Below are 57,671 nucleotides of genomic sequence, written 5' to 3'. Positions count from 1 at the left end.
TGGACATCATCAAACTCTACGGCGCAGAGCCTGCAAACTTCCTTGATGTTGGCGGCGGTGCGACGAAAGAGAAAGTGACTGAAGCTTTCAAAATCATCACTTCTGATCCAAACGTCAAAGGCATCCTCGTGAACATCTTCGGCGGCATCATGCGCTGTGATGTGATCGCAGAAGGCGTGATCGCGGCTGTGAAAGAAGTTGGCTTGCAGGTTCCACTCGTTGTGCGCTTAGAGGGCACAAACGTTGAGCTTGGCAAAGACATCATCAAGAACTCCGGTTTGAACGTGATTGCTGCTGACGACCTGAAAGACGGCGCGCAGAAAATCGTTAAAGCGGTGAAAGGATAATACCATGGCCATTCTCGTAAACGAAAACACACGCGTGATCTGTCAGGGCCTCACAGGCTCACAGGGCACATTCCACTCAGAGCAAGCGATTGCTTACGGCACCAAAATGGTTGGCGGCGTGACACCAGGCAAAGGCGGCATGACCCACCTTGATTTGCCTGTGTTCAACTCCGTACACGAAGCACGCCATGTGACAGAAGCAAATGCTTCTGTGATCTACGTGCCTCCGCCCTTCGCAGCGGATTCAATCCTTGAGGCGATCGACGCCGAAATGGAATTGATCATCTGTATCACGGAAGGCATTCCAGTTTTGGACATGATGAAAGTGAAGCGCGCTTTGGAAGGGTCCAAATCCCGTCTCATCGGACCAAACTGCCCAGGCGTTATCACACCTGACGCTTGTAAAATCGGCATCATGCCAGGCCACATCCACAACCGTGGGTCTGTTGGTGTTGTGTCCCGTTCCGGTACATTGACATACGAAGCTGTGAAACAAACCTCTGATCTGGGCCTCGGCCAATCCACAGCTGTGGGCATCGGCGGCGACCCCATCAAAGGGTCTGAGCACATCGACATCTTGGACATGTTCCTCAACGATGACGAAACACAGTCCATCATCATGATCGGCGAAATCGGCGGCTCTGCAGAAGAAGAAGCCGCTGAATTCCTCGCAGAGCAGCGCAAAAAAGGCCGTTGGAAACCAACAGCTGGCTTTATCGCTGGTCGCACAGCGCCTCCCGGCCGTCGCATGGGCCACGCTGGCGCGATTGTTGCTGGTGGTAAAGGTGATGCGGAAAGCAAAATCGAAGCCATGAAATCTGCTGGTATCATTGTGGCGGATAGCCCTGCGACACTCGGCGAAGCTGTTATGGCAGCAATCAAAGCCTAATTTCTGGCCTTGCGCTTAAAAATCGCCTGCGCCTTTGACTTTAAAGGCGCAGGCTTAGCTTTATAAACGATGCGCATGTTTATATGTGCATCATACGATACCAAACACAAAACCGCACAGACACCCAACCCAAGGTCATCCTCATGTCAGACCATAACGACAACGACATCTTCCACGCGTCTTCCTTTATGCAAGGCCACAATGCGGAATACCTCGAACAGATGTATGCCCGCTACGCCACCGACCCGTCTTCTGTTGATGCAGCTTGGGGAGAGTTTTTCCAAAGCTTGGGCGATGCGCCAGCCGATGCACAAGCCGAGGCAGCTGGACCTTCATGGGGTCGCGCCGACTGGCCACCTGTGCCAAACGATGACCTGACCGCAGCCATGGACGGCCAATGGGCACCAGAGCCAGCCGCGGCAGAGAAAAAAATCAAAGCCAAAGCCGCTGAAAAAGGCGTCGCGGTGTCTGACGAGCAAGTCAAACGCGCCGTGCTGGATTCCATCCGCGCGCTTATGATCATTCGCGCCTACCGTATTCGCGGCCACTTGGTTGCCGATCTTGACCCGCTCAAGATGAAAGCAGACACGCCACATCCTGAGCTTGATCCAAAATCTTACGGCTTCACTGACGCCGACATGGATCGCCCGATTTTCATCGACAACGTGCTGGGCCTGCAAATGGCTTCGATGCGTCAGATCATCGACATCGTGAAGCGCACCTACTGTGGCACCTTCGCGATGCAATACATGCATATTTCCGACCCCGAACAAGCGGGTTGGCTGAAAGAACGCATCGAAGGCTACGGCAAAGAAATCCAGTTCACCCGTGAAGGTCGCAAAGCCATCCTGAACAAACTGGTCGAAGCCGAAGGTTTTGAGAAATTTCTGCACGTCAAATACATGGGGACCAAACGGTTCGGCCTTGATGGTGGTGAAAGCTTGATCCCAGCGATGGAGCAGATCATCAAACGTGGCGGCAACTTGGGCGTCAAAGAGATCATCATCGGCATGCCGCACCGTGGGCGTTTGTCCGTGTTGTCCAACGTGATGTCCAAACCTTACCGCGCGATCTTCCACGAATTCCAAGGTGGTTCTTTCAAGCCAGAAGACGTCGACGGCTCAGGCGATGTGAAATACCACCTCGGCGCATCTTCAGATCGCGAATTTGACGGCAACTCTGTGCACCTGTCTTTGACAGCCAACCCATCGCACCTCGAGGCGGTGAACCCTGTTGTGCTTGGTAAAGTGCGCGCGAAAACAGACCAAAACAATGATGCCGAGCGCACATCTGTGATCCCTGTGCTGTTGCACGGCGATGCGGCCTTCGCGGGCCAAGGCGTGGTTGCGGAATGTTTCGGTCTTTCAGGCCTGCGCGGCCACAGAACTGGCGGCACGATCCACATCGTTGTGAACAACCAAATCGGTTTCACCACTGCGCCGCATTTCTCACGCTCAAGCCCCTACCCAACAGACAACGCTTTGGTCGTTGAGGCACCAATCTTCCACGTGAACGGTGACGATCCCGAAGCTGTTGTACACGCGGCAAAAGTGGCCACCGAGTTCCGTCAAAAGTTCCACAAAGACGTCGTCATCGACATCTTCTGTTACCGCCGCTTTGGTCACAACGAAGGCGACGAGCCGATGTTCACCAATCCAGCGATGTACACAACGATCAAAAAGCACAAGACCACCTTGCAGCTTTACACTGAACGTTTGGTGAAAGACGGCCTCATCCCTGAGGGCGAAATCGAAGATATGAAAGCCGCCTTCCAAGCGCATCTGAATGATGAGTTTGAAGCTGGCAAAAACTTCAAACCAAACCGCGCAGACTGGTTGGATGGGCGCTGGTCGCACATCAACAAAGAAGGCGACGAATACCAGCGTGGACAAACATCCATTTCTGTGGACACCATGCAAGAAGTTGGCAAGGCTTTGTCAACCCAACCTGACCACGTGACTGTCCACAAAACAGTAACGCGTCAATTGGATGCCAAGGCCAAAATGTTCGAAGATGGCAAAGGCTTTGACTGGGCAACAGGCGAAGCTTTGGCATTCGGATCACTTTTGACCGAAGGCTACCCTGTACGTCTAGCGGGGCAAGATTCCACACGCGGTACATTCTCGCATCGCCACTCCGCTTTGATCGACCAAAAAACCGAAGACCGTTACTACCCGCTCAACAACATTCGCGACGGGCAATCACAATATGAAGTCATCGACTCCATGTTGTCCGAATACGCTGTGCTTGGATTTGAATACGGCTACTCGCTTGCAGAGCCAAATTCGCTGGTTATGTGGGAAGCACAGTTTGGCGATTTTGCCAACGGCGCGCAGATCATGTTCGACCAATTCATCTCGTCTGGTGAAAGCAAATGGTTGCGTATGTCTGGCCTCGTTATGATGTTGCCACACGGTTATGAAGGCCAAGGCCCAGAGCACTCCTCTGCCCGTCTTGAGCGTTTCTTGCAAATGTGTGGTCAAGACAACTGGATCGTGGCCAACTGTACGACGCCTGCGAACTTCTTCCACATCCTGCGTCGCCAAATTCATCGGTCTTTCCGTAAGCCTCTGGTTTTGATGACACCTAAATCGCTTTTGCGTCACAAGCTTGCGACCTCTGTTGCGGCTGATTTCACCGATGGGTCGTCCTTCCACCGTGTCCTTTGGGATGATGCGGATGCGAGCCACCGTACTGGCAAATCCGACATCACACTCAAGGCTGATGACAAAATCAAACGCGTCGTGATCTGTTCGGGCAAGGTCTACTATGACCTTCTCGAAGCACGCGATGCCGCAGGCAAAGACGACACCTACATCTTGCGTCTCGAGCAGTTCTACCCCTTCCCAGCCCTATCGTTGGTCAAGGAACTTGAGCGTTTCAAAGGTGCAGAAGTCGTTTGGTGTCAAGAAGAGCCCAAAAATCAAGGTGGTTGGACATTCGTTGAGCCAAACATCGAGTGGGTTCTCACCCGTATCAAAGCCAAACATACCCGTCCGGTTTACGCCGGTCGCAACGCCTCCGCGTCGCCAGCCACTGGTCTCGCATCCCAACACAAAGCACAACAACTGGCGCTCGTGAACGACGCGCTGAATATCAAAGGGTAATCCAATGTCTGTTGAAGTCCGCGTCCCAACCCTAGGCGAAAGCGTCTCCGAGGCCACCGTTGCAACTTGGTTCAAAAAACCAGGCGACGCTGTTGCCGTTGATGAAATGCTTTGCGAGCTAGAAACCGATAAAGTCACAGTCGAAGTACCCTCCCCTGCGGCGGGCACACTCGGCGAAATCATTGCTGCCGAAGGCGAAACAGTTGGCGTTGATGCCCTGCTTGCGACTTTGAATGCTGGCGAAGGTGCGGCTCCTGCACCTGCTGCGACCTCCGCTCCAGCTGCCGCAGCGCCTGCCGCTGGTGACTCATCTGTCGATGTTATGGTGCCAACACTTGGCGAATCCGTAACTGAGGCCACCGTGGCAACTTGGTTCAAAGCTGTCGGCGACACCGTCGCGCAAGACGAAATGCTCTGCGAGCTTGAGACCGACAAAGTCTCTGTCGAAGTGCCTTCGCCTGCTGCCGGTGTTTTGACCGAAATCGTAGCCGCCGAAGGCGACACCGTTGACGCGACTGCCAAACTTGCTGTGATTTCTTCTGGTGCGGACGCTGTTGCTGCGGCTCCTGCTGCTGCGGCGGCTCCTGCTGCAACCACAGGCAAAGACATCGAGAACGCACCATCCGCCAACAAACTGATGGCTGAAAACGGTGTGAACCCAGCGGCTGTGTCCGGCACTGGCAAAGATGGCCGCATCATGAAAGACGATGCGCTCAAAGCCATCTCAGCACCAAAAGCAGCCCCTGCGCCTGCTGCCGCTGCACCACGTGCGCCTTCCGCACCAGCAGATGCTGCCCGCGAAGAGCGTGTAAAAATGACAAAACTGCGCCAGACCATTGCGCGCCGCTTGAAAGAGTCACAAAACACCGCCGCGATGCTCACCACCTACAACGAAGTCGACATGACTGAAGTGATGGCGCTGCGCAACGAATACAAAGACCTGTTCTTGAAAAAGCACGGCGTGAAATTGGGCTTCATGTCCTTCTTCACCAAAGCTTGTATGCACGCTCTGAATGAAGTGCCTGAAGTGAACGCCGAAATCGACGGCACAGACATCGTCTACAAAAACTACGTCAACATGGGCATCGCTGCTGGCACGCCAACCGGTCTCGTTGTGCCTGTGATCCGTGACTGTGATCAGCTGTCATTTGCAGGCATCGAAAAAGCGATCGCTGAAAAAGGCGCACGTGCTCGTGACGGCAAGCTCTCCATGGCAGAAATGCAAGGCGGCACATTCACCATCTCAAACGGTGGCGTCTACGGTTCCTTGATGTCTTCACCTATCTTGAACCCTCCACAGTCCGGCATCCTCGGCATGCACAAAATCCAAGACCGCCCAATGGCGATCAAAGGCCAAGTTGTGATCCGTCCGATGATGTACCTTGCCTTGTCTTACGATCACCGCATCGTTGACGGCAAAGGCGCTGTGACCTTCCTTGTGCGTGTGAAAGAAGCACTGGAAGACCCACGTCGTTTGTTGATGGATCTGTAAAAGTTTTTGGGGCGGCATCGTAAGGTACCGCCCTTTTTCTTTTCCATCTTTCTGATGTTATAAAGGCATTTATGCACGCGCCATCGCCTCAAACAATTCAAGCTATAGAGTATATTATGACACGTAAATTTTTCTTGATTGCTGCTGCGCTCGCAACCCTCTCAGCGTGTGAAGTTGCAGATATTACACAGGCCCCAATTCCATATACAGCAACGAAGAACCTCAAAGCAAAGGGCACACACAATTTCACAGCACGAACCTTTGTGAAATCCAGCAAAGGGCGCAACGAAGTATCCGGAATTCCGTGTACGTTCACTGCAGACGGGTTTAAAGCAAGTTTCGTGACCCCTGCCCTTGTGACAACGCCAGACATGGGGCAGCGCACGCCACCAGCGTCGATAACATGCAAATATAAAGACGTCAGCAAGCTTGAGATTATGCCCGCCGTGAATATTACGGTTCGCGACATTACAGCTTCAGCGCGCAGCTATGGCTATGGCAGCGGCCTCGTCGGCTTGGTTGTTGCTGGCATTTCAGAGTCATCTCAAAAAAGCCGCCGCGATGCCACGCTCGATGTTTACGGCTACAACAATGTAATTGTTCAGCTCGATATCGAAGATTAATCCAAGAAAAGTACGGGGCACCGCCCCTTACACAAAAAGCCCAAGGAGAAAACCAATGGCTTCCTACGACGTCATCATCATCGGTGCAGGCCCTGGCGGCTATGTTTCCGCGATCCGCTGTGCGCAACTTGGCCTGAAAACGGCTGTTGTTGAAGGCCGCGACACACTGGGCGGTACTTGCCTCAACGTGGGCTGTATCCCCTCCAAAGCGCTATTGAACGCGACGCATCATCTGCACGAAGCCGAGCACAACTTTGCGAAGATGGGCCTTAAAGGCAAATCGCCGTCCGTCGACTGGAACCAGATGAAAGCCTACAAAGATGACGTTGTTGGCCAGAACACTGGCGGCATCGAATTCTTGTTCAAAAAGAACAAAATCGACTGGATCAAAGGCTGGGCGACTATCCCTGCGGCTGGCAAAGTCAAAGTCGGCGACGACGTACATGAGGCGAAAAACATCGTCATCGCGTCCGGTTCGGTGCCGTCTTCTCTCCCTGGTATCGAGGTCGACAATGAGGCTGGCGTTGTGGTCGATTCCACAGGCGCGCTTGAATTGCCAAAAGTACCAAAGAAAATGACCGTGATCGGCGCAGGCGTCATCGGGCTTGAGCTCGGTTCTGTCTACGCCCGTCTTGGCACCGAAGTGACCGTCGTGGAATACATGGACGCCATCACTCCTGGCATGGACGCAGATGTTCAGCGCAGCTTCAAAAAACTGCTTGAAAAGCAAGGTCTGCAATTCATCATGGGCGCAGCTGTTCAAGGTGTTGAAGCGAATAAAACCAAAGCCAAAGTGTCTTACAAACTCAAGAAAGGCGAGTCTGAGCACGTGCTTGACGCGGATGTCGTTCTTGTCGCCACAGGTCGCAAAGCCTTCACCGACGGTCTTGGCTTGGCTGAGGTTGGCGTTGAATTCACTGAACGCGGTCAGGTTAAAACCGATGCGCATTGGGCGACCAATGTTGCTGGCATCTACGCCATCGGTGACGCCATCGTCGGGCCGATGCTGGCACACAAAGCCGAAGACGAAGGCATGGCCGTCGCAGAAGTTCTTGCGGGCAAACATGGCCACGTGAACTACGACGTGATCCCAGGCGTGATCTACACATCACCAGAGGTCGCAACTGTCGGCAAAACCGAAGCGGCACTCAAAGCCGAAGGTCGCAACATCAAAGTCGGCAAGTTCTCGTTCATGGGCAATGCCCGTGCGAAAGCTGTGTTCCAAGGCGACGGTTTCGTGAAACTCATCGCCGATGCGGATACAGACCGCCTGCTGGGCGCTGCGATCATCGGTCCATCAGCTGGCGACATGATCCACGAAATCTGTGTTGCGATGGAATACGGCGGATCAGCGCAAGATGTTGCCATGACTTGCCATGCGCACCCGACCTATTCCGAAGCCGTTCGTGAAGCTGCATTGGCTTTGGGCGACGGCGCGATCCACGCGTAAGTACGAGATAAGAGAATATGAAAAGGCGCCCTTGTGGCGCCTTTTTTAGTTTCCAGCTTTCGCGCTATTTGCTCAGATTTGAGATCTCTTGCATCCGTGCGGCATGCTCTTTACGCAGCTCTTTGCGCAACTCAGCAGCGCGCCAACGACGACGATCCAATTCAGTCATCGGCTGAAACTGCGGCGCAGCGATGGGTTTGCCCGCCTCATCCACCGCGATCATCGTAAAGTAGCAGCTATTGGTGTGACGCACTTTACGGGTGCGGATATTTTCCGCCTCAACCCGCATTCCGATTTCCATCGACGAACGCCCCACGTGGTTCACAGACGCGCGAAAATGCACCAATTCGCCCACATGAATAGGCTCTTTGAACACCACCTGATCCACCGACAGCGTCACCGCATATTTCGCTGAAAAGCGCGAGGCACAAGAGAAAGCCACGAGATCGAGAATTTTCAACAACGCGCCCCCATGCACCTTGCCTGAAAAGTTCGCCATTTCTGGCGTCATGAGTTCGGTCATTTCTAAAAAGCGTGCGTTTTCCATTGGGATCTCATTTATTTTTTTTAGGGGTCTGTCAGATGAAAGGAGCGGCGTCAAACAGCGAGCAATCGCAACCCTTGGGTCACATCAGAACGCAATGCAAGCCGCAACCCAGGTTCATCGCCGGCGCGCAACGCAGCCACGATAAGTCTGTGATTGTGCGGAACTTCGGTACGATTGAGCCGCGCATAAAGGGCGCGCATTGTGGGCCCTAGCTGCAACCAGACGGTTTCGGTCATGGCCAACATCGCGGGCGCTTGGGCACGCAAATAAAGCGTGCGGTGAAATTCAAGATTGGTGCGGATATAGCCTACATCATCATGTTTTGCTGCACATTCAGCAATTGAGGCATTGATCGCTTGCAACCGATCGATCAGCGCCAAGTGTGCACGCGGCAAAGCCCGTGAGGCCAATTCAGGTTCGATCAGCGCGCGAATAGATGCAAGTTCTTCAAGGCGCTCATTGGACAGCTCAGGTGTGCTGACGCGGCCTGAAGACGACAAAGACAGTCCGCCATCGGCTACGAGTCGGCGCACCGCTTCGCGCGCTGGCGTCATAGATACCCCAAAGGTCTTGCCAATCCCGCGCAGGGTCATGGACTGTCCAGGACGCACTTCGCCATGCATGATTTGGGTGCGCAGCGTCCGGTAGACACGATCATGTGCTGACGTTGCGGTTTCATTGGGTTTTGGAGCTTGAATCATCATTATATCAATGTGATCACAAACACCTGCGACGTCAATTGCCCTCTCATTCTGGTTGATCAAAGACGTCAACCGTGACCAATTGGTCGCCTTTTGAATCGTCTAAGCCTTAAACTTCCACGCATGTAGGACCTGCCCGTCGGTGCGCAGCCAATCGCGGTGGGTCGCATAATTAGGGCAGACCCGTGCTACATGCGCCCAAAATCGATCTGAGTGGTTCATTTCCAACCGGTGCGCCACCTCATGGGCAGCAACGTAATCCAACACAGCGATAGGCGCCATAACAAGCCGCCAAGAATACATAAGATTGCCATCGCTCGTGCAAGACCCCCAACGCGACCGCGTATCTCTGATGGTCAGTCGACCATAATCGGTGCTCAATGCTTTGGCGTATTTATCAGAAGCCGCGCGCAGATAGGTCTTGGCCTGTAGTTTAAAGAACGCCTCAATCCGTGGACCGACCATATTGGCAGCACTTGGCACCAACAACCTATCGCCATCAAGACGCGCGGCCCGCCCTGTTCCCGTGACCACAGACACCTGTTGACCAAGGAATGGTACAGTCGATCCAATCGACGCAACACGCCCCTCAGGCAGCTGTTCTAGGTTGTCGCGAATCCAACTTTCTTTCTCTCGCAAAAATGCCATAGCCGCACGTTCACTAGCGCGGGGCGGCAAAGACAGTGTGACACGTCCATCCAAACGCGACACCCTCAACGACAGCCTGCGTGCGCGCGCCGAACGCCGCAACACCACAGATACTGGGGGGTCGCCATCTAAGATTGCTTGATCCATTGTCGCGCGCCTGTCTGCGGGGCTAAGGGGGGTAACAAGCCCACATGAGGGCCTTAGGGCAAGAGTACCCCCGCACAAGACGACAGACCACACCCAAAACACCTCGAAAACCGAAAAGCCTTTGACACGCCCCAATTGATATGGCATGGCGCGTCAATCCGAAATGGAACGACACGACGAAAGGGATTGTCATGCCCAAAGAAGAATGGGGCGTAAAGCGCCTCTGCCCAACAAGCGGCAAACGATTTTTCGACCTCAACAAGGACCCAATCGTTTCGCCATACACTGGCGAAGTGGTGACGTTTGACTTGAACAACAAATCGCGCGTTGCAGCTGCCGAGAAAAAAGCGCCCGTCGAAGAAGAAATCGATGAAGTGGACGAGCTTTTGGTCGTCGACGACGATGCAGACATCGATATTGATGATGATCTGCTAGAAGACGACGATGACGACAACGTTTCACTTGATGAAATCGCTGACGTTGCCTCAGACGACGACGACTAAATTCACGTCACAGCCGACTTTTTGCTTGAACTTCAAGCTGAGTCGCAATACCTAACGCGGCAGGGCGATATAGCCCGCCGCAGACCCGCCAAACTGGCGCGGAACGCACTGGTTTAAGGGGCCTTAGCTCAGTTGGTAGAGCGCTTGCATGGCATGCAAGAGGTCAGGGGTTCGACTCCCCTAGGCTCCACCAGACCCCTATCGCTTAGTTCCAGATAATATTGCAACCCAGTGTTGAGCTGTGGAAACTTTGTCCGAGCTGGCGACCTCTGTACCCTAAAGACGTGAGAATTGTTCTGTCGCAGCGCAGCAAGCAACACTGCGCAGGCGCTGTGACAATCGCATTCTGCCCTTACGCGTAACGACTTGATAAACAGTTAAATCTGTACGCTGCGATGATAAGTTGCCCACGCTACAGACATGAAACAAGCAATCCAACGGAACGTTTCAATCACAACGAACTGGGTGCATGTGTAGGCTCGCATCCACTTCTGTCGAAAGCCGCCTTGACACAAGTTTGCTTAGCTCAGCCCCCACGCAACGATAAGGCGCGCGGCAGCTTTCTCAACACCCAAGTCCTCTGCCTTACATTGCACCAATTCGCGCGCTCAGGTCTTCGCTGGCGGGATCGCTAAGGGCTGCCAAAACAAGAGAGGGGTTGGTCGTACAATCAACAGGAGCATATTTGCGTACAGCAGCCAGTTCACCGGTATAAGCGACGACCGTTGTCATCGTTCTCAGCTGGTCAAGGGCCGAGGTCATACTCAATTCCTAAATTCGAGGGGATATGCGACTGGCACCCTGCCCGCCCTTTGATGACTTATCTCAATCGACATCGCTTTGAGGAAGGGTCAAATCAGCTTTCGTGCTTTCATTAAGGACGCGTTCGGCGTTGGGTAGATCGTTGCCACTAGCGCGCTTCAATGCAGCGTCGGGGCTTAAGCCGTGATCAATCCAGCGCTGCACCAATCTATCACGCAACACCTGACGCGTCGGAGACACAAAGACGCTGGCAGAAAAGAGATCTTTCAACGACGACCAAGGCGCGGATTTGAGCAAAAGGTAGTTGCCCTCGACAACGATAATCGGCGTCTTGGGATGGATGGAAAGCGCGCCAGCAACAGACAGATCCATCCCGCGATCGAAACGAGGGAAAAACAACTCAGCGGATTGATCACTCAAACGACTAAGAGCATCACAGAACCCATGGGCATCAAAAGTTTCTGGCGCGCCTTTGCGCTCAAAAAGCCCCTTGGCCTTTAGGATGACATTATCGAGGTGATACCCATCCATCGGAACAAGTGCGGCCACAGGGATCTCCCCCTCGGCCGCATCATTCAGCGCATCGACAACAGCTTCGGCCAAAGTCGATTTGCCTGACGCAGGTGGACCAGCAATACCGATCACGGTCCTGCTGGTGTGAGACTTTCCGCTTAACGCCAAGGCGCAAACCGCATCAACGTCCGTTTGAAAGCCAGTCATGCGCGCAGACAATCACTTCCTTCGTCTTCCGACATCTCACAATAGGCAGACAAAGCCGCGTCCATTCCATCGTTCCAAATCATGCGCAACCAGTGATCGAAAGCCGCCGAAAACGCAGGATTTTGTGCCAAATCACCATAGATAGACGGTTGATCAAGCCAAACCTGCGGCCGCATGCGCGCGCTCTCAGCTGTTGTCTGAAGCGCGTCCCACATGGGATCATTTGCCTCGATTATGCTGCCATCTTCGCGTGTACCTTGGCACATACGAGCCCAAGCGGCTTCAACCAACGCAAAGCCATTCAAAGGCGTACCTTTTTCGATTGCCTTGCGCACAAGAGGCAAGACAAAACCAGGATGACGAGCGCTTCCGTCATAGGCTACGCGGCGGGTCGTGTCGCCGATTTTGGGATTGGAAAACCGCAGCTTGATCAATGCAACATAGAGTTCCGGCGTCATGCCTGGAACGGCATCGACATGCGGCACAACCTCGTCCAGCGCAACCTTTTCAAACAGCGCCCTAATCAGCGGATGTTCCATACAGTCTGAAATCGTCTCCACTGACAAAACTTCTGCCACATTTGCGATGACTTGGTGACCTGCATTCAGGATCCGAATTTTCATTGTTTCAAAAGCGTGCACATCGTCTGTAAAGGTCACACCGACCTTTTCCCATGCGGGGCGACCCGCACAGAAGTCGTCTTCTATCACCCATTGGCGGAAATTCTCATGGCTCACCGGGGCTGTGTCGTCAATGCCCGCTGCGCGCGCTTTCTCAATCAAAGCAGGGCCAGTGGATGGCACGATAGAATCGACCATAGAGTTTGGGAAGCTACAGTTCTCATTGATCCACTCGGCCAAATCAGGGTCCTGAAGACGCGCAAGGCCAACAATGGTTTGACGTAATACATCGCCATTGCCTTGCAAATTGTCACAACTTTGTGCCGTAAATGGACCCGCGCCAGTTTCGCGCCGTTTTTTCAATGCCGAGATCATAGCGCCAAAGGCTGTGCGCGAGGTGTCAGAGTTCTCTGCGTCATGCACGATATCAGGATGAGCGGTATCAAAGGCTTGGCTTACGGGATCGATATAGTAACCGCTTTCAGTTACAGTGAGCGCGACAATGCGAATGTCAGGCTGCGCCATCCGGTCGATCAATGCGCTGTTGCCATCCTCGATTGCAACGTAGTCAATCATAGAGCCGACCACTTCCATGGACTGCCCTTCTGGAGACAACTCAATCAACGTGGTCATGTAGTTTTGCGCGGCAAGTCGTGAGCGCATATCAGAATCGTAAGACCGCACGCCCGCACCAACAATGGCCCAATCCAGTGCCTCACCTTGCTGCATCAGCCGGTGTAAATACCACGACTGATGCGCACGGTGAAAGTTACCAACTCCGATGTGGACAATGCCCGGCGTTAGAGCGCTGCGATCATAGCTTGGACGTAGAACGTCTTCAGGAAGATCGGCGAGGTTGGCATCATTGAGTTTCATTTCACGCAATCCTTAGGCCCGCAGCATCAAACCTGTGCATTTCATTTTTACGCGGGTTCAAACCAATTTTATCGCCGTGCTTGAGGCTGACGTCACCAATAGCACGAACCGTCAACATCTCGCCCAATCCAGTGTTGTGAATGTGAAAGAAGGTGTCAGAGCCGAGGTGTTCTGCCACCCCGACAGTCCCGTTCCATTCGCCTTCGCCGTCCACAACAACATCGATGTGCTCTGGACGCATGCCGATCGTGTGCGCGTCGTATTTGGCGGCTTCTTTACCCGTGATCAAGTTCATCTTAGGTGAGCCAATAAAGCCAGCCACAAAGATATTGCGCGGGGCACGGTACAGCTCAAGAGGGCTGCCAATCTGTTCGATCACGCCAGCTTGCAAAACCACGATTTTGTCGGCCATAGTCATGGCTTCGACCTGATCGTGTGTCACGTAAACCATCGTGGTCTTCAAGCGTTTGTGCAGCTCGGAAATTTCCAAACGCATTCCCACCCGCAACGCAGCGTCAAGGTTTGACAAAGGTTCGTCAAACAAGAAAGCCGAAGGTTCGCGCACAATCGCACGGCCGATGGCGACCCGCTGACGTTGACCACCAGACAGCTGACCAGGACGACGATCGATATAGTCTTTCAGGTTCAAAACTTCAGCGGCAGCGTTCACGCGCTTGTCGATTTCTTCCTTAGGCATTTTCGCCATTTTCAATGGAAAGGCGATGTTCTTGCGCACCGACATATGCGGGTAAAGCGCATAAGATTGGAACACCATCGCCAAGCCGCGTTTCGCTGGCACAAGAGAGGTCGCATCTGTGCCGTCGATCTCGATATGGCCAGACGTGATGTCTTCCAGACCCGCGATCAAGCGCAGCAATGTTGATTTACCACACCCTGATGGTCCGACGAAGACTGTGAATTCACCTTCGTGAATGGTCAGATCAAGTGGCGGAATGACTTGGGTGTTGCCAAAGCTTTTGGTCACCTGTTTGAGTTCGATTTGTCCCATGAGCAAGGTTCCTTATTTCACCGCGCCAAAAGTCAGGCCGCGGACAAGTTGTTTCTGGCTGAACCAGCCAAGGATGAGAATTGGAGCGATCGCCATTGTTGATGCCGCACTGAGTTTCGCGAAAAACAGACCTTCAGGGCTAGAGTAACTGGCAATAAAGGCCGTCAAAGGCGCCGCTTTGGCTGCTGTCAGGTTGAGCGTCCAAAAGGCTTCGTTCCAAGCTAGAATGAAATTGAGCAACAAGGTCGATGCGATGCCTGGAATGGCCATCGGCGTCAGCACATAAAAGATCTCTTCACGCAATTTCGCGCCGTCCATACGGGCTGCTTCAAGAATTTCGCCCGGAATTTCGCGGAAATACGTGTAGAGCATCCAGACGATGATCGGCATGTTCGACAGCATCAAGACCATGATCAGACCAAACCGCGTGTCCAAAAGGTTCAACCAGACGAACAGCAGCGACAATGGGTACAGCGCACCGACCGCAGGCATCATCTTAGTCGACAACATCCAGAGCAGGATATTTTTCGTTTTCGCCGACGGCACAAAAGCCATCGACCATGCGGCAGGAATCGCGATCATGATACCCAACACAGTTGAGCCCCCAGCGATGATCACGGAATTCCACAAGAACCGCATGTAGTCGGACCGTTCTTGAACCACAGCATAGTTTTCCAACGTCCAGTCGAAGTTGAAAAACACGGGTGGATTGCTGATCGCCTGAGCCTCAGTTTTAAAGCTGGTGAGAATGGTCCAAAAGATTGGAAAAAAGATCAAAATACCGATAAGCCATGCAGCGGCGGTCGTGATGATCTTGCGTTGCGTTGATACTGAACGTGCCATGTGTCCGTCCCTATTGGTCGAGGTTTTTGCCAACAATGCGCATCAAGAAGATGGCAATGATATTGGCAAGGATGATGGCATAGACGCCGCCAGCGGAACCGAGTCCGATGTTTTGGCTGTCGATGACACGTTGAAAGATGAGGAACGTCAGTGTTCGCGTTCCGAAGGCACCGCCGGTCGTCACGAATATCTCTGCGAAGATAGACAGCAGAAAGATTGTCATGATGAGCGTTACGATGGTAATGGCCCGGCCCATGTGCGGCAAAACGATATAAGCGAACCGTTGGAGCGGGTGGGCGCCGTCTATTTCAGACGCTTCAAGCTGTTCACTGTCGAGCGACTGGATCGCAGTCAGCAGGATCAGTGTAGCGAACGGCAACCACTGCCAAGACACAATAAAAATGATTGAACTGAGCGAGGCATCCTGCAGCCAGACGACGGGTTCTGCCCCGAAAAATTGCCATAAATGTGCTAAAAGGCCGTTGACCGGATCCATCATCATGTTTTTCCAGACCAGTGCGGACACGGTCGGCATTACAAAGAAGGGTGCAATCACGAGGATACGGACGACGCCCTGCCCCCACATCGGTTGGTCCAGCAAAAGCGCAAAAAGAACGCCGAAGATGATACAAATGGCCAAAACACCACCGACCATCAAAACAGTGACTTGAACTGATGGCCAGAACGAACTGGACGAAAAGAACCTTACGTAGTTTTCAAATCCGACCCAGTCGAGGCCCTTTGCGATGGTGTCGCCACGCATCGGCAGGAATTTTACGAACGAGAACCAAAGCGTCAGAACCAGAGGCACCAGCATCCACCCTAAAAGGAGGATGACAGCGGGCGCCATCATAAGACGAGCAGCGGATCGGGATGCTTTGGTAGCCATAAGAAAATTTCTCTTTTTGCAGGCGCGCAGAATGAGCCGCGGGCACACTGGTTTGGGTCATAAAAGCAAATGATTTGTAGAATTAAATCGGAGGGCGAACTCTGTGCTCGCCCTCCGATCTAGGAGGAACCTCTAGCGGTAGCCGGCGGCTTCCATTGCGTCGTTGGTGATCGCCTGAGCTTTTTCCAACGCTTCTTCAACAGTCTGTTGACCAGCATAAGCCGCTGAGAACTCTTGACTTACTTCAGTGGCAATCCCTGCGTACTCAGGAATAGCAACGAACTGGATACCAACATATGGAACCGGCTTTACAGTCGGGTTGTTAGGATCAGCAGCGTTGATTGAATCCAGTGTCATCTGTGCGAAAGGCACTTTCAGGTACTCTGGGTTTTCGTACAATGATGTACGCGCACCTGGAGGAACGTTTGCCCAACCCTCATTTGCCGCAACCAATTCGATGTAGGCTTTAGATGTCGCCCATTCGATGAAAGTCTTAGCTTCAGCTTCTTGCTGAGTGCCTGCTGGGATCGCGAGCGCCCAAGCCCAGAGCCAGTTTGCACGCTTATCAACGCCTTCAGCATTTGGAGCCAATGCGAAGCCAACAGAATCTTTAACTGTTGAACCCTCGCCAGTCACAAAGGATGCCGCAACAGTCGCGTCAATCCACATGCCACATTTGCCTTGGTTAAACAAAGACAGGTTTTCGTTAAACCCGTTCGTTGCAAAACCTTCAGGACCAAAGTCGTTCATCAGATCAAGGTAGAAGTTGACGGCTTCGGACCATTCTGGTTGGTCGAACTGAGCATTCCAGTCTTCATCAAACCAACGTGCGCCGAATGAGTTACCAGTGACTGTGATGAAGGAACCGCCCTCGCCCCAACCAGCTTTACCGCGCAAACAGATACCGTTTACGTCGTTTGCAGGATCATCCATGGCTGCAGCCGATTCGCGGATGAACTGCCATGTTGGGTCTTTTGGCATAGCCAAACCAGCAGCTTCCATCAGATCTGTGCGGTACATCACCATTGAGCTTTCGCCGTAGAATGGTGCTGCGTAAAGCGTGCCGTCGACGGACAAACCATCGCGCATGGCTGGCAAAATATCGTCAACGTCGTATTCAGCGGACAAATCATTCAGTGGAACAAGCCAGTCGTTTGCACCCCAGATCGGTGTTTCGTACATACCGATTGTCATAACGTCGAACTGACCACCTTTTGTGGTGATGTCGGTTGTGACGCGCTGACGCAATACGTTTTCTTCCAAGGTCACCCAATCAACGGCAATGCCAGTTTCAGCGGTGAACTGATCTGTATAGCCTTGCATACGAATCATATCGCCGTTGTTCACTGTCGCGATGGTGATTGTTGCTGTGTGATCGTCGGCCAATGCACCAGTCGCTGTGACGAGTGTAAGCGCGGTTGCCGCACAAAGTGTATTCCGTAAAGACATCTGAAATCCTCCCTGATTAGATGTGGTCCGAACAAGGTAATAGAGAATCTGTATCCGCGTCAACAAAAACTTTACGCGCGTAAAATATAGGGCAGCTAAGCTGACGCACGTAAGATCAGTTTTCCCTCAATCCGTGTGCTCTTCCAGGGTTGTTTTTGGCCATCAATGGCAGCAAATAGTGCTTCTGCAGCCTGTAAAGACACAGCTTCGTAGTTGTGTGAGATCGTTGTCAACGGTGGGCACGTGTAGCGTGTAAGCGGATGACCATCCTGCCCCGCCACCCGAATCGCACAACCTTCACCGTGACCGACAGTGATTCCATTCACGTAGCAGGCCGACAAAAAGCCAATCGCCAATCGGTCATTGCTGCACAGAACCGTATTCGTCGCGAACGCCTTTTTTAGAAGCGCATCTTGTGCCCCTCGAAATCCGATTTCTTCAAAGGCCCAACCTTCTCCCTCGACGGAAATCACCTGAGGTTCGAATCCAAACTCCTCCATAGCGGCTAAATAACTTTGGCGGCGGCGATGGGCATTTGGATTTGCCGGGGTCTTCATCTCAAAAAAGCATGGAGGCTCACCTGAGCGGCACAAATAATTCGTGATGTCCCGCGCAAATTGAAAGTTGTCTGATCCGACAAATTCGATGCCACATTCCCCGACGTTGCTGTCGAAAATCAGTGTCGGCACGTCGGCGCAGAATTTCTCAAGAACGTCCTGATCAGACGCCCGTCCCAAAGGCGCAAGCAAAACGCCGGCTGGTTTGAGCGACCGTAAATTGTCGAGGACCTCCACTTCATGCTTCGAATCACCATGCGCGCTGAAAAGCGTCGGTCGATATCCAGCGTCTATGCAATGTTGTTCAAGGTTTCGGGCAATTTCCGAAAAATATGGATCCGATAGCAACGGAACAACGATGCCAATATTTTTGGTCAGCGCTCGGTTCTGGTTCATCGCAAAAATGTTGGGGCGGTAGTTATACTTCTCAATCGCAGCTTCGATGCGCTCGCGTGAGGAACGGCGGACACTGTCAGGATCATTGAAGTACTTGGAAACCGTCGGTCGAGAGATGCCACTGATCGCAGCAAACTGCTCCATGTTCTTGATACTGCTGTCAGACATGAAACCTCTCCCGTTACATTATCGTGACAAGTTAATCTTGCCGCGCGCAAATATTCAATCCTTTGGAGTAAACCTTTTGTAAAATCCAAACCGCGTGATTTTTTTGAACCGTCGCATTAAGAGGGCGCCCAGCAAATCTCTGGCCTGCGTGCGACCTGTATTTCCGTGTCGCGAGTCGTCGCCCTTTCCGAGCGCTGCGCTTAAATGTGTTTCCCAACTCATATGGTGCCTCTGCTGTCGCTTTTTGAGGCGGTGCTTTATAAGGAGATCGGCAAAATTAAGCTAGAATCTTTGATGTGGTCACCCTACGCGCAGCTGGTCGAACCCGCCAATGCCCCAACTGTGCAAATGTTTTTGCGCGCATACTGTGGGGGTGCCATATGGAAATGGTGACGGAAATAGGTATGAAAATCGTGATCAAAACGTCACCACAGACTATAGATCCGAACATTTTGATCGCAGGCAAAGGCTTTTGCAATGACAGTACAGGACGCGCCCTATCTGGATGGCCGCTTTAAGTTTTTCAAAACAGACCAAGGCCAATGGCTCATGTCACCCCATAGCAGCTTTTTCAAAAATCCAGATATACTGTCGTAAAACTAGCTTTCGGGCGGTATTTTTGCCATTTCTGCAAGTGCCGTCTGAGTTGCTTATGGTGCATGGGTTTGCAGCCCGATGCCCAGCTGTTTCGCGACACGCGACGCTCGTTTCAGAACCTAAGATAGATTGTTAAAGCCGGACCAAGCTGTCGGCGATTTCAGTCGCAATGGCTCGCGCATCGACATCCTCGCGTTCTGCGGACACACGTAAGCCCAAAAGATCAGACTGATACCGACGCGCAAGTACTTCCGAATCATGCGCTGCATCAATTTCGCCGCTTGATTGCGCCTGTGCAAACAGGTCGGCAAAACGACTTTCCATACGCAAAAGATGCTGATTGGCTTGCTTAGCTAAGGGATGTTTATGCGCTTGAAGTTCGAGCAGTGTCTTAGACAACATGCAGGCTTTCGCAGGGGCATCGTCGTTGTCGATAGCCATCATCGGAAAGCGTTGCAGTGCTTTAAGCGCTCCCTGTTCTTCCACCAAAGCTTTGAGACGATCAAGTCCGTCTGAAGCATATTTTTCCATCGCAAGCTCGAACAGAGCATCCTTGGACCCAAAGGCCGCATAAAAGCTTCCAGGTTTCATTTGCAAAACGGCTTCTAGATCTTTCAAAGACGTGCCCGCCCAACCGCGCTGCCAAAACAGATCGCGTGAGCGGTTAATAAGATCAGTCCTGTCATAATTTGGTTTACGAGGCATTGGATCACCAATTGTTGAACGATTGCTCAATTATATACTTGAGTGATCACTCAATAAAGCATAAAGAGTCGATATACAAACTTTATGAAAGATATTCAGATGTTGAACTTCCCGTCACATGATCTCGAAACTGCACCAGAAGCGTCCAAGCCTTTCTTGGAAAATTCACAAAAAGCATTCGGCCGTCTTCCTGGCTTGCACAAAGTTTTGGCCGAAAGCCCACAAGCATATGAAGGCTACCAAATCCTTCACAAACTCTTCACTGAAACCAACTTTGATGCGGACGAGCTGACTGTTGTTTGGCAATCCATCAACGTTGAGCACGCTTGTCACTACTGCGTTCCTGCGCACACAGGCATCGCCAAAATGATGAAGGTTTCTGACGACATCACAGAAGCTCTGCGCACAGAATCACCGCTGCCATCAGCGAAACTCGAAGCCCTGCGCACCTTCACCATTCAAATGGTTCGCGCGCGCGGCAACGTTTCAGAAGCGCAAATGCAAACATTCTTCGACGCAGGCTACAGCCACCGCGCCGTGCTTGATGTGATTTTGGGTTTGGCTCAAAAAACCATGTCGAACTACATCAACCACGTTGCAGAAACGCCAGTTGATGAAGTGTTCAAACCACTTGCATGGACACGCGGCGACAAGCCTCTCGAAGTCTAAGTCTTTCGAGATTAAAAATTTAAGGGCGCGCTATCACATCAGTGTTAGCGCGCCCTTTTCAATTTAAAACTTTCGTTTCTTTTCAGTGTGCTTAGGTGATGACATCCGGCGCTGTGCGACCAGAGAACCCTTCGATCTGAATGATCGTGTGTGCAGCTTTGAGAACATCGGCCAGAGCCTCTTGCGGATCTTGGTCAAAATCTTTCAGATCAAGTTTTTCAACATACAGCCGCAACGTCGCGCCACTTGTGCCAGTGCCTGACAGACGCACGACAAAACGTGCGCCGCCCTCAAACACAACCCGCACACCTTGATGCGCAGAGGTGCTGCCATCGACAGGATCAAGGTAGGAATAGTCATCCGCCGTCTCAACGGTCATCGCGCCAAAGCTTTGGCCTTTTAGTCCAGCCAAAGCACCACGCAAAGCAGTGATCATCGCATCGGCCTTGTCGCTTTCAATCGCCTCAAAGTCGTGACGTGAATAATAGTTGCGACCGAACTTTGCCCAATGATCTTGCATGATCTCGGGCACGGATTTGCCTGTGACGGCCATGATGTTAAGCCACATCAGCACAGCCCAAACACCGTCTTTTTCGCGCACATGATCAGAGCCGGTGCCAAAGCTTTCTTCGCCACACAAAGACACGCGGCCATCGTCCATCAGGTTGCCAAAGAATTTCCAACCCGTTGGCGTCTCATAGCAGGCGATGCCAAGTGCTTCGGCCACACGGTCCAAAGCCGCAGACGTGGGCATAGAACGCGCAACGCCTTTGAGGCCGCTCGCATAACCAGGCGCCACAGTGGCGTTGGCGGCAATCACCGCAAGGCTGTCAGAGGGGCTGACATAACAATTGGGCCCAACGATCATATTGCGATCGCCGTCACCGTCTGAGGCACAGCCGAAAGCAGGCGCATTTGGCCCCATCATTTCGTCCATCAACTCATGCGCCCAAGTGGGGTTGGGATCAGGGTGCATACCACCGAAATCAGGCAAAGGCGTGCCATGCACGACGGAGCCTTTGGCGGCCCCCAGTAAGTCTTCGATAATGGCAGAGGCGTAGGGACCCGTGATGGCGTTCATCGCGTCAAAACGAATCGCCGTACCGCCTGCGATCATTTTGCCAATGGCGGGGAAATCAAAGAGGCTTTGCATCAGATCAACATAGGCTGTGACCGGATCAACGATGTCTATTTGCATATCGCCCAGCGCGGTAGCGCCAATCACAGACAGATCGACGGAACCGCCCTCAAAAATATGGTACTCTTGAATGGATTTGGTCACATCGAAAATCGCGTCAGTAACGCTTTCAGGCGCCGGTCCACCGTTTGACATATTGTACTTAATGCCGAAATCTTCGTCGATTCCACCAGGATTGTGGCTGGCCGATAGAATAATGCCACCATCAGTCTTCATCGACCGAATCAAATGCGATGCAGCAGGCGTTGACAGCAAACCGTTTTGCCCCGCGATGGCGCGTCCAGCCCCATTGGCCGCAGCCATACGCAGGATAATCTCAGTGGCTTTATCGTTGTAAAAACGTCCATCACCACCAACGATCAAGGTCTTGCCTTGCACGCCACCGATGCCATCAAAAATGGCTTGCACAAAATTCTCAAGGTAATGCTCAGTCATGAAAACACGACATTTTTTACGCAAGCCCGACGTCCCCGGCTTTTGACCCTCAATCGGTGCGGTGTTGATCGTTATTTTCGTCATTTCAGCATTCCTTTAGCAAGTTTAAGTGGCCGGCATCAGCGCAAACACACAGACCGAAGCGGCCTGAATGAGCGTCGCGTCGCCCGTGATACATTGCGCACCTACATCTGGCGCAGATGTATCAAGAATCAGTTCCCATGTGTTACCGTCAGCACATGGAGGCAATGTGACTTCGACATCGCCATCGTTGTTTATCACCAAAAACAGTACATCGTCGGAGGCACGGTATTCAGGCGTGCCAAAAGATGTGCGCACTTCAGTGCAAATGGTTTTGGTCTCGGGGCTTTCCCATTCCGCGCGGGTCGGCGGCTTGCCATTGGGCATGCGCCAAAACACATCGGGTTTGCCATCTTTTAGGCGTGGACGCGCATGCAAGAACCGCAATTGGCGCAAAACGTTGTGATCGCGGCGCAGCTTTGTCAGCTTTTGCACAAAGGCGAACAGCTCCTCGTCCGCATCCCCCCAGTTGACCCAACCGATCGGATTGTCTTGGCCAAAGGTATTGTTATTGCCGTTTTGGGTGTTGCCTATCTCATCGCCAGCCAAAATCATCGGCGTGCCTTGTGACAAGAACGAACAGGCGAGCAAATTACGCTGACGCTGCGCACGTGCCGCATTGATGATGGGATCATCTGTCGGGCCCTCAACGCCCATGTTGTCGGAATAATTGTCGTCTTTACCGTCGCGGTTGTCTTCGCCGTTGGCGTCATTGTGTTTGCCGTTATAGCTCACAGTATCGCGCAGGGTCATGCCGTCGTGGCAGGTGACAAAATTGATCGAACTTGTTGCCGCGCGCCCCGAGTGATCAAAGGTCATCGCACTTCCCAAAAGACGCCGACCGACCAAAGGCATCATGCCCTCATCGCCACGCCAAAACTTGCGCATGTCATCACGAAACTTATCATTATATTCTAAAAACGGATGCGGCCAATTGCCAAGCTGATAGCCACCAGGGCCGATGTCCCAAGGTTCCGCGATCAGTTTCACATTGCTCAGCACAGGGTCTTGACCAAGGGAATCCAAGAACCCGCCCTTACGATTGAACCCTTCGGCTTCGCGGCCCAATACGGTGGCCAAATCAAAGCGGAAACCATCGACATGCATGACTTCGACCCAATAACGTAAACTGTCCATGATCATCCGCAACACCATCGGGTGGCGCACGTTCAACGTATTGCCTGTGCCAGTGTCGTTAACGTAGTGGCGCTCGTCGTCAGGCAAACGATAGTAAGACTTATTGTCGAGACCTTTGAACGAAAGCGTCGGTCCAAATTCATTGCCTTCGCCGGAATGATTGTACACCACATCCAAGATTACCTCGATGCCAGCGGAATGAAACCTGCGCACCATGGTTTGAAATTCCCAGATGCCTTCTTGGGTCATATAGCGAGGCTCTGGCGCGAAGAACCCCATGGACTGATAGCCCCAGAAATTGGTCAGGCCAGCCTCTAATAAGAACTTATCATCCAAAAACGCGTGCACAGGCAAAAGCTGCACTGTCGTGACGCCGAGCTTGGTCAAATGCTCCAAAACAGGTTCGGATGACATGCCAAGAAACTTGCCACGCTGCGTCGGTTGCAGATCGGGAAACTCAGCTGTCATACCTTTGACATGCGCCTCGTAAATCACAGTGTCAGACGACGGCGTCTCAGGGCGGCGATCATCGCCCCAATTGAAACTCGGGTCCACAACAAGACTGCGCTGCACATAGGGTGCGGAATCCCGGGTATCGAAACTGAGGTCTTTGTCCTTTGCCCCAATCGTATAGCCCATGATCGCGTCGTTCCAAATCACGCCGCCAGACAGGCGCTTGGCGTAAGGATCGAGCAGCAATTTATTTGGGTTAAACCGATGACCCTCTTCAGGTTTATACAACCCATGAACGCGGTAACCGTAGCTCGTGCCAGGGCTCAGACCTGCGACATAGATATGCCAGACATCGCCATCACGTTCCAACAAAGGGATGCGCGCAATCTCATGCTTGCCGTCATCTGAGAACAAACACAAATCGACCCTTTCGGCGTGCTCGGAAAATACAGCAAAATTGACGCCCTGCCCGTCATAGGTGGCTCCAATAGGACTGGGCCGCCCCGCTGACATAGAATGATTTTTAAGTTTGGTCGGCAGGTCGTGCTTGAGATCAAAGATCACTTGGAAACTCGTTCATAAAGGGCGGCATAAGTCGCAGAAGATGCGTCCCAGCCCAAGTCTTGGTTCATCCCGCGCTTTTGCAGTCGAGTCCAGTCCGATTTGTTTGAAAAGGCCTCCGTGACGCCCTTCAGGCAATAAGCGAATGACAATTGGTCAACGGGGTGAAATTGAAAGCCCGTTGCGACCTTTAATTGTGCTGCCGCAACATTCTGGTTCACCACAGAATCCGCTAAGCCACCCGTGGCCGCAACCACAGGCACCGTGCCGTACCGCAACCCGTAAAGTTGCGTCAGGCCACAGGGTTCAAACCTTGAGGGCACCAAAACGATATCACCGCCCGCAAACATCCGATGCGACAGCGCCTCATCGTATCCGATCCGCAAGCCAACCTTGCCGGGGTGATTGCGCGTTAGCAATCTCAACGCGTCTTCGATCTGCGGATCACCGCTACCGAGAATAGCTAAAGCACCGCCGTTTTCGATGAACGCGTCCGCAGCCCCCGCGATCAAATCCATCCCTTTTTGCGAGGTCAATCGACTGACCACAATCGCTAAAGGACCCGTCGTTGGCGACAAGCCGAACTCATCTATAAGCGCGTTACGATTTTTCTTTTTGCCCGCCAAAGATTTGACCGAATAAGGTATGATTTCGGGATCTGACTCCGGATTCCAAACATCCATATCGATGCCGTTCAAAATGCCAGACAGCTCGCCTGCGCGCGCTGCCAAGACGCCCTCTAGCCCCATGCCAAATTCAGGTCGCATCAATTCCGCCGCATAAGTCGGGCTAACGGTCGTGATGGCATCGGCGTGCACCAAACCGGCTTTGAGGGTGCTGATCTGACCCCAATATTCCAACTCGTCTGAATTGAATGCATCCAAAGGCAGGTCCAGCGCCCCAAGCATCGCGGCCGGTGCAAGCCCTTGAAACGCGATATTGTGTACCGTCATAACCGTACCCACATCGCAAGGCGCTCCGTGCTTTAAATAACTCGGTGCAAGGCCGGCTTGCCAGTCGTGCGCGTGGACAACTTGAGGCCGCCAGCCATCGCTCAGACCATCACGAGCGATTTCAGCCGCGACAAAAGACAAGGCTGCAAAACGCTGAGGATTGTCGGGAAAGTCAATTGGATTGCCATATGGACCACCTTCGCGGTCATACAGATGCGGGGCATCAAGCAACAGCATGACATTGCCGCCCGCTTTGCCTTGCAAGACCCGTACAGGCCCGCCAAATAGATCATCAGATTGCCACAGCACTTTGCGCGCTGCGGCCTTTTTTATCAGCCCCTTATAAGCGGGTAAAAGCGTGCGCATGTCCCATCCATGGGCGGCCACTGCAGCAGGCAAAGCCCCCGCCACATCCGCAAGTCCCCCCGTTTTCACGAGGGGAACACATTCAGAGGTCACGGAAAGAACATTGCGCATTTTCATCACTCCAATACGGACGACCGTTTATCAAGCATCGACTGCGTGATCAAAACGGTGCCCTCGTCTGTGCGGCGGAACCATTTTGCGTCCTCAATCGGATCTTGGCCAACAACCAACCCATCAGGAATGATCACACCGCTATCCACCACACATTTTTTCAGCTGTGCTTGTCGCCCAACCTTAACGTAGGGCAAAGCCACAACTTGATCCAACGACGAAAACGAATGACTGCGCACGCCGGTGAACAAAAGGGACTCTCGAATTTCAGAGCCCGAAACGATACAACCGCCTGAGATCAGCGATGATATGGCCATGCCGCGACGATCATCTTCGTCATGGATAAACTTAGCAGGTGGCACGCTTTCGGAATACGTCCAAATTGGCCAAGTGTTATCGTATAGGTCCAGCGGCGGCGTGAATTGCGTCAGATCGATATTGGCCTGCCAGAACGCATCAATCGTGCCGACATCGCGCCAATACGGCTCGACCTCAAGCCCACTTGTGACGCAACTGTCCTCAAACCGATGCGCGATGGCTTTGCCGCCTTTAACGATTTTTGGAATGATATCGTTGCCAAAATCATGACTCGAATTGGTGTCGTTCATGTCTTCAAGCAGTAATTCACGCAGTAGATCCCAGCGGAACACATAGATGCCCATAGACGCCAAGGCATGATCGGGATCACCTGGAATACAAGGCGGATCACTTGGTTTTTCCAAGAACTGTGTGACGCGGTCTTTGGCGTCGCAATGCATCACGCCAAAGGCAGAGGCCTCCATGCGCGGCACCGTCAAACAGCCGATGGTGACATCAGCGCCTTGATCTAGGTGCTGTTGCAACATGATTTCATAGTCCATTTTGTAAATATGATCACCTGCCAAAATAACAATAAAATCAATGCCGTAGCTGTCAATAATATCGATGTTCTGCGTGACCGCATCAGCCGTGCCCAAGTACCATTTCTCTTCCGAAATACGCTGAGACGCTGGCAAGATATCCAAAAACTCGTTGCGTTCCGCGCGCAAGAAACCCCAGCCACGTTGGCAGTGACGGATCAAGCTGTGGGCCTTGTACTGCGTGGCAATCGCCATTTTACGGATGCCGGAATTAAGCGCATTGGACAGCGCAAAATCGACGATACGCGTTTTGCCGCCAAAATAGACCGCAGGCTTTGCGCGATTGTCTGTCAGCTCTTTCAAACGGCTGCCGCGTCCGCCCGCAAGCACGAATGCCATCGCGCGGTTTGACAAGCGCTGGTTCGGTGTCGGTTTCATCGTGTTTCCTCCCCTTCAATTAAAATCACTGCCGACAAAGGTGGCAATGTCAGTTCAGCGGATTGGGCTTGGCCCATCCATTCAATGTCTTGGGTGTGGACTCCTCCCAGATTTCCACGCCCCACGCCGCCGTAAATTTCGGCGTCAGTATTAATCGCCTCGCGCCAAAACCCACAGCTGGGCAAGCCAACGCGGTGGCTTGTGCGTTCAACAGGCGTCATGTTCAAAATCGTCACAACACGCGGGTCCCCCGCTTTGCCGTGGCGCACATAAACGTAAATGGAATTCTCGACATCTGCGCCCTCAATCCAACCGAAACCGGCGGGGCGTGTGTCGTTCACGTGCAACGCAGGCACAGAGCGGTAAAGCATATTCAGGTCGCGTACCAAATGTTGCATGCCCGCATGTGCAGGCGCGTCCAACAAATGCCAATCCAAACTTTGATTGTGGTTCCACTCATCACGCTGCGCAAACTCTTGCCCCATGAACAAAAGCTTCTTGCCTGGGTGGGTCCACATAAACCCATAGTAGGCGCGCAGGTTGGCAAATTGTTCCCACGCATTGCCCGTCATCTTATTGATCATCGACCCTTTGCCATGCACCACTTCGTCATGGCTGATCGGTAGCACAAAGTTTTCGGTATAGGCGTAGCTGATGGAATGAGTCAGCAAATGATGGTGATATTTGCGATTGATAGGGTCTTCTTCCATGTAGCACAGGGTGTCGTTCATCCACCCCATGTTCCACTTGAACCCGAACCCAAGCCCGCCGTGATCTACAGGTGTCGACACCCCCTGAAAGGCCGTGCTTTCCTCGGCCACAGTCATGATGCCAGGCACTTCGCCATAGACCAAACTGTTCACACCTTGCAAGAATGCTATGGCCTCGTAGTTTTCACGCCCGCCGTCTTTGTTGGGCACCCATTCGCCATCATTGCGCGAATAGTCGCGGTACAACATCGACGCAACGGCATCAACGCGCAGCCCATCAAGGTGATATTCTTCCAACCAATACAAAGCATTGGAACGCATGTAATTGGCCACTTCAACACGACCGAAATTATAGATTAGCGTGTTCCAGTCTTGGTGGAACCCCTCGCGCGGATCACCGTGTTCATAGAGCGCAGTGCCATCAAATTGCGCAAGGCCATGAATGTCTGTTGGAAAATGCGCAGGCACCCAATCGAGCAGAACCCCAAGACCCTTGTTGTGCGCAGCGGTGACAAGCGCGCGAAATTCCTCTGGCGTGCCGTGGCGAATTGTCGGTGCAAACATGCCAATCGGTTGATAACCCCAAGAGCCATCAAAAGGATGTTCGGTGATCGGCATCAATTCGATATGGGTAAACCCCATGTCGGCTGCGTAATCGACCAATTGATCGGCCAACTCGATATATGACAGCGGGCGATTGCCATCAGCGCGTTTCCAGCTGGCCAAATTGACTTCATAGATAGAAATCGCCGCATCAATATTTTGTGCCTTGGCGCGGGTGCTCATCCACGCATCATCTGCCCATTCAGGGTTTTTGATATCACGCACCACAGATCCGGTTTTTGGGGGATGCTCTGAGCCAAGTCCAATTGGGTCAGCTTTCAGTGGCAAGTCCTGCCCATCCGCGCCACGGATCGCATATTTATAAACCTCGCCCCCAGACAGATCCGGCACGAAAATTTCCCAAACGCCAGATTGCCCAAGCATACGCATACCGTGTCTGCGGCTATCCCAAACGTTGAAGTCGCCAACAACGGAAACGCGCTGCGCATTTGGCGCCCAAACGGCAAATCGCACACCATCGACACCTTCATGGGACATCGGTGTGGCGCCCAACACATCCCAAATCCGGTTCATCGAACCTTCACCCAAGTAGTAAAGATCGTCTTCTGTTAGGCTGCTCGCGAAAGCGTAAGGATCATTAAATACCCACTCTGTATCGCCAAAATGGGCCTCGATTTTATAAGGCACGTCTTTCGCCAAAAGCGCACAGAACAATCCGGGCGCGAATGGCACCGGAACCATTTTGGTTCGTGTCTTTTTGCCCGTCAAACAGATGCACTGATCTGCATCAGGCACGAAAATGTTCAAAGCATACCCGTCCGCATGCGCTCGCAATCCAAGATAACCAAAAGGATTGGTCAATCGAGCCTGTACCAAATCTTGCGCCACGTCTTGTGGTAAGGCAGCGACGAGACCATCTTTCTGGCTATCGGAATTAGGCATGTGTTCAGCTGTCTTTCTTTACATTTTTCTATAGACGCGGCCTCATACCGAGACACACACTTCTTCAAAAATCATCTGAAGCAATAAGAGTGTTCAATTCATTCCCGTACTTGCAATATTGTTGCGCAAACGTCTAAACGTCCACCTCTTAATGCTCTTTCTTCACTCAATCGCCACCGTGCCGTTGGCGGTCTCAAAAAATGCGAACCCGAAAGCAGGCAATTTCAGTTTTGCGCCTTTGACTACAGCATGCGCTTCACCAACTTGTTTAGCATCAGCGACCAGAGCCACCGTTTGCGCGACGTCCGAAAGATTGAAAATGCCAGTGAGAACCACATCGTCCAAAGTCCGACTGACGGCTAAGAGCGGTTCGGCGACTGTTGGGAAGGACGTCTCGCCAAAGCGCAACTCATTACGCTCTTTGCGGAACGCCAAAGCGGTGCGATAAGCGGCCAAGGTGCTATCGTCTTTGGTCTCTTGTCCAGACACAGATCGCGTGATTTGCGGCGCTTTCACTGGCAACCATGGGTCACCCGAAGAGAACCCTGCATGGGGTTCAGACGCATCCCAAACCATCGGCGTACGACAGCCGTCGCGCCCTTTGTTATCGGGCCAAAAATCTATGTAGCCCAGATCGCGCAGCTCATGGAACTCGATATCCGTTTCGATCTGCCCCAGTTCTTCACCTTGATAGATGCCCAACGCACCCGGGAAGCTGATCAACATATTGATCGCTTGACGTGCGACTGTGTTTTGCAACTCGGGCGTACTGGCCCAACGCGTTACATGGCGTTGCACATCGTGGTTTGAAAAGGACCAGCAAGGCCAGCCATCAGGCGCTTTGTTCAAGAACTCCAAAATACAGTTTTTGAAGTGATCTGGATGGTGATCATGGCTGAGCATGGCAAAAGAATAGGCCATGTGCAATTTATCGCCGCCAGAGGTGTATTCGCCCATAACCTCAACTTGCCGCAGACCGTCCTCGCCCACTTCACCGATCAGCATGCGATCATCGAATTCATTCATCAACGCGCGAATGCGCTGTAAAACCTTAATGTTTTCTGGCTGAGTTTTTGAAAACAGATGCGTCTGTGCCTCATAAGGATTACCTGGGAAGCTGTCCCAATTTGACGCCGGGTTGTCGCGCAATTTCTTGTCATGCACATAGAAGTTCACGGTATCAAGACGGAACCCATCCACGCCACGTTCCAACCAAAACCGCATTGCGTCGATCAAAGCCGTGACAACCTCAGGATTGTGGAAGTTCAGATCAGGCTGCGAGACTAAGAAGTTATGCATGTAATACTGGCGACGGCGCGCGTCGAACATCCATGCAGAACCGCCAAAAACAGACGGCCAGTTTGTCGGCGGCGTGCCATCTTTTTTCGGATCAGCCCAAACATACCAATCGGCTTTGGGATTGGTCTTATCTTTGCGGCTTTCAATGAACCAAGGGTGTTGGTCCGAAGTATGCGACAAGACCTGATCGATAATCACTTTCAACCCAAGCGCGTGCGCTTTTGCAACCAGATCATCGAAATCTTCGACAGTGCCAAACAGAGGATTGACGCTGGTGTAATCGGACACGTCATAGCCCATGTCTTTGTCGGGCGATGTGAAAAAAGGTGACAACCAAATGGCATCGACACCCAAAGACGCAACATAATCCAATCTGCGCGTAATGCCTTTCAAATCGCCGACACCGTCACCGTTGTCGTCTTGAAAAGACCGTGGGTAAATCTGATAGATTACGGCATCCCGCCACCATTCGCGCATATTTGTCTGTCCTTTTTTCCGTCCGTCCACAAGCCAGCTTTCATTCGCAAGATCAACTGTTAGCGCTAACCGCATCGAACACAGTAAATCTCAAAAGCAATTCGCGCCCCATAAAAGAAGGCGTGTGACCGTTGCTAGAATCACACTCAAGCCGCGTTTCAAACCAAGTACAACCCAAATCGAATACTCCCTGCGGCGAAGCTTAGTCACCACACGACAGATCGAGGCTTTCCTAAATTCCGCTCTTTGGGCGCGCCGCAGAGCATCATCACGCTAAGCTCAAAGTGTTTTCATCCACTCGAGAGACGCATCTGTGTCGCCATTCGGCTTATACTCAGCACCAAGTGGCACGGTGTAACCGAGATCACGAATGACCCGAAAAACATGCGCGTAATTCAGTTCGCCATGATCAGGTGTGCCGCGGTCGGGGACAGATGCAAATTGGATATGACCAATTATTGGCAACAGTGTTTTCAATCGGTGGCCAATATCCCCTTCCATCAGCTGCACGTGGTAGCAGTCAAACATCAGTTTTAGGTTTGATAAGTCCACGTCCTCAATCACGGTTCTCGCCTGTCCTGTTGTCGACAAAAAGTAATTCGGGGCGTCATATTTGTTCAAAGGTTCAATCAAAATCGTGATGTCATGCTGCGCAGCATTTTTACAAGCATAGGCCAGGTTTTCGACAAAACACTCATGCGCGCGCTGCCCTGAAGCAAAGCCTGCCATAACGTGAATGTTGGGGACATTTAACGCAGTTGCATAGGCCATGGCTTCATCGATTGCGGCACGGGCGTCTGCCTCTCGTCCGACCAATGCAGACAGTCCATTTTCGTCTTTAGACGTGTCACCACGGCTTGTGTTCAAACCAAGCATTGGCAAACCAGTCTCGGCCAGTGCGTTCGATATGTCTTTTATATCAAATTCATACGGCCAGTGACATTCAACTGCATCAAAGTTCGCGGCCTTTGCCGCGCGGATCGCATCGGGGAGCGAGCGGTCTGCCCAAAGAAATCCTAAATTGGCAGATAGTTTCATTCATCCCACTCCACATCAAATTTTTGGACCACATCTTTGATCTGTTGATCCGTCAAAATATTGGCCTTCATGCTGCGCAGCATGAAGGCCAGCTTGGCACTCTCTTCCAGCTCTTCAATCGCGTTGCAGGCGGCTTCAATATCCTTGCCCGCCACGACAGGTCCATGGTTTGCCAACATCACGGCAGAGCGCTTGCCCGCAAGCCCACGCACCGCCTGCCCCATCGCCGGATCACCCGGCAAAAAGAACGGCAGCAGTTTGACTTTTCCCAGCTTCATGATCGCATAAGGTGTTACTGGCGGGATGAAATTGTCGGGGTCGGCATCTGGCAGCATCGACAAGGCCACAGAATGACAAGAATGCAAATGCACCACTGCGCCAGCTGTCGAGCGAGTGTCATAGAACGCAGAGTGCAGCGGCATTTCTTTGGTCGGCGGGTCCCCACTTATCAACACACCTTTTGCGTTAAAGCGACTTAAAGTGGCCGGATCAAGCCGCCCAAAGCTGGTGCCGGTAGGCGAGACCAAAAGCCCGCCGTCTTCAGTGCGCGCAGAGATGTTGCCCGTGCTGCCTCCGGTCAATCCGCGATCAAACATAGACTTTGCAAGGACGCAAATCTGTTCGCGCAAGCGCGCTTCTGTGCTCATGGTTGTTCCAATACGTTCAAAGCCTCTTTGAAGAATGTCTCGGTGCCAAAGTTTCCTGATTTCAACGCAATAGCAATGTTATAGCTATTTGAGACAGCATAACACCACGGCACACCGGGGGCGATTTCGGCACCTATGGCCAAGTCTGAAATACCAAGCGCCAAGGCAACCGCGCCTGATGTTTCACCGCCAGCCGCAATAATACGTCTTGCGCCCTGATCGCGTGCGGCAACAACGAGTTCGGCCAAAGCCTCTTCAACGATTGCACCTGCACGTGCGACCCCCAAGGCGTCTTGTGCTGCACGTACTTGGTCAGGCTCGGCTGAGGCGTAGATGAGGGGGGCTGTGGTCAAATCTTGTTCTGCCAACCAACGCAAGGCTGCACCCACACCCTGTTGAGCCAGTTCAATTGGGTCCAGACGGAAACTTGGTGCCAGCTGGCTGTAGGCCGCCACTTGCGCTCGCGTCATTTTGGAACAACTGCCCGATAAAATCACAGCTTGATCAGACAAATCTGGTTTGACGGCGGCAGGGGCATTTCTGGGCAACAGGCCCTGTTTGACATAGATGCTTGGCAATGGCATCGCGACAGCACTGCCACCTGTCATCAACTTCATGTCCCAGCAGGCCTCTGCGATCGTTTGCAGGTTCTCATCTGCGACGGCATCCACAACAACATGAGCAATATTTTCGACCCGCAATGCTGCAAGTTCGCTGCGCAGCATTTCTGCCCCCTGCGCCACGACACGCTGGGGCGCAAGGCCGACAGGTTTGGTAACTTGCGGCATCAACAGGCGCATCAAATTGCTATCTGTCATCGGCGTTAGCGGATGGTCCTTCATCGGGCTTTCTGCCAAGGGCTGCTGACCAACAAATAGATTGCCCATGTAAATTGAGCGTCCGTTTTCTGGGAACGCAGGACAGTAAATCGTTTGATCCGTACCTATGTCGGCCATCAAAGCCTCAGCCACGGGACCGATGTTGCCTTGCGCTGTGCAATCGAAGGTCGAACAGTATTTCCAAAAGAACCGCTCAGCGCCGGCCGCTTTCAACCATGCCAATGCTGCACGGCATTCCGCTACGGCCTCATCCACGGGAGAGGTTCTACATTTCAGTGCAATCACTTCGAATGCTGACGTATCCTTCGGTGGCGTGGTGGGCACGCCCAACCGCAACCGCACTGCAACGCCAGAGCGTGACAGCAATCCTGCCAAATCCGTCGCGCCGGTGAAATCATCTGCAATACAGCCAAGTACAGGCTTCATGGTTTCGGTTCCGGCAATGTGATGCTGGATTGAGCGGCATAGACTTTGGTGATGGCCGAGTCGTCCTCAAGCCCAAGCCCCATCCCTTGAGCCGTCAAGTAAAGCTGCAATGCAGTCGATGCGAGAGGCGTGGAAAACTGAGATCCGCGCGAAATGTCTTGCACGATGCCTAGGTCTTTTGGCCAAATATTGATCAGGCTTGCAGGGCTGTAATCTGCCACGGCCATTTTCGGCCCACGGTTTTCAAGCGCCCAGCTGGTGCCCGCGGATTTACTGATCACATCGATCATCAATTCAGGTTCGATCCCTTGCGAAATGCCAAAGGTCATCGCCTCTGCGCAGGCGGCAATTTGCACGCCCACCAGAAGCTGGTTCACGGCCTTCATCGCCGAGCCTGCACCCGCACTATCACCCAATCTAAAGACATTAGAAGCAATCGCATCCAGCGTCGGGGCGAGGGCTTCGTACGTTTCAGGGCTGCCCGACGACATTACCGACAACTCGCCTTTAGCGGCGCGCGCTGTGCCACCAGACACAGGCGCGTCGAGATAGAACAGGCCGAGATCCCGACAGCGTTTTTCCATATCGCGGGCGAAATCAGGCGCGACAGTGGCACTCGACAAAATCGCAGCCCCCTTTCGCAACTTTGCGGCAATACCTTTTGGTCCGAACAAAACAGATTCGGTTTGCGCAGCGTTCAAGACAATGATCACCACGGTATCAAGATCGCCAGCAACATCGTCCATCGCGCCTTGGGAACCACCAAGCGTCTGGAAACGCTCGACTTGCACCGGATTAATGTCAAAGCCGTGCACTGTGTGGCCCGCGCGCAATGCAGATTGCGCAACGCCAAACCCCATTGATCCAAGGCCAACCACGCCAACTGTCTGTTTAATTTCGCTCATGTTCCGCCCCATTTATGTAAAATTTTGAAATCAAATTCGCATTACGCGCACTGATTGCTTGAATTTGGTATACCAAAATGCATATTCGTATGGCAACGCTCAATATGCACAATTCGCGTCCGACGCTCAGGCAGACGCAAAGGGAGGATCGCCGCATGAAAGCTCAACTGCAATTTGCAGACAACCTGTCACGGCTTGGGACAGAATCTGCTTTCGAAGTTTTAGCGCGCGCGCAAAGCTTGGCCGCACAAGGTCGTGACATTATCAATCTTGGAATTGGCCAGCCCGATTTTCAAACGCCTGAGAATATTGTCGAGGCTGGAATCAAAGCGCTGCGTGACGGTCACCATGGCTACACGCCTGCAAACGGCCTGCCACAGTTGCGCGAGGCCGTGGTCGCAGATTTGCACCGACGTCATACCGTCGAGGTAGACCCAAAAAATGTTGTCGTTGTGCCCGGTGGCAAGCCGACGATGTTCTTTGCCATCACAATGTTTGGCCAACCCGGCGTGGACATCATTTATCCCAACCCAGGGTTTCCGATTTATGAAAGCGTGATCAACTATTCAGGAGCAACCCCTGTGCCGATGGCGCTGAGCGAAGAAAACGGCTTTGCCTTTTCCGCCGAGGCCGTTCTTGCGCAGATCACCGACAGAACGCGACTGATCATTATCAACAGTCCTGCCAACCCAACGGGCGGCGTGACACCAAAGGTGGAAATCGACAAACTGGTTGCGGGCCTTTTAGAGCACCCGCACGTGGCGCTGATGTCCGATGAAATCTATTCCAACATGTTGTATGGCGGGCGCGAACACGTCAGCCTATTGCAATATCCAGAAATCAGAGATCGGTTGATCATGCTGGATGGCTGGTCAAAAACCTATGCCATGACAGGCTGGCGGATTGGCTATGCTGTTTGGCCAGACTCTATGGTCGATCACGTCACCCGCTTGTGCATCAACGATCATTCTTGCGTCAACGCGGCCACGCAGTTTGCGGCGACGGAAGCGCTTAACGGACCGCAGACAGCAGTGCACAGCATGGTTGCACAATTCGATTCGCGCCGCAAAATCATCGTGCGTGACCTCAATACCTTGCCTGGTGTACGCTGCCCCGATGCCGCTGGCGCATTCTATGCTTTCGCCAATATCGAAGGCACGGGCATGACGTCTGTCGAAGCGCAAAACAAATTCTTGAACGACGCAGGTGTTGCAACTGTTGCAGGCACATCTTTTGGCGCGTGGGGCGAAGGTTACGTGCGTTTTTCTTATGCGAACTCAACTGAAAACATCTCTGAGGCCATCAGCCGCATCCGCGGACTTCTGTAAAACTTTGAAAGGGCATTTCAAATGACCGACACACCACTTCTTATCCTTGGCGCAGCTTTCTCAGATGAGGAGCGCGCGCGTCTTGAAACGGCACATGCCGCGATCTTTGCAGGCTCACCTGATGAGGTTGCAAGCTTGCCAGAGGCATCGCGCGCCACAGTCAAAGCCATCACGTTCAAAGGGCACAATCCTTTGAACGGCGATGTTATGGACTTGTTGCTAAACCTTGGCGTCATCGCGAATTACGGCGTCGGCTATGATGCGATCAATGTCGAAGACGCCTCTGCACGCGGTATCAAAGTGACGAACACACCGGATGTTTTGAACGACGACGTGGCAGACATAGCTGTCGGCATGATGATTGCTCAGTCACGCAACATGGTTGCTGCCGACGCGTTGGTGCGCTCTGGCAAATGGGCTGCGGGGGAAAGCCTGCCGCTTAATCGCAAAATGTCTGGGTCTTCTGTTGGTATCGTCGGACTTGGCCGGATTGGCCGCGACATCGCGGATCGTTTGGCGGCATTTAAAATGGACATTCACTACCATGCGCGTTCTGAAAAAGAGACGCAGGGCTGGACATACCACGCCGATGTGGTGTCTTTGGCCTCGGCTGTTGATTATCTTGTCATCGCCCTTGTAGGCGGTAAAGAGACCGAAAAATACGTCTCGCGCGACGCCATCGCAGCCCTTGGTCCACACGGCGTGATCGTCAACATTTCGCGCGGCAGCACCATCGATGAAGAAGCGCTGATTGAAGCCTTAGCCAACGGCACCATAGCCGGCGCAGGTCTTGATGTGTTCAACGACGAGCCAAAAATTGACGAGCGATTTTATGCGCTGGAAACAGCCGTATTGCAGCCACACCAAGGTTCAGGCACCGTTGAAACGCGTCGCGCTATGGCTGAACTACAACTGGCCAATGTGTCTGCACATCTTAGCGGCACAGACCTGTTGACACCCGTCAACTAAGCCAAGCCATTTGTCAAAAAGGGCGCCTCAATTGGGCGCCCTTTTTCGTATCTATGTGCCTGTCAAAGACCATCACGCGTTGGGTTGATCGTCTTCGATGTAGTAGCGGATGTTTTCTTCAAAGCTCTCGTCAGCGTTCAAACCGAGTGCAAGCGCCTTCTTTGTTTCGAACTTAAACTGCCAACCTTTGGCGATTGCCCAGACGGCATCGTCAGCCTCATAAGTGATCAGTTTTTCAGGCTCAGGCCCTGCAACAGCTGCCATCGCGTCGATCATTTCACCGATGGTCAAATTTTGTCCGGGCATGGTCATGCAGCGGTTTTGACCAAAATCTGCCGCAGGGATTTCAGCCCCTTTGATCAGATTTTCAATACATTTGCGTGGCGACAAATAGAAGTGTGGGAAGTCGCGACTGACAGGGCAATTGGACGCGATACCATTCAAAGGCTCACGGAAAATCGACGACATAAAGCCAGAGGCCGCGCGATTGGGTTTGCCGGGTCGTACTGAAATCGTTGGCAGGCGGAACCCGCGTCCATCGATCAGGCCACGGCGGGAATAGTCGTTGACCAACAATTCGCCGATGGCTTTTTGCGCGCCATAAGATGTCTGCGGGTTGAGCAAGGTCTGATCCGTAATCACATCCGGTAGATCGCCACCGAAACACGCCACAGAGGATGTGAACACAACCACAGGCGCGTGCGGCAAGGCGCGGCAACGTTCCAAAACGTTCAGCGTGCCCATCATGTTGATGCGCATCCCCAAATCAAGATCTTCTTCGGCTTGACCAGACACAATAGCAGCCAACAGATAGACGACATCAACATCTTCTGAAATCAACTGGTTCACTTGCGCCGCATCAGAGATGTCGCAAGTGGCCGTTTCAACCGCGAACGTGGCCTCAACAGTTGCAGGGTCAACAACATCCGCCAACACGAGCGTGTCGATGGCGTCCCCCCGCATTGTGCCGCGCAAAGCCAGTGAATGTGCGAGCTTCTGACCAACAAAACCGCCGCCCCCAACAATAAGAATTTTCATAATCTGTCTCCCAGTTTTATTAGATAAGATCGCGTGCAGCGAGGTTGCGCATCAAGGCTGATGTGCCAAAAGTCCACGCCGGACATTGCGTTGACAGACGCACCGTATTGGTGAGCGCGCCGAGCGTTGGTTCCGAAATGGTCACCACATCGCCCATTTTATGTGTGAAGCCCTGCCCCTTGGTGTCGCGGTCTTTGACCGGCGCAAACAGCGTGCCAAGAAACAGGAAAAACCCGTCGGGATATTGATGATGACGGCCAATGGTTTGGTCAACGATGCTTTGCGGCGTGCGCGAAATCTTGTTCATCGAGGACCGCCCATCCATCACAAAACCGTCGTCGCCTGAGACCTTAAGATCCACTTCGGCATTTTGCACAGTGTCCATGCCAAACGTGTCATCGAACAAGCGCACGAAAGGCCCGATGGAACAGGATGCATTGTTGTCTTTGGCCTTGCCCAACAACAAAGCAGACCGGCCCTCGACATCGCGCAAATTAACATCATTGCCCAAGGTCGCGCCCACAACCTTGCCCGTCGAAGTGACAGCCAAAACGATTTCGGGTTCAGGATTGTTCCAACTCGACATCGGATGCAAGCCAACAGACGCGCCCCAGCCAACGGCGCCCATGGGCTGCGATTTTGTGAAAACCTCAGCGTCGGGGCCAATGCCCACTTCTAAATATTGCGACCACAGGCCTTCGGCTTGCAACACCGTTTTGATCTCCATCGCCTTGTCAGAACCCGGCACAATACCCGACAGGCTGTCGCCAATACGTGCTTTGACTCGTGTGCGAATTTCTTCGGCGCGGTCCGCGTTGCCCGCGGCTTGCTCTTCGATCACGCGCTCGACCATGCTTTCGGCAAAGGTCACGCCAGAGGCTTTGATCGCTTGCAAATCAGCCGGGGCCAAAAAATGCAAAACCGCATCACCAGCACCTTCAACGGACCCATTGGCAACATCGCTCAACGTACCAATTGTCTCACCTTTAGCGGCACGCACGAAAGCCAATAGATCATCGCGTTCCAAAAGATCGCGCATGGTGGGCGCATCCTTTGATGTGATGTCGATCACCGCATCACCGCGCAAAACAACGAGACATGGACCGATGTCAGGCCGCCAAACGCGGCCAACAAATGTGGCGTCCGGCGTTGGGTTTGAAAAGGGAATCATAAGTTTACTTTCACAGATCAACTGCAGGAAAAATTTTGCCGGGGTTCAGAATGTTATTTGGATCCAAAGCGGCCTTAACGGCGCGCATATATGCAACGGCTGGCCCGTGTTCGGCCTCCATATATTTAGCTTTTCCAAGGCCGATCCCATGTTCTCCGGTGACGGTGCCGCCAAGACGCAACGCAAGTTTGCAAAGATTGTCGCTGAACTCTTTGACCCGAGCCAGCTCATCTGCGTCCTCGGGATCGATGCCAATGCCACAATGGAAATTGCCGTCCCCAACATGACCAACAATCGTCGAGGTGAGCCCCAAACGCTGGCTGCTCTCTTTGGCCTCAACGACAGCTTCGGCCAGTCGCGAGATCGGCACGCAAACGTCTGTGGACATCAAATGCTTGCCGGGGCTAAGTGCGCGCGACGCGTAATGTGCTTTGTGCCGCATGGACCAAAGGGCTGTACGTTCCTCGGCCTTTGACGTCCACGAAAACGCCTGCGCCGAGAACTCCGCAGCGATATCACCAAAACTTTCCGCCTGTTCAGCAACTGACGCAGGTGAGCCGTGGAATTCTACAAACAGATGTGGTTTCTCAGGCAGATCGCTTTTGGAATAGGCGTTAAAGCCGCGCACCATAACGTCGTCCAACAGCTCTATACGCGCCATTGGGATACCCGATTGAATGGTCAAGATGACGGTATTCACCGCGTCTTCGATGCTGTCAAAGTAACAGGTCGCAGCGGACATCGCCTCTGGAACGCCGTGTAATTTCACAGTCAGTTCCGTGATGATGCCCAACGTACCCTCAGACCCGATCAAGAGGTGGGTGAGATCATACCCAGACGAAGTCTTGCGTGCACCAGTGCCAGTGCGAATGATGGTGCCATCGGCCGTCACGACCTCTAGCGCCAAAATATTATCGCTCATCGTGCCGTATCTGACTGCCGTCGTGCCAGAGGCCCGCGTCGCGGCCATGCCACCAATCGAAGCATTCGCGCCCGGATCAACTGAAAAGAACAACCCTGTGTCGCGCAAATGCGTGTTGAGTTCTTCACGCGTCAATCCGGGTTGAACCGTGACTGTAAGGTCTTCGTCATGCACCTCTAAAACTTTGTTCATTTTAGAGAAATCAAGCGTCACGCCACCTTGGACGGGCAAGTGCTGCCCTTCCAAACACGTGCCCGCGCCGTAAGCCACAATCGGGCAGGCGTGGGTGTTACAAAGCTTGACGATCTGCGACACGTCATCAGTGTTTTCTGGAAAAACAACAGCATCAGGCGGGGTATGGGGAAAGTATGTCTCATTTTCGCCATGCTGCGCACGCACGGCATCAGACGTCACCAAACGATCCCCCAACAGACGCTCAAGCACTTTGAGAGCAGATTGAATTGTCATAAGAAAATCCTTTTTCTAGTGCAGATAGGGGACTGCATCACCCTGCCCCGCGCATCGAAAGTATCGCCAAAGCAACAACCAGCAACATAGAGGCGGCCATGGCGTAATTGATCGTACGCTGGGTCTTTTCAGTTAAATCCAGCCGGTGTAAAACAACCCCTGCATAGAGCCATCCCAGATGGATCGGAATCCACAGCACTGCGATCAGAGCAAGTTTGACGCTTGCCTCTAGAATCAAGTTGTCTGGGATAAAGGCGAAGCCCGAAAAGAACGCGATGTTGACGCTATAGGCTTTGGGATTGATGGCTTGCAGCAAAATTCCTTGCCCTATGCTCGGGGCGTTTTGGGCCTCAACAAAGGCTATTTTTGATCCTGCGAAGGCAATTTTGGCAGCGAGATATGTCAAGTAAACGACCGAGCACACCAGCAAAACAGTGCGCACGGCTGGCTGGGACAGGAGCACAGCGGCAATCCCCGAAATAGACGCCAACGCCACAAGGTTTGACCCGATGAACAACCCCACGACATAGCGCAGGCCAATGCGAAACCCGAAAGCAGCACCGACACCTGCCGCCGACAAAACGCCGGGGCCGGGTGTTACAATTAGGAAAAAGACCGCGCTCATAAAGATCAGCATATTGCGGCAACCGAAGTTGAATTGTTTTTCATGAGCGCCCTCTCCCGCAAAGCCGAAAACGGACTTCGCACATGTCTTGCATAACCTGTAAAATGGTATACCATTTTTGGGGAGCATCAAGACCAAGTTGCAAGTTTACAAATAATAACCCACTCAAAGGACATCGTGCCCCTATGAAACTGTTCGACCTCACCGGAAAAACCGCCCTTATCACTGGCTCATCAATGGGCATTGGATTCGCGCTTGCACGCGGGTTGTGCGAAGCTGGGGCGCAAGTGATCCTCAACGCGCGCGGCGCAGACAAACTGGACGCTGCCGCCGCCGAATTGCGCAAAGAGGGCCATACGGTTTTCACCCTGCCGTTTGATGTCACAGACCACGCAGGCGTCGCAGCGGCCGTGAACGGATTTGAAGAAGACCACGGCCCCATCGACATTTTGTTCAACAATGCAGGCATGCAACATCGCACGCCTTTACACGAATTCCCCGCAGATAAATTTGAACAATTGATGAAAACCAATGTGATGTCAGTGTTTAACGTTGGCCAAGCCGTCGCGGTTCATATGATCAAACGCGGCACTGGCAAAATCATCAACATCGCGTCGGTTCAAACTGCCCTCGCCCGTCCCGGTATTGCGCCTTATACAGCCACAAAAGGCGCTGTTGCCAACCTGACCAAAGGTATGGCCACAGATTGGGCTCCGCTTGGATTAAACTGCAACGCCATCGCGCCGGGATATTTCGATACGCCGCTAAATGCCGCTCTCGTTGCCGATCCCGAGTTCAGCTCATGGTTGGAAAAACGCACACCAGCTGGGCGCTGGGGCCAGATCGAAGAGCTTGTTGGCGCAGCTGTGTTCTTGTCGTCCAATGCATCAAATTTCGTAAACGGGCACACTCTATTCGTTGATGGCGGCATTACAGCCTCACTTTAAACCAATATTCCAACGACCCACTCACTGATCCTTTGGGAGGAGGAAACAATGACAGAGAAACCAACAGTAGGCTTTATTGGCGTAGGCTTAATGGGCCACGGTATGGCGGCAAATATTCTTAAAGGCGGCTATCCGTTGTACATTAAGGGCAATAGCAACCGCGAACCGATTGATGATCTTGTCTCAAAGGGCGCCGTTGAAATCACCAGCCCCAAAGAAATGGCAGCGCTTTGCGATGTCATTCATCTGTGTTTGCCAAACAGCGATTCAGTTGAGGCCGTCATCCGCGGCGACGACGGTATTTTGGCTGGCAGCAAAGCGGGGCTGGTCGTTGTAGATTCGAGCACTGCGAATCCGACATCCACTGTCGCTTTGGCCGAAGAATTGGAAGCCGCCGGCATGCATATGGTCGATGCACCTTTAGGCCGCACGCCAAAAGAAGCAGAGGCCGGCATGTTGGATGCCATGGTCGGCGCAGATGATGCGATTTTCGCCAAGGTCTTGCCCATCATCGATTGCTGGGCAGGGATCATCAATCACGTGGGGCCTGTTGGCTCTGCGCATAAGATGAAACTCATCATGAATTTTATATCGATGGGCTATGCCGCGCTTTATTCTGAGGCGCTGAGCATTGGTGTTAAATCGGGCGTTTCACCGCAGGTCATCAATGACGTGATCGGCGCGTCGCGCTTGTCCAACGGGTTCTTTGAAACCTTCATGGGCTGCGCTGTTGGACGTGACATGGACATCCATAAATTCTCGATCACCAATGCCTCAAAAGACGTGCATTACGCCTCTGCTATGGCGTCCAGCACACGCACGCTGAACCCTGTCGGCGAAGCTGTGAAATCCTATTATACTTTCGTCGAAGCCAATGGGCATGGCGCCGATTATTTGCCTCATTTGGCGGATCATGTCGCGAAGATGAATGGATTTGATCTGGCCGAAGCCGTTCGAAAAGGCGCGAAGTAAACACTCTATTTCCAGACATAGGAACGCCGCCCCAGCGAATTGCAAGGGGCGGCGTTCCCGCTTCAATCGATGTATTTCACGTCATTGCTGTCAAGCATATCCAAAATATTCTGCGGCACTTTAAGACCCTCTTCGACCTTTTTATCAAGCGTGGCCTCGAGCACTTTAATATCCACCAGCCGCGCGAGCACGGCGTCAATGTCTGCAAAAGGCACCACAACCACGCCATCGCGATCGGCGACGATCATATCGCCAGTTTCAACCTGACGCCCACCGATATTGACGCCAAATCCAATGGTGCCCGGCCCTGTCATCATTGGAGAATCCGGCGTTAGCCCTGTGCACCAACAGGGCAGTCCGACTTTCGCCACGCCCTCAAAATCACGGATTGGTCCGTCGGTCACATAGCCCACAGCACCGCCGTTCTTGGCCATTCCCATGACGCGGTCTCCAACGGTGGCGCAGCCTTGGTAACCGTCAACACCCGCGACCAATACATCGCCCTGCTGTATAAAACTCAACGCGGCAAAGGTCGCCAAAACATCACCCGGCCCGTTGTAGGCGGTAAGCGCGGGCCCCGCCGCGGTAAAAGGCAATCCCTCAGCAACACCAAGTGCCTGAATACTAAGGTGCATCGCGCCGATCCCGTCCATCGCATCGGCGACAAAGCCCGTGGGCACACCTTGAAACGCATCAATCTGCGCCTGATTTGGGCGCTGTCTAAGCCGTTTTATTTTAAGAGTGGCGGGTTGTTCCAGCATAGTTGCGTCCCTCGGTTTAAGCTAAGGCGTTAAATCATTTCAAGTTTTCAGACTGCGCGAACAGTTTGGCAAAAACCAATCCGTTTGCCGTCGCATCACAGCGTGCTGCTGTAATTTGTGTTTGCTCGGTCGGTGCTGCGCGCAGCATCGACAGTTCTGTCATACGCTGACATTGCAATTTGTTTTGCAGCAAATCGAATTTCACTTCGATGCCTGCGATACTCGCAATGTCTTCGCCACCTTTGTCTAACACAAGGTCCATGCGCGCGCCGATATACTGTGTCCACGTTGTTTGCGCCTCAAGAAAACACTGCAAAGCGGCCTGCGGCGCATCTGCAGTGAATTGAATGCACGCGCCAAGCGCCTCGTTCACGCAGGCGATGACGGGGCTGCCATTTTGCATTTGCGTTGCCAGGCAGGCTTCAACCTGATCTTGCGACTGCAGCATTTCGTCTGCACTCAGTGGGGCGGTGGGGGCAACACAAACCGCCGCGATCAAAACAAGTCGTTTCATTTGATTTCCCGATCATCATTTGACGCAAGCGCCATCCATAATTGCTCTTGCATTTGGTATACCAAATCGCGATGCTATGCAAAGCAACAATGATTACGTGATCTATTTTTCAGATCAATGGATCACGATGGAAGGGCGAAAGATGAGCAATACACGGGCTGGAAAAAGATTCAGATCACAAGAATGGTTTGACAATCCCAACAACCCGGGCATGACAGCGCTCTACCTAGAGCGTTATCAAAATCAGGCCTTTACCGTCGAAGAACTGCAAGATGAGCGCCCGATCATTGGCATCGCACAATCTGGATCTGATCTTGCCCCTTGCAACAAAATCCACGTGTTTTTGATGGACCGGATCAAAGCGGGCATCCGCGATGGCGGCGGCATCCCGATGGAATTTCCTGTTCATCCGATTCAAGAAACCGGCAAACGCCCGACCGCCGCTCTTGATCGCAACCTGTCTTATTTGGGCCTAGTCGAGGTGTTGCACGGTTATCCGATTGACGGCGTTGTCTTGACCACGGGCTGTGACAAAACCACCCCAGCGATGTTGATGGGGGCGGCCACAGTCGACATTCCCGCCATCGCGTTGAACGGCGGTCCCATGTTGGACGGCTGGTGGAAAGGCGAACGTGCGGGTTCGGGCACCATCATCTGGGAAAGCCGCCGATTATTGGCTGAAGGCAAAATCGACTACGAAGAATTTATCAAACGCGCCTGTTCATCAGCCCCTTCCCTTGGGCATTGCAACACCATGGGCACGGCGTCCACGATGAACGCGATGGCCGAGGCTTTGGGCATGTCTTTGACCGGAAACTCCGCCATTCCCGCGCCGTTTCGCGAGCGCATGAATATGGCTTATGAGACTGGCAAACGCATTGTCGGCATGGTGTTGGAAGACCTCAAACCCTCTGACATTATGACGCGCGAGGCGTTCGAGAACGCAATCGTGACGAACTCTGCCATCGGTGGTTCCACCAATGCGCCGCCCCATTTGCAAGCCGTCGCACGCCATATCGGTGTCGAATTGAATGTGAAGGACTGGGAAACTGTCGGCTTTGATGTGCCGCTTTTGGTCAACATGCAGCCTGCGGGCAAATATCTTGGCGAAAGCTTTTACCGCGCAGGCGGCGTGCCTGCCGTGATGGCAGAACTGCAAAAGGCCGGTCGCATTCATCAAGGTGCCATGACCGCCACAGGCAAAACGATGGGCGAAAACCTGAAGGGGTTGGAATCTGAAGACACAGACGTGATCAAAACTTACGATGCCCCTATGCGTGTGAACGCAGGTTTCATGGTACTTTCAGGCAATCTGTTTGACAGCGCCTTGATGAAAACCTCGGTGATTTCACAAGATTTCCGCGAACGTTTCCTGTCTGAGCCGGGCAACGAGGGCGTCTATGAAGCCCGCGCCGTGGTGTTTGAAGGACCAGAAGATTACCACAATCGGATCAATGACCCCACGCTTGAGATCGATGAGAAAAGTATCTTGTTCATCCGCGGTGTCGGCTGTGTTGGCTATCCTGGCTCTGCCGAGGTCGTGAACATGCAGCCGCCAGATGCGATCATTCGCCAAGGCATCAATCACCTGCCAACCGTAGGCGACGGGCGTCAATCAGGTACATCTGAAAGCCCGTCCATTTTGAACGCCTCACCAGAAAGCGTGGTCGGTGGAGGCTTGGCCCACTTGAACACAGGCGACATGGTCAAACTTGATCTGAACGCGCGGGTGTTGAACGCCATGGTGGATGACGCCGAATGGCAGGCGCGCATTGATGCGTGGACCCCACCTGAGCTGCACAATCAAACACCGTGGCAAGAAATTTACCGCAAGAATGTCGGACAGCTTTCGACGGGCGGATGTTTAGAACTGGCGACGGCCTATCAAAAAGTCGGGCAAGATTTGCCACGCGACAACCACTAGGAGCACCTTGAAATGCAAACAATTATTGTAACAGGCGCAGGCAGCGGCGTCGGACGCGCCACGGCACATGCCTTTTTGAAAGCGGGCTGGAAGGTCGGACTTGTGGGGCGCCGCGAAGCGCCTTTGCAAGAGACAGCCGAAGGTTATGAGCACGCCATGGTACTGCCCTGCGATGTGACCAATGAAGCAGAAGTCGACGCACAGTTTGGCAAAGCCTTTGCCGCATGGGGCCGCGTTGACGCGCTGTTCAACAATGCGGGCGTCAGCATGAAGGGCGCGCCGGTTGACGAGCTGTCTGTTGATGAATTTCGCAATCTGATCGACGTGAATGTCGGCGGTGCCTTCATTGCCGCACGTGCGGCTTTCGGTTTGATGCGCAAACAATCGCCACAAGGCGGTCGGATCATCAACAATGGGTCTGTGTCAGCTTACGTGCCGCGCATCGGTTCGGCACCTTACACGATGTCCAAACACGCTGTGCTTGGCTTGACCCGCACATTGTCGCTTGATGGTCGCCCGTTCAACATCGCTTGTGGTCAGATCGATATCGGCAACGCATTAACGGATATGGCGCAAACCATGACCACAGGCATGCCGCAAGCCAATGGCTCGATCGAAATCGAACCGGTGATGCATGTCGATAATGTCGCGAATTCCGTGCTGCATATGGTGACCCTACCTGAGGGCACCAACGTGCAGTTCATGACTGTTATGGCCACCAACATGCCCTACATCGGACGCGGCTAACCAGCACACGAGTTCCTCCCAGAAGCGGGCTGCGTCGATTACGATGTGGCCCGCTTTTGCGTTTGGGCCATGTTGGATCGTTCGCGCTGCCAAATGTAAATGCCAGAGCCGATAATGATCAAGCCACCCACCAGCGTCCACAGCGTTGGCCATGTGCCAAACACGAAATAGCTGGCAGCTGCAGCCAAGATGATTTGGATGTAGACCACTGGCGCCAAAAGCGATGCATCTGCCAATCGATGTGCGTAAGTGGCGCTGATATGGCCGAACCCGCCAAACAGCCCAATGGCAACCAAGACAATATAATCGACGGCCTGCGTCGGCCAAACCCAGATTGGCAAGACCACGGGCGCAAGGCACATTACGGCAAACCCCGATGACCAAAGCTGCATGGTCGAATTGCGCTCAATACCAGCCAACAACCGCGTCATCACAAAATACATCGCAGCCAAAATCAAGGCGGCAATATTTAAAAGCATCGCGGGATGGAATTCAGCCCCCCAAGGCTGCATGACAACCAACACCCCTAAAAAACCAACGCACACGGCTATGACACGGCGCATGCCAACTTTTTCCTTGAGCACAGGAATGGCCAAAATCGTCACCACCACAGGGGCCGCGAACATAATCGTCGTCGTCGTTGTGATTGGCAAATACTTAAGCGACATGAAGTTGAAGGTCGTGGTGCCCAGCAAAAACAGCGCCCTTAAGAACTCTTTCCAAGGGCTATTGGACCGTAAAGCATTCAGGCCTTGCGTTGGGACAAAGAGTGCCAATGATAAAAGAAAATGCACTGCATATCTGGCAAAGACGACCTGAAGAGCAGGCAAGCCAGCCAATATAAGCCACTTGGCTGATGTATCGATGCAAGTGAACATCAAGATCGCGAGCGCCATCATGACCACCCCAAGCCCGAGTTTATCTTCACGCGGAGCCACCGTTTTCAACGCAGAGCTGGGCATATATGTCTTCCTAAATAAGTGTAATCATAACACATCGCCGTTGTAGTCATACGGTACGTGACCTAATTTTACTGTTTTATTGTGATGCGCTGACATGAGCGTGGCCAACGTGGCCTCAAGCGTTTTCAAACCGTCGCGCCCCGTCGCCAAAAGATCGTCTTGACCGCCATCCACGACATAGGCAAAGCGTTCAATCTGTACCAAGAGCGGATCGATTTTTGAAAAACTTGGGCCTTTAGTCTTGATCAACTCAGACCGCCAGTCAGTGGAACGGACACCAGCCTCGTGCCACAAGGTTAGGCTTGGGAAAGACAGCGCACCCTGTGTACCTATGATGCGCAGGGAATCTTGGCCAGAGGTCGCCAAATCTGGGTTCTCGCCCGTCGCAGCTTCAAATGACCAAGGGGACACACCTGCATCAGAAATAAGGAACGATCCAAGACTGTTGTTTTCAAAACGAAAGCTTAAAGACGCAGTGTCTTCAACATCAAGGCCGCGTGCGGTGTTTGACACCATCGCGCAAACGCTTTCGATCTCACCGGCAAAGAACCGCAACAGATCAATTTCGTGGCTGAGATTGGTCAAAATAGGCCCTGCCCCAGCCCTGCGTCGCCATTCGACATCATAATAGGTGTCATGTTTGCGCATCGACCAAAGGCCCTGCACCGCAACAATGTCGCCGATGGCCTTCAAGTGATTGCGCGCCGCGATTGAAAACGGATGACAGCGGCGGTGATGACCGACGAACAAGGGCAAGCCCAATCGTTCAGCGGCCTCACACAGCGCCTTGCCCTCGCCAATGGTGCCCGTGACAGGTTTTTCAACCAGCACAGCCCAACCGCGATCCAGTGCTGTTTGTGCACTGTTCGCGTGGTCTTGAGTTGGGGTGGCTATCACTGCGCCTTTGGTGTGTTTTGGCACTTCGTCGACACTGGCTACAGCCGGAAACTCAAGATTAATCAGCTCTTTGCGCCGCGCAAAAACGGGTTCAACAACGGCTGTCAGCTCAATAAGTTCTGAAGCCGCTGCAATACTCATGTGCCGAAATCCGATTGATCCGCCACCGATCACACAAAGAGGCGTCCGTGTCATTACATCACGGCTCCCACGTTCCATGGCACAAATTCATAATCGCCAAGACCTTGGGCTTCGGATTTCGTTGGCTCACCCGACGCCATCCGCAACCAAGCGTCATAAATCTCGCGTCCGACCTCTTCGACAGCGGCACCTTCAGTCAGCACGCGACCCGCGTTGATGTCCATATCTTCGGACATCCGCGTGAACATTTCGGTGTTTGACGCGACTTTAAGCGTCGGTGATGGCTTTGATCCAAATGCAGACCCGCGCCCCGTCGTGAACACCACCAAGTTACAGCCCGATGCGATTTGCCCTGTGACGGACGCGGGGTCATAACCGGGGCTGTCCATAAAGACAAAACCGCGTTCAGTGACGGTTTCCGCGTATTTATAAACGCCGTTCAAAGGCGTCGTGCCCCCTTTGGCCGCAGCGCCCAGAGATTTTTCCAAGATGGTGGTCAGGCCACCTTTTTTGTTTCCGGGGCTTGGGTTGTTGTCCATGCTGCCTTTGTTGATCGATGTGTATTCTTGCCACCAATCGATCAAACCAAGCAGTTTGGTCGCAACATCATCGCTTGAGGCACGCGCGGTCAAAAGATGCTCGGCGCCGTAAATTTCAGGGGTTTCAGCCAGCACACCTGTGCCACCTTGCGCCACCAACAGATCAACAGCGTGACCCACAGCAGGGTTCGCCGTAATACCAGACCAAGCGTCAGACCCACCGCATTGCAGCGCCACCATCAATTCGGAAGCAGGACATTCAGTGCGAGTGTCTTCATTAACGATGGGCAACATAGCTTCGACTTTTTTGATGCCAAGTTCTACGGTTTTGCGCAGACCACCAACATCTTGGATATTCATCGCCTGAAAGCGTGGACCAGGCACCAAACCGTAGCTTTCGATCAGCCAATCAATCTGCATCATTTCGCAGCCAAGACCGGCCATCAAAACGCCGCCGACATTCGGGTTTTTCGCATAGCCCCAAAGCGTGCGTTGAAGCAATTCAAAGCCCGTGCCGTCGCCGCCCATAGCACAACCTGTGCCGTGGCAAAATGCTGCGACACCATCCACATTGGGATAGTCTGCCAGTTTTTCGTAAGTGAAATGCGCAGCAATCATTTTGGCGGCTGTAGCAGAACAGTTCACCGAGGTCAAAACGGCGATAAAGTTACGGGTGCCAACACGACCGTTTGCGCGCTTGTACCCCATGAATGTATCGGGTTTGGCAGCGGGGGGCGCAGGCAACAAGTTGGTGCCAAAAGCATGCTCTTGGTCGACGTTGCGAAAGTCTAGATTGTGAATGTGAACATGGCTGCCCTTGGCGATGTCCATCGCGGCATAGCCAATGATCTGCGCATACTTGTGAACGGCATCCCCTTTGGCGATGTCCGCAGTCGCGATCTTATGCCCACGTGGGATCAGCTCAACAGCCCCATCTTCGCCGACTTGAAGGGGACGGACAGCCGTCACGACATTGTCGCGGTCTGAAAGTCTAACAGTGTTGATGGGGGCAGTTGTCATAAGAATTCGCCTGAGATTTAGGGAGGTTACAGATTATCGGTAAAAACTTTGCCGGAGCGGACGCACCGCTCCGGCAAAGTTTGCAAAGTCAAATTGCAGGTTTAGATTTTGGTGCGCGGTTTGCGCATCATAAGAACACTTCAATCAGTGACGGCCACATGATCAAGACAGTCAAAGCGAACAGTTGGATCGCGATGAACGGCAAGAAGCCTTTGAAGATATCGACCAAGGTGATGTGCGATGGTGCCACAGATTTTAAATAGAACGCCGCAGGACCAAAGGGCGGTGACAGGAAGGAAACCTGCATATTCATACAGAACACCACACCGAACCAAATCGCCACGTTCTTGGATTCCAGCGCACCAAACACGCCAATCTCGTCAATCGGCAGTTTCAGAACGATGGGCAAGAACACGGGCATGATCAAAAGCACGATGCCAACCCAATCCATGAACATCCCCATAATTAGGAAGATGAACATCATCACAAGAATAACGCCCATGGTTGGCAGGTCTGCGCCCAAGATAATGTTGGCCACATAAGTAGGACCGCCAGCCAAGGTGTAAGCCGCAGCCAAAGCTGCCGCACCGATGGTCACCCAGATGATCGTCCCAGTCGATTTTAGCGTACGCATCAAGCTGTCATATACGATATCGAAAGTCATCTCGCGACGCAGCGCACTGATGGTGAATACCGCGATAACGCCCATGCCAGCCGCTTCGGTGATGCCCGTGATGCCGCCGTAAATGGACCCAAGAACAACACCGATCACAACAGTAGGCGCGATCAAGCCTTTGCCCATTTGCCAACCTTCGTCAGTACGTTCTTTGCCTACGATGAAACGCATCACAACGAATGACAATGCAAAGGCCGCCACGATAAAGGGCAAATCACTTACCATTCCAAGGAAGATCGGCTCGACACCTGTCGTCACTGCATTATCGCCTGTGAGCGTAAAGAACATCGCACGCACAAAGATAACACCTGTGACCCACATCGAAAACTTAGCCATGAACCCAAGGAACATCAGCGATTTTTCAGACCCGTGTGGGGCTTCTGGATCAGGCTCAGGCAAGGGCGCCAAAGAGGGATCCAACCGCGTGCGGATGACAATGTACAAGATGAAGAAACTCGCCAGCATAAAGCCCGGCAAAAAAGACGCCGTGAACAAAGCTTTGATCGACGTCTCAGTGATAAGGCCGTAGAAAATTAAAACGATAGACGGCGGGATCATTGTGCCCAAAGATCCAGAGGCACAGATCGTCCCGATGGCCAAGTTTTGGTTGTACCCAAGACGCAGCATCTGCGGCAAAGCGATCAAACCCAGCAGCACAACTTCGCCACCGATGATCCCAGACATCGCCGCCATGATCACAGCCATGACAGAGGTCACAACAGCAATACCACCACGTGTACGCGCCAGCCAAACATTGAGCGACGAATACATATCTCGCGCAATACCGGTGCGTTCCAACAGGGACGCCATAAAGATAAACAACGGCACCGATATCAGAACATAGTTCGTCATCTGTCGATAAACCGCCTGCCCCAACACGTTGAACGGGCCGCGACCAAAGTCGCTGAACATCAGCTCAGGGCCGAATTTCATCACCAAAGTTGCAACAGCCAAAAAGGCAGAGGCAAAGCCAAGCGGCATACCCAGCGCCAAAAGCGCAAACATGCCAAGCAAGAGCAGGAGCGAAAGCGTGCCAATGTCGGCCACTTTCATCCATGCGAAGGCTTCTAAGAATTCCATATCAATCTTCCCTCAACGTCGCGCGGATATTTTCGATTTCAGTCTCATCAATATCGTCATGCGCGGCGGGCTCTTTGTGCCAATCGGCAATAAGATTGGACAAGGCTTGCAAAGCAACAAGACACATGATGATCAAGATGGCAGGTTTGAGCGTCGCTGGAATGGGTGGATCCCATGCAGTGCCAAATGTTTCCATCCGCATGAATTTGAGTTTCGCTTCATCAAAGCCCCCCCAGACCATGGCGAAGCTAAAGACCCAAATCAGAAACACTGAAATGACGTCAGCAAGCTTTTTCATCCAACGCGGCAGGATGTCGTAGATGACATAGATACGAATGTGGCTGCGCTGCTGCATGGCGTAAAGCCCAGCAAGCAAGAACAAAAACGATGCCATCCACAGGGACATTTCATTGGCCCAAAGTGTCGGCGCGTTAAACCCGTAGCGCGAAACCACTTCGTAGAACATCACCAAAACAAGACACACAACGCCGATCATCGAGATGCGCGAACACACCAAGGAAAGAATATCAAAGAACCCTTGCGGTTTTGATTCAATCGGACCGACCGTGTCGGACAGGTAAATGGATGTCAGCAAAACCGTGCCCGAGAAGGTGAACAAAATCATCTGCGCTAAAGGTACGCCTGATGGGCTCAGTAGATCGTACATCGTCACGGGTTCGGCTGCGACAAAGGTTTGAATCGCCATCCACGCAAAGGTGATGGCGGCGGCTACGGCAAATCCAATCATCCCAAAACGGATTGGTTTGCGCATCGAGCCGAGCCATATGCTCTCGCTTTCCATGTGCTTAGCACCCCACTATTTAAGTTTTTAAGTTTTGAGGGAGAGAGGGCGAACCAAATACAATTCAGTTCGCCCATCATTCCATAATCGCAGACTGCGATGTTCAGCTTACTCTGGAAGCAAACCGAGTTGTTTTAGGTAACCACGGTGGCTTTCAACAAGTGCCACAGCTTTAGGTGAACCTTCAGCAAACGCATCCCATGATTTTTGAGCTGCAGCGCGGAAAGACGCTTTGTCTTCAGCAGACCAATCGTACAAAGTCACGCCTTGAGTTTTCAACATTGCAGCTGCTTCAGCGTTTTTCTTTTCGTTAGAAAGCGCTGTGTGCAATGCCAATTTTTGCATGGCAGTGTCCATGATACGGCGTTCCATGTCGCTCATGCCGTCCCAAACTGCTTTGTTACAAGCAAGATGGTCAGATGGCATAGAGTGGAAGCCAGGGTAGTTGGCGTGCTTCACGATGTCGTACAGACCAAGGCCAACGTTGTTCGCAAGACCAGACGCATCTGCGCCGTCGATGATGCCAGTTTCAAGCGCTGTAAAGATCTCAGTGAAATCCATCACGATTGGAGTTGCGCCCAGTTCGGTGAAGATCGCTGTTTCAAGACCTGGTGGTGAACGGAATTTCCAGCCTTTCAAATCTTCTGGACCCGCGATTGGACGCGAAGATGCGAAAGATTCTTGGCCGTAGATCCACCAGCCAACAAGCTGCATGCCTTCTGAGTTGTAGAGCGCTTGTGCCGCGTCATAGCCGCCACCGTAGTAGAGCCAAGACAGCTGCTGCCAAGGTGTGTCGTAGCCGCCCATGATGTCACCAACGAATTGGAACGCTGGGTCTTTACCTGTTTGGTATGCGCCACCAGTCATGTCACAATCGAGAATGCCGTTTACGGCCGCATCGAATGTTTCAACAGTTGCCACAACAGATGACGAATAGAACATCTCGATGGTGAGTTCGCCGCCAGACATAGTCTGTACGTCGTCAACAAATTGTGCCGCAAGCTTACCGGATGGGTGCTCTGTCGCGTAGTGCGTTTGGATACGCAGATGTGTTTCTGCGTCGGCAGCTCCAGCCAGTACAGTCGCTGCAGCGGTCGCTGTCATGAGTGTTTTAAATTTCATTGTCGTCCTCCCTTGCGACGTTACCGCCGCGTTATCTTCATCGACAGAATCCTCAGTCTGTCGTCGAGATGGTATACCATCCCAGCAGAGGCTAACGAGGTCGCAATAGACAATCAACAAAAATTTGGTATACCAAATGAGATAATTTCACTTTCCTCTGGACCATAGATCATTAATCGCGCAACAACACTAAACTAGCCAAGACAAATAATCACCGTAGGCTATGGAAAAGATGACCGATAAAGCACTGCCTGATCAGATCGCCGATAAGCTGCGCCGCGACATCCTAAAAGGGGTACTCGCCCCAGGTCAGCAAATAAAAGAGCGCGATCACGCCACCGATTTGGATGTCTCTAGAACACCCATGCGCGAAGCGATTCGTATTTTGGCAAAAGAGGGTCTCGTGCTGTTGCGCCCGTCGCGCAGTCCCATCGTTGCAGATCCATCTTATGAAGAAATTTCTGATGCAATAGAAGTACTTACAGCTCTAGAGCTGCGCTGTGGTGCACTGGCATGTAAACACGCGACAGACGATGACATCGCGCGGATTCAAGCCATGCAAGACCATATGGATGACTGTCAGGGCAAGATTGATCGAATAGATTTCTTCGAACTCGACATGCAATTTCATATGGCGATTGCAGAGGCTACGCAAAACGCTGTCCTTGCTGAAACGCACAGCGCCTTTGTGCGTCGTATGTGGCGCGCCCGTTATTTGTCAGCCATCCGCAAAGATAGTTCCGCGCGTGTCAAACGTCAGCACCACGACATAATGCAAGCCTTTAGCGAAAGAGATGTTTACCGCATGTGCGCGAGTATCGGCATCCACCTTGATGCGTTGCTCGAAAATGTCAAAGACAAATACGCCAGCGAGACCGAAGACCTGCAATAGATCCAAGCCAGCCTTAAGCTGGGCTACCCTTATGCTTAAGCTATTGTGATGGATCTCAAGTGCCCCCGCCCTTTGATAGGGAAACGCCCCCTGCGGCACCGTCAAAAGGAAATTAAAATGGCCCGCTCACCGAGCCTTTCCGCCTCAAACACCAGCCTTGCCCGCCGCGCGTGGAACATCCGGCGCACAGCTTTACGTATCTCCACCGACATCACGGCTGGCCTGCTCCCCCCCAAATCAATACCCAAATTGTCGAAGGCATTCCCATGGGACGTGCTGGCGACGCCTCAGATGTAGCGGGCTGCGCGTTGTTTTTGGCCTCAGAACTGTCGGCCTATGTCACAGGCTCTGAAATCGATGTGAATGGCGGCTCGTTGATACATTAAAGCGATCTATACCTTAAGGGCGCTTTGAGCCCCAAAACACATCTGACGGCACATCAATCACATCCGAGCTCAAGCCATGTCGATCCATAAGACGTGCGGTCAGGTCACTATGCGCCTCGGCTTGCTGAGTCATCCACGACACAAAAGTAACCGCGGCACGACGCTTCATATGCCGCGCGGGGCAGACCACCCAATAGGCCGGAAATTCGATCACCGGCAGAGACGGCGTGACAGGCACAAGGTCGCCGCGCTCCAATTCTTTCGCCGCAACCGCCAACGATTCAAGTACAACGCCAACCCCATCAACAGCCATTTGCAATGCAAGCGACGAGCGGTCCAACAGAATAGACTTGGTGTTTGAAGTCACAGTCAAATTGTTTCGTTGCAACCAAAAATCCCACTGACAAATCGCCCGCGCACTGTCGATCAGTTGTGCCCCATCCAATAAGGCTTCAGGGTCAGAACCAAAGCGCGCCCGCAAATCGTCACGCACACTTGGACTGCACAGCGGCAGAACTTGATCCTGCAAAATCGGTTTGCAATGAAACACACCCCAATCGGACAGGCCATAACGAATATCAAAATCCATGACATCGCGATCAAAATCCGTCGGATCTGATCCGGCATCAATGCGCAAATCCCAACCGGGATGATTTTGCACAAAATTCGCCAAACGCGGCCCCAGCCACCGCACGCCAAAACTGGGCGTCACACGTAAATTGAGCCTGCGCGTTTCGTGTTGCTTGCTCAAGTGACGTTCTGCGTCTTTTAACATGCGAATGGCTGAGGCACTGGCTCGAAACAGCTGTTCACCTTCCAAGGTCAAGCTTGACGTCCGACCTTCTCGGCGAAACAACTTGATGCCCAATTGCTGCTCCAGCAATTTAATTTGCTGACTGACGGCAGATGGCGACACCAATAGCTCTTCTGCCGCGCGCGTAACGGATTTGCGTCTCGCGACAGCTTCAAAAAATACATAACTGTTCAGGCTATTCATGCGCGCCATTGGGTACTCCGATTTGGTATACCATACTACACAGGCCGCGTAGACAAGGGCAACTCCTGTGTAAACATAGCCGGTATTTGCATTGAAACTCCAAGATCCCACATCCCTTTTGTAAAGCTACAACGCGGTAAAAAGCGTTGCCAAAGTCCTTGGGAACGAGTCGCCCAAGCGCGCCGCTTAGCGTTTTCTCACGACACCAACATATCCGCACCAGACCAGTCAGATTAATGTTAGCGCCCCCATTTACGCATTTAAGATCATCAAACGTCAGACGACAAAAAATGAGCGTCACTTAAGTATTTGTAAATCAAATATTTTTCCCTTTTAGTAAATAGTATTTACAAAAAAATAACTGAAATGGCAAAACAGTTTACAAAAAAATCAAACACTACCAGTAAGTTACAAGATATTTGACACTAATGGTTATAAAAACCTGTAAGTGGCGGCCAAACAAAATGGGCTGCACCGTCAGGGAGGACGATCATGACGACGAAGACTTATTCACCTGATGCCGCATTTACGGCGTCTGCTTATGTTGATCGCGCGGGTTATGATGCGATGTATGCGGCGTCTGTGGCGGATCCTGAGGCGTTTTGGGGCGAGCAGGGCAAAATCTTGGATTGGATCGA

The 57,671-nt window shown here is 52.7% G+C and carries 51 protein-coding genes, 1 tRNA gene and 1 pseudogene (1 of these 53 running past the window's edge); 18 read left to right on the top strand and 35 right to left on the bottom strand.

Annotated elements, in window-relative coordinates; genetic code table 11:
* From sucC to lpdA, 6 genes are all read left to right on the top strand, one after another.
* Window positions 1-347: the 3' end of an ADP-forming succinate--CoA ligase subunit beta gene (gene sucC / locus WNY38_RS08985; protein WP_342857000.1), read on the top strand. Its footprint begins 850 nt before the window's first position; only the last 347 of its 1,197 coding nucleotides appear in the window; the start codon falls outside the window, past its left edge; the stop codon is at window positions 345-347.
* Between the two features lie 4 nt (window positions 348-351).
* A complete protein-coding gene (sucD, locus tag WNY38_RS08980) occupies window positions 352-1,236 on the top strand; it encodes a succinate--CoA ligase subunit alpha (protein ID WP_342856999.1) in 885 nt (294 codons plus the stop codon).
* 143 nt (window positions 1,237-1,379) lie between these two features.
* Window positions 1,380-4,343, top strand: coding sequence for a 2-oxoglutarate dehydrogenase E1 component (locus WNY38_RS08975; protein WP_342856998.1), 2,964 nt, complete (start codon window positions 1,380-1,382; stop codon window positions 4,341-4,343).
* Between the two features lie 4 nt (window positions 4,344-4,347).
* Window positions 4,348-5,835, top strand: coding sequence for a 2-oxoglutarate dehydrogenase complex dihydrolipoyllysine-residue succinyltransferase (odhB, locus tag WNY38_RS08970; RefSeq protein WP_342856997.1), 1,488 nt, complete (start codon window positions 4,348-4,350; stop codon window positions 5,833-5,835).
* A 116-nt stretch (window positions 5,836-5,951) separates the two neighbouring features.
* Window positions 5,952-6,458: a hypothetical protein gene (locus WNY38_RS08965; RefSeq protein WP_342856996.1), complete on the top strand. Its 507-nt coding sequence runs from the start codon at window positions 5,952-5,954 to the stop codon at window positions 6,456-6,458.
* Window positions 6,459-6,513: 55 nt separating this feature from the next.
* A complete protein-coding gene (gene lpdA, locus WNY38_RS08960; protein ID WP_342856995.1) occupies window positions 6,514-7,908 on the top strand; it encodes a dihydrolipoyl dehydrogenase in 1,395 nt (464 codons plus the stop codon).
* A 64-nt stretch (window positions 7,909-7,972) separates the two neighbouring features.
* Here lpdA and WNY38_RS08955 read toward each other — a convergent pair whose 3' ends face one another.
* The 3 genes from WNY38_RS08955 to WNY38_RS08945 form a co-directional block, all read right to left on the bottom strand.
* Window positions 7,973-8,455, bottom strand: a complete 483-nt coding sequence (locus WNY38_RS08955) for an acyl-CoA thioesterase (RefSeq protein ID WP_342856994.1) — start codon at window positions 8,453-8,455, stop codon at window positions 7,973-7,975.
* 50 nt (window positions 8,456-8,505) lie between these two features.
* A complete protein-coding gene (locus WNY38_RS08950) occupies window positions 8,506-9,156 on the bottom strand; it encodes a GntR family transcriptional regulator (RefSeq protein ID WP_342857098.1) in 651 nt (216 codons plus the stop codon).
* A 102-nt stretch (window positions 9,157-9,258) separates the two neighbouring features.
* Window positions 9,259-9,951 carry a SprT family zinc-dependent metalloprotease gene (locus tag WNY38_RS08945; RefSeq protein WP_342856993.1) on the bottom strand — a complete coding sequence of 231 codons (693 nt, stop codon included), beginning with the start codon at window positions 9,949-9,951 and terminating at the stop codon, window positions 9,259-9,261.
* Between the two features lie 191 nt (window positions 9,952-10,142).
* Here WNY38_RS08945 and WNY38_RS08940 point away from each other — a divergent pair, with 191 nt between their 5' ends.
* On the top strand, window positions 10,143-10,454 hold the full coding sequence (locus WNY38_RS08940; protein WP_342856992.1) for a TIGR02300 family protein: 312 nt from the start codon (window positions 10,143-10,145) through the stop codon (window positions 10,452-10,454).
* A gap of 117 nt (window positions 10,455-10,571) precedes the next feature.
* A tRNA-Ala gene (locus WNY38_RS08935) sits at window positions 10,572-10,647 on the top strand.
* Window positions 10,648-11,039: 392 nt separating this feature from the next.
* Here WNY38_RS08935 and WNY38_RS08930 read toward each other — a convergent pair.
* The 9 genes from WNY38_RS08930 to WNY38_RS08890 all read right to left on the bottom strand — a co-directional run bounded on the left by WNY38_RS08930 (window position 11,040) and on the right by WNY38_RS08890 (window position 20,045).
* Window positions 11,040-11,216: a hypothetical protein gene (locus WNY38_RS08930; protein ID WP_342856991.1), complete on the bottom strand. Its 177-nt coding sequence runs from the start codon at window positions 11,214-11,216 to the stop codon at window positions 11,040-11,042.
* A gap of 63 nt (window positions 11,217-11,279) precedes the next feature.
* On the bottom strand, window positions 11,280-11,936 hold the full coding sequence (locus WNY38_RS08925; protein WP_342856990.1) for a nucleoside triphosphate hydrolase: 657 nt from the start codon (window positions 11,934-11,936) through the stop codon (window positions 11,280-11,282).
* A complete protein-coding gene (locus tag WNY38_RS08920) occupies window positions 11,933-13,432 on the bottom strand; it encodes a mannitol dehydrogenase family protein (RefSeq protein WP_342856989.1) in 1,500 nt (499 codons plus the stop codon). Before WNY38_RS08920 ends, WNY38_RS08925 begins: the two co-directional genes overlap by 4 nt.
* A 1-nt stretch (window position 13,433) precedes the next feature.
* Entirely contained in the window at window positions 13,434-14,441 is a 1,008-nt protein-coding gene (locus WNY38_RS08915; RefSeq protein WP_342856988.1) for an ABC transporter ATP-binding protein, read from the bottom strand.
* Between the two features lie 12 nt (window positions 14,442-14,453).
* Entirely contained in the window at window positions 14,454-15,284 is an 831-nt protein-coding gene (locus tag WNY38_RS08910; protein ID WP_342856987.1) for a carbohydrate ABC transporter permease, read from the bottom strand.
* 10 nt (window positions 15,285-15,294) lie between these two features.
* Window positions 15,295-16,173, bottom strand: a complete 879-nt coding sequence (locus tag WNY38_RS08905) for a sugar ABC transporter permease (protein ID WP_342856986.1) — start codon at window positions 16,171-16,173, stop codon at window positions 15,295-15,297.
* A gap of 132 nt (window positions 16,174-16,305) precedes the next feature.
* Window positions 16,306-17,622 carry a sugar ABC transporter substrate-binding protein gene (locus tag WNY38_RS08900; protein WP_342856985.1) on the bottom strand — a complete coding sequence of 439 codons (1,317 nt, stop codon included), beginning with the start codon at window positions 17,620-17,622 and terminating at the stop codon, window positions 16,306-16,308.
* Between the two features lie 95 nt (window positions 17,623-17,717).
* Window positions 17,718-18,743: a LacI family DNA-binding transcriptional regulator gene (locus WNY38_RS08895; protein ID WP_342856984.1), complete on the bottom strand. Its 1,026-nt coding sequence runs from the start codon at window positions 18,741-18,743 to the stop codon at window positions 17,718-17,720.
* A gap of 729 nt (window positions 18,744-19,472) precedes the next feature.
* Window positions 19,473-20,045 (bottom strand): TetR/AcrR family transcriptional regulator, encoded by a 573-nt coding sequence (locus WNY38_RS08890; protein ID WP_342856983.1) that lies wholly within the window; start codon window positions 20,043-20,045, stop codon window positions 19,473-19,475.
* Window positions 20,046-20,144: 99 nt separating this feature from the next.
* Between WNY38_RS08890 and WNY38_RS08885 the strand changes: the two genes are divergently transcribed.
* Complete coding sequence (locus WNY38_RS08885; protein ID WP_342857097.1) at window positions 20,145-20,714, top strand: carboxymuconolactone decarboxylase family protein; 570 nt, start codon at window positions 20,145-20,147, stop codon at window positions 20,712-20,714.
* Between the two features lie 91 nt (window positions 20,715-20,805).
* Here WNY38_RS08885 and WNY38_RS08880 read toward each other — a convergent pair whose 3' ends face one another.
* The 10 genes from WNY38_RS08880 to ltnD form a co-directional block, all read right to left on the bottom strand.
* The gene (locus WNY38_RS08880; protein ID WP_342856982.1) at window positions 20,806-22,431 is read right to left on the bottom strand and encodes an alpha-D-glucose phosphate-specific phosphoglucomutase; all 1,626 of its coding nucleotides are present in this window, start codon (window positions 22,429-22,431) and stop codon (window positions 20,806-20,808) included.
* A 21-nt stretch (window positions 22,432-22,452) separates the two neighbouring features.
* On the bottom strand, window positions 22,453-24,531 hold the full coding sequence (glgX, locus tag WNY38_RS08875; RefSeq protein WP_342857096.1) for a glycogen debranching protein GlgX: 2,079 nt from the start codon (window positions 24,529-24,531) through the stop codon (window positions 22,453-22,455).
* Between the two features lie 47 nt (window positions 24,532-24,578).
* Window positions 24,579-26,009 carry a glycogen synthase GlgA gene (glgA, locus tag WNY38_RS08870; protein ID WP_342856981.1) on the bottom strand — a complete coding sequence of 477 codons (1,431 nt, stop codon included), beginning with the start codon at window positions 26,007-26,009 and terminating at the stop codon, window positions 24,579-24,581.
* A 5-nt stretch (window positions 26,010-26,014) separates the two neighbouring features.
* The gene (gene glgC / locus WNY38_RS08865) at window positions 26,015-27,286 is read right to left on the bottom strand and encodes a glucose-1-phosphate adenylyltransferase (protein ID WP_342856980.1); all 1,272 of its coding nucleotides are present in this window, start codon (window positions 27,284-27,286) and stop codon (window positions 26,015-26,017) included.
* Complete coding sequence (glgB, locus tag WNY38_RS08860) at window positions 27,283-29,502, bottom strand: 1,4-alpha-glucan branching protein GlgB (RefSeq protein ID WP_342856979.1); 2,220 nt, start codon at window positions 29,500-29,502, stop codon at window positions 27,283-27,285. Before glgB ends, glgC begins: the two co-directional genes overlap by 4 nt.
* 162 nt (window positions 29,503-29,664) lie before the next feature.
* Complete coding sequence (locus tag WNY38_RS08855; RefSeq protein WP_342856978.1) at window positions 29,665-31,278, bottom strand: alpha-amylase family glycosyl hydrolase; 1,614 nt, start codon at window positions 31,276-31,278, stop codon at window positions 29,665-29,667.
* Window positions 31,279-31,557: 279 nt separating this feature from the next.
* Entirely contained in the window at window positions 31,558-32,316 is a 759-nt protein-coding gene (locus tag WNY38_RS08850) for a TIM barrel protein (RefSeq protein ID WP_342856977.1), read from the bottom strand.
* Window positions 32,313-32,963: an aldolase gene (locus WNY38_RS08845; RefSeq protein WP_342856976.1), complete on the bottom strand. Its 651-nt coding sequence runs from the start codon at window positions 32,961-32,963 to the stop codon at window positions 32,313-32,315. Before WNY38_RS08845 ends, WNY38_RS08850 begins: the two co-directional genes overlap by 4 nt.
* Window positions 32,960-34,228, bottom strand: a complete 1,269-nt coding sequence (otnK, locus tag WNY38_RS08840; RefSeq protein ID WP_342856975.1) for a 3-oxo-tetronate kinase — start codon at window positions 34,226-34,228, stop codon at window positions 32,960-32,962. The genes WNY38_RS08845 and otnK overlap by 4 nt, the downstream gene beginning before the upstream one ends.
* Window positions 34,225-35,133 carry an L-threonate dehydrogenase gene (gene ltnD / locus WNY38_RS08835; RefSeq protein WP_342856974.1) on the bottom strand — a complete coding sequence of 303 codons (909 nt, stop codon included), beginning with the start codon at window positions 35,131-35,133 and terminating at the stop codon, window positions 34,225-34,227. Before ltnD ends, otnK begins: the two co-directional genes overlap by 4 nt.
* Before the next feature lie 155 nt (window positions 35,134-35,288).
* On the opposite strand from ltnD, the gene WNY38_RS08830 reads away from it, so the two are divergent.
* Complete coding sequence (locus WNY38_RS08830) at window positions 35,289-36,461, top strand: pyridoxal phosphate-dependent aminotransferase (RefSeq protein ID WP_342856973.1); 1,173 nt, start codon at window positions 35,289-35,291, stop codon at window positions 36,459-36,461.
* A gap of 21 nt (window positions 36,462-36,482) precedes the next feature.
* Window positions 36,483-37,430, top strand: coding sequence for a 2-hydroxyacid dehydrogenase (locus WNY38_RS08825; protein WP_342856972.1), 948 nt, complete (start codon window positions 36,483-36,485; stop codon window positions 37,428-37,430).
* Between the two features lie 72 nt (window positions 37,431-37,502).
* On the opposite strand, the gene denD is transcribed toward WNY38_RS08825, so the two are convergent.
* From denD to WNY38_RS08805, 4 genes are read right to left on the bottom strand one after another with little or no spacing between them, the layout of a single operon-like run.
* Entirely contained in the window at window positions 37,503-38,468 is a 966-nt protein-coding gene (gene denD / locus WNY38_RS08820; protein ID WP_342856971.1) for a D-erythronate dehydrogenase, read from the bottom strand.
* 19 nt (window positions 38,469-38,487) lie between these two features.
* Window positions 38,488-39,639: a fumarylacetoacetate hydrolase family protein gene (locus tag WNY38_RS08815; protein WP_342856970.1), complete on the bottom strand. Its 1,152-nt coding sequence runs from the start codon at window positions 39,637-39,639 to the stop codon at window positions 38,488-38,490.
* Between the two features lie 10 nt (window positions 39,640-39,649).
* Complete coding sequence (locus tag WNY38_RS08810; protein WP_342856969.1) at window positions 39,650-41,029, bottom strand: FAD-linked oxidase C-terminal domain-containing protein; 1,380 nt, start codon at window positions 41,027-41,029, stop codon at window positions 39,650-39,652.
* A gap of 37 nt (window positions 41,030-41,066) precedes the next feature.
* Window positions 41,067-41,654, bottom strand: coding sequence for a LysE family transporter (locus WNY38_RS08805; RefSeq protein WP_342856968.1), 588 nt, complete (start codon window positions 41,652-41,654; stop codon window positions 41,067-41,069).
* Window positions 41,655-41,839: 185 nt separating this feature from the next.
* Between WNY38_RS08805 and WNY38_RS08800 the strand changes: the two genes are divergently transcribed.
* Together WNY38_RS08800 and WNY38_RS08795 are read left to right on the top strand one after the other, a co-directional pair.
* Window positions 41,840-42,601: an SDR family oxidoreductase gene (locus WNY38_RS08800; protein WP_342856967.1), complete on the top strand. Its 762-nt coding sequence runs from the start codon at window positions 41,840-41,842 to the stop codon at window positions 42,599-42,601.
* 48 nt (window positions 42,602-42,649) lie between these two features.
* A complete protein-coding gene (locus WNY38_RS08795) occupies window positions 42,650-43,573 on the top strand; it encodes an NAD(P)-dependent oxidoreductase (RefSeq protein ID WP_342856966.1) in 924 nt (307 codons plus the stop codon).
* A 62-nt stretch (window positions 43,574-43,635) separates the two neighbouring features.
* On the opposite strand, the gene WNY38_RS08790 is transcribed toward WNY38_RS08795, so the two are convergent.
* Together WNY38_RS08790 and WNY38_RS08785 are read right to left on the bottom strand one after the other, a co-directional pair.
* Window positions 43,636-44,334 carry an RraA family protein gene (locus WNY38_RS08790; protein WP_342856965.1) on the bottom strand — a complete coding sequence of 233 codons (699 nt, stop codon included), beginning with the start codon at window positions 44,332-44,334 and terminating at the stop codon, window positions 43,636-43,638.
* Window positions 44,335-44,368: 34 nt separating this feature from the next.
* Window positions 44,369-44,848: a hypothetical protein gene (locus WNY38_RS08785; protein WP_342856964.1), complete on the bottom strand. Its 480-nt coding sequence runs from the start codon at window positions 44,846-44,848 to the stop codon at window positions 44,369-44,371.
* 142 nt (window positions 44,849-44,990) lie between these two features.
* Between WNY38_RS08785 and WNY38_RS08780 the strand changes: the two genes are divergently transcribed.
* Complete coding sequence (locus WNY38_RS08780) at window positions 44,991-46,772, top strand: IlvD/Edd family dehydratase (protein WP_342856963.1); 1,782 nt, start codon at window positions 44,991-44,993, stop codon at window positions 46,770-46,772.
* Between the two features lie 12 nt (window positions 46,773-46,784).
* On the top strand, window positions 46,785-47,519 hold the full coding sequence (locus WNY38_RS08775) for an SDR family oxidoreductase (protein WP_342856962.1): 735 nt from the start codon (window positions 46,785-46,787) through the stop codon (window positions 47,517-47,519).
* A gap of 38 nt (window positions 47,520-47,557) precedes the next feature.
* Here WNY38_RS08775 and WNY38_RS08770 read toward each other — a convergent pair whose 3' ends face one another.
* The 6 genes from WNY38_RS08770 to WNY38_RS08745 all read right to left on the bottom strand — a co-directional run bounded on the left by WNY38_RS08770 (window position 47,558) and on the right by WNY38_RS08745 (window position 54,758).
* Window positions 47,558-48,481: a DMT family transporter gene (locus WNY38_RS08770; protein ID WP_342856961.1), complete on the bottom strand. Its 924-nt coding sequence runs from the start codon at window positions 48,479-48,481 to the stop codon at window positions 47,558-47,560.
* Between the two features lie 24 nt (window positions 48,482-48,505).
* The gene (locus WNY38_RS08765) at window positions 48,506-49,573 is read right to left on the bottom strand and encodes a Gfo/Idh/MocA family oxidoreductase (protein WP_342856960.1); all 1,068 of its coding nucleotides are present in this window, start codon (window positions 49,571-49,573) and stop codon (window positions 48,506-48,508) included.
* Entirely contained in the window at window positions 49,573-51,063 is a 1,491-nt protein-coding gene (locus WNY38_RS08760; RefSeq protein ID WP_342857095.1) for an altronate dehydratase family protein, read from the bottom strand. Before WNY38_RS08760 ends, WNY38_RS08765 begins: the two co-directional genes overlap by 1 nt.
* A 142-nt stretch (window positions 51,064-51,205) precedes the next feature.
* Window positions 51,206-52,834: a TRAP transporter large permease subunit gene (locus WNY38_RS08755; RefSeq protein WP_342856959.1), complete on the bottom strand. Its 1,629-nt coding sequence runs from the start codon at window positions 52,832-52,834 to the stop codon at window positions 51,206-51,208.
* Window position 52,835: 1 nt separating this feature from the next.
* On the bottom strand, window positions 52,836-53,606 hold the full coding sequence (locus tag WNY38_RS08750; RefSeq protein ID WP_342856958.1) for a TRAP transporter small permease: 771 nt from the start codon (window positions 53,604-53,606) through the stop codon (window positions 52,836-52,838).
* Window positions 53,607-53,744: 138 nt separating this feature from the next.
* Entirely contained in the window at window positions 53,745-54,758 is a 1,014-nt protein-coding gene (locus WNY38_RS08745; protein ID WP_342856957.1) for a TRAP transporter substrate-binding protein, read from the bottom strand.
* A gap of 232 nt (window positions 54,759-54,990) precedes the next feature.
* Between WNY38_RS08745 and WNY38_RS08740 the strand changes: the two genes are divergently transcribed.
* Together WNY38_RS08740 and WNY38_RS08735 are read left to right on the top strand one after the other, a co-directional pair.
* Entirely contained in the window at window positions 54,991-55,650 is a 660-nt protein-coding gene (locus WNY38_RS08740) for a GntR family transcriptional regulator (RefSeq protein ID WP_342856956.1), read from the top strand.
* Between the two features lie 198 nt (window positions 55,651-55,848).
* Window positions 55,849-56,036: pseudogene (locus WNY38_RS08735) on the top strand (SDR family oxidoreductase); the annotation flags it as partial.
* 13 nt (window positions 56,037-56,049) lie between these two features.
* Here the strand turns inward: WNY38_RS08735 and WNY38_RS08730 are convergent.
* Window positions 56,050-57,042 carry a LysR substrate-binding domain-containing protein gene (locus tag WNY38_RS08730; protein WP_342856955.1) on the bottom strand — a complete coding sequence of 331 codons (993 nt, stop codon included), beginning with the start codon at window positions 57,040-57,042 and terminating at the stop codon, window positions 56,050-56,052.
* A 483-nt stretch (window positions 57,043-57,525) separates the two neighbouring features.
* Here WNY38_RS08730 and WNY38_RS08725 point away from each other — a divergent pair.
* Window positions 57,526-57,671: acetyl-coenzyme A synthetase N-terminal domain-containing protein (locus tag WNY38_RS08725; RefSeq protein WP_342857094.1), on the top strand; the 146-nt coding region annotated here is incomplete at its 3' end.

Origin of the sequence: Pacificibacter sp. AS14 (genome assembly GCF_038899935.1) — a bacterium.
In the GTDB taxonomy this organism is placed as follows: Bacteria; Pseudomonadota; Alphaproteobacteria; order Rhodobacterales; family Rhodobacteraceae; genus Celeribacter.
The sequence above is the reverse complement of the archived record's forward strand: the minus strand, read 5'-3'. Positions and strand labels throughout refer to the sequence as shown.

Coding starts and splice junctions, on each gene's coding strand:
- sucD (WP_342856999.1), top strand. CDS start 352: ATGGCCATTCTCGTAAACGAAAACACACGCGTGATCTGTCAGGGCCTC.
- WNY38_RS08975 (WP_342856998.1), top strand. CDS start 1,380: ATGTCAGACCATAACGACAACGACATCTTCCACGCGTCTTCCTTTATG.
- odhB (WP_342856997.1), top strand. CDS start 4,348: ATGTCTGTTGAAGTCCGCGTCCCAACCCTAGGCGAAAGCGTCTCCGAG.
- WNY38_RS08965 (WP_342856996.1), top strand. CDS start 5,952: ATGACACGTAAATTTTTCTTGATTGCTGCTGCGCTCGCAACCCTCTCA.
- lpdA (WP_342856995.1), top strand. CDS start 6,514: ATGGCTTCCTACGACGTCATCATCATCGGTGCAGGCCCTGGCGGCTAT.
- WNY38_RS08955 (WP_342856994.1), bottom strand. CDS start 8,455: ATGGAAAACGCACGCTTTTTAGAAATGACCGAACTCATGACGCCAGAA.
- WNY38_RS08950 (WP_342857098.1), bottom strand. CDS start 9,156: ATGATTCAAGCTCCAAAACCCAATGAAACCGCAACGTCAGCACATGAT.
- WNY38_RS08945 (WP_342856993.1), bottom strand. CDS start 9,951: ATGGATCAAGCAATCTTAGATGGCGACCCCCCAGTATCTGTGGTGTTG.
- WNY38_RS08940 (WP_342856992.1), top strand. CDS start 10,143: ATGCCCAAAGAAGAATGGGGCGTAAAGCGCCTCTGCCCAACAAGCGGC.
- WNY38_RS08930 (WP_342856991.1), bottom strand. CDS start 11,216: ATGACCTCGGCCCTTGACCAGCTGAGAACGATGACAACGGTCGTCGCT.
- WNY38_RS08925 (WP_342856990.1), bottom strand. CDS start 11,936: ATGACTGGCTTTCAAACGGACGTTGATGCGGTTTGCGCCTTGGCGTTA.
- WNY38_RS08920 (WP_342856989.1), bottom strand. CDS start 13,432: ATGAAACTCAATGATGCCAACCTCGCCGATCTTCCTGAAGACGTTCTA.
- WNY38_RS08915 (WP_342856988.1), bottom strand. CDS start 14,441: ATGGGACAAATCGAACTCAAACAGGTGACCAAAAGCTTTGGCAACACC.
- WNY38_RS08910 (WP_342856987.1), bottom strand. CDS start 15,284: ATGGCACGTTCAGTATCAACGCAACGCAAGATCATCACGACCGCCGCT.
- WNY38_RS08905 (WP_342856986.1), bottom strand. CDS start 16,173: ATGGCTACCAAAGCATCCCGATCCGCTGCTCGTCTTATGATGGCGCCC.
- WNY38_RS08900 (WP_342856985.1), bottom strand. CDS start 17,622: ATGTCTTTACGGAATACACTTTGTGCGGCAACCGCGCTTACACTCGTC.
- WNY38_RS08895 (WP_342856984.1), bottom strand. CDS start 18,743: ATGTCTGACAGCAGTATCAAGAACATGGAGCAGTTTGCTGCGATCAGT.
- WNY38_RS08890 (WP_342856983.1), bottom strand. CDS start 20,045: ATGCCTCGTAAACCAAATTATGACAGGACTGATCTTATTAACCGCTCA.
- WNY38_RS08885 (WP_342857097.1), top strand. CDS start 20,145: ATGTTGAACTTCCCGTCACATGATCTCGAAACTGCACCAGAAGCGTCC.
- WNY38_RS08880 (WP_342856982.1), bottom strand. CDS start 22,431: ATGACGAAAATAACGATCAACACCGCACCGATTGAGGGTCAAAAGCCG.
- glgX (WP_342857096.1), bottom strand. CDS start 24,531: ATGTCAGCGGGGCGGCCCAGTCCTATTGGAGCCACCTATGACGGGCAG.
- glgA (WP_342856981.1), bottom strand. CDS start 26,009: ATGCGCAATGTTCTTTCCGTGACCTCTGAATGTGTTCCCCTCGTGAAA.
- glgC (WP_342856980.1), bottom strand. CDS start 27,286: ATGAAACCGACACCGAACCAGCGCTTGTCAAACCGCGCGATGGCATTC.
- glgB (WP_342856979.1), bottom strand. CDS start 29,502: ATGCCTAATTCCGATAGCCAGAAAGATGGTCTCGTCGCTGCCTTACCA.
- WNY38_RS08855 (WP_342856978.1), bottom strand. CDS start 31,278: ATGCGCGAATGGTGGCGGGATGCCGTAATCTATCAGATTTACCCACGG.
- WNY38_RS08850 (WP_342856977.1), bottom strand. CDS start 32,316: ATGAAACTATCTGCCAATTTAGGATTTCTTTGGGCAGACCGCTCGCTC.
- WNY38_RS08845 (WP_342856976.1), bottom strand. CDS start 32,963: ATGAGCACAGAAGCGCGCTTGCGCGAACAGATTTGCGTCCTTGCAAAG.
- otnK (WP_342856975.1), bottom strand. CDS start 34,228: ATGAAGCCTGTACTTGGCTGTATTGCAGATGATTTCACCGGCGCGACG.
- ltnD (WP_342856974.1), bottom strand. CDS start 35,133: ATGAGCGAAATTAAACAGACAGTTGGCGTGGTTGGCCTTGGATCAATG.
- WNY38_RS08830 (WP_342856973.1), top strand. CDS start 35,289: ATGAAAGCTCAACTGCAATTTGCAGACAACCTGTCACGGCTTGGGACA.
- WNY38_RS08825 (WP_342856972.1), top strand. CDS start 36,483: ATGACCGACACACCACTTCTTATCCTTGGCGCAGCTTTCTCAGATGAG.
- denD (WP_342856971.1), bottom strand. CDS start 38,468: ATGAAAATTCTTATTGTTGGGGGCGGCGGTTTTGTTGGTCAGAAGCTC.
- WNY38_RS08815 (WP_342856970.1), bottom strand. CDS start 39,639: ATGATTCCCTTTTCAAACCCAACGCCGGACGCCACATTTGTTGGCCGC.
- WNY38_RS08810 (WP_342856969.1), bottom strand. CDS start 41,029: ATGACAATTCAATCTGCTCTCAAAGTGCTTGAGCGTCTGTTGGGGGAT.
- WNY38_RS08805 (WP_342856968.1), bottom strand. CDS start 41,654: ATGAGCGCGGTCTTTTTCCTAATTGTAACACCCGGCCCCGGCGTTTTG.
- WNY38_RS08800 (WP_342856967.1), top strand. CDS start 41,840: ATGAAACTGTTCGACCTCACCGGAAAAACCGCCCTTATCACTGGCTCA.
- WNY38_RS08795 (WP_342856966.1), top strand. CDS start 42,650: ATGACAGAGAAACCAACAGTAGGCTTTATTGGCGTAGGCTTAATGGGC.
- WNY38_RS08790 (WP_342856965.1), bottom strand. CDS start 44,334: ATGCTGGAACAACCCGCCACTCTTAAAATAAAACGGCTTAGACAGCGC.
- WNY38_RS08785 (WP_342856964.1), bottom strand. CDS start 44,848: ATGAAACGACTTGTTTTGATCGCGGCGGTTTGTGTTGCCCCCACCGCC.
- WNY38_RS08780 (WP_342856963.1), top strand. CDS start 44,991: ATGAGCAATACACGGGCTGGAAAAAGATTCAGATCACAAGAATGGTTT.
- WNY38_RS08775 (WP_342856962.1), top strand. CDS start 46,785: ATGCAAACAATTATTGTAACAGGCGCAGGCAGCGGCGTCGGACGCGCC.
- WNY38_RS08770 (WP_342856961.1), bottom strand. CDS start 48,481: ATGCCCAGCTCTGCGTTGAAAACGGTGGCTCCGCGTGAAGATAAACTC.
- WNY38_RS08765 (WP_342856960.1), bottom strand. CDS start 49,573: ATGACACGGACGCCTCTTTGTGTGATCGGTGGCGGATCAATCGGATTT.
- WNY38_RS08755 (WP_342856959.1), bottom strand. CDS start 52,834: ATGGAATTCTTAGAAGCCTTCGCATGGATGAAAGTGGCCGACATTGGC.
- WNY38_RS08750 (WP_342856958.1), bottom strand. CDS start 53,606: ATGCGCAAACCAATCCGTTTTGGGATGATTGGATTTGCCGTAGCCGCC.
- WNY38_RS08745 (WP_342856957.1), bottom strand. CDS start 54,758: ATGAAATTTAAAACACTCATGACAGCGACCGCTGCAGCGACTGTACTG.
- WNY38_RS08740 (WP_342856956.1), top strand. CDS start 54,991: ATGACCGATAAAGCACTGCCTGATCAGATCGCCGATAAGCTGCGCCGC.
- WNY38_RS08730 (WP_342856955.1), bottom strand. CDS start 57,042: ATGGCGCGCATGAATAGCCTGAACAGTTATGTATTTTTTGAAGCTGTC.